The 57,343-nt window shown below is 71.5% G+C and carries 53 protein-coding genes (1 of these 53 cut by a window edge); 33 read left to right on the forward strand and 20 right to left on the reverse strand.

Annotated features, from left to right (window positions below):
- Window positions 1-687 (forward strand): ricin-type beta-trefoil lectin domain protein (locus tag AB0J72_RS32585; RefSeq protein ID WP_363405278.1); only part of this gene is annotated, 687 nt, incomplete at its 5' end.
- A 324-nt stretch (window positions 688-1,011) separates the two neighbouring features.
- Here AB0J72_RS32585 and AB0J72_RS32590 read toward each other — a convergent pair.
- From AB0J72_RS32590 to AB0J72_RS32605, 4 genes are all read right to left on the reverse strand, one after another.
- A complete protein-coding gene (locus AB0J72_RS32590; protein WP_363405280.1) occupies window positions 1,012-1,434 on the reverse strand; it encodes a hypothetical protein in 423 nt (140 codons plus the stop codon).
- Between the two features lie 412 nt (window positions 1,435-1,846).
- Window positions 1,847-5,101 (reverse strand): hypothetical protein, encoded by a 3,255-nt coding sequence (locus AB0J72_RS32595; protein ID WP_363405282.1) that lies wholly within the window; start codon window positions 5,099-5,101, stop codon window positions 1,847-1,849.
- A 32-nt stretch (window positions 5,102-5,133) separates the two neighbouring features.
- Window positions 5,134-5,448: a hypothetical protein gene (locus AB0J72_RS32600; RefSeq protein ID WP_363405284.1), complete on the reverse strand. Its 315-nt coding sequence runs from the start codon at window positions 5,446-5,448 to the stop codon at window positions 5,134-5,136.
- Window positions 5,449-5,519: 71 nt separating this feature from the next.
- On the reverse strand, window positions 5,520-6,440 hold the full coding sequence (locus tag AB0J72_RS32605; RefSeq protein WP_363405286.1) for a transposase: 921 nt from the start codon (window positions 6,438-6,440) through the stop codon (window positions 5,520-5,522).
- Between the two features lie 153 nt (window positions 6,441-6,593).
- On the opposite strand from AB0J72_RS32605, the gene AB0J72_RS32610 reads away from it, so the two are divergent.
- Entirely contained in the window at window positions 6,594-7,184 is a 591-nt protein-coding gene (locus AB0J72_RS32610; protein WP_363405288.1) for an HD domain-containing protein, read from the forward strand.
- A gap of 168 nt (window positions 7,185-7,352) precedes the next feature.
- On the forward strand, window positions 7,353-8,102 hold the full coding sequence (locus AB0J72_RS32615; RefSeq protein ID WP_363405290.1) for a GntR family transcriptional regulator: 750 nt from the start codon (window positions 7,353-7,355) through the stop codon (window positions 8,100-8,102).
- 72 nt (window positions 8,103-8,174) lie between these two features.
- Here the strand turns inward: AB0J72_RS32615 and AB0J72_RS32620 are convergent, their stop codons facing one another.
- From AB0J72_RS32620 to AB0J72_RS32645, 6 genes are all read right to left on the reverse strand, one after another.
- A complete protein-coding gene (locus AB0J72_RS32620; RefSeq protein WP_363405292.1) occupies window positions 8,175-9,395 on the reverse strand; it encodes an MmgE/PrpD family protein in 1,221 nt (406 codons plus the stop codon).
- Entirely contained in the window at window positions 9,392-10,555 is a 1,164-nt protein-coding gene (locus AB0J72_RS32625; protein ID WP_363405294.1) for a CaiB/BaiF CoA-transferase family protein, read from the reverse strand. Before AB0J72_RS32625 ends, AB0J72_RS32620 begins: the two co-directional genes overlap by 4 nt.
- A gap of 118 nt (window positions 10,556-10,673) precedes the next feature.
- Window positions 10,674-10,880 (reverse strand): hypothetical protein, encoded by a 207-nt coding sequence (locus AB0J72_RS32630; protein ID WP_363405296.1) that lies wholly within the window; start codon window positions 10,878-10,880, stop codon window positions 10,674-10,676.
- Between the two features lie 186 nt (window positions 10,881-11,066).
- A complete protein-coding gene (locus AB0J72_RS32635) occupies window positions 11,067-11,837 on the reverse strand; it encodes a class I SAM-dependent methyltransferase (protein WP_363405298.1) in 771 nt (256 codons plus the stop codon).
- A gap of 140 nt (window positions 11,838-11,977) precedes the next feature.
- A complete protein-coding gene (locus AB0J72_RS32640; RefSeq protein ID WP_363405300.1) occupies window positions 11,978-12,358 on the reverse strand; it encodes a hypothetical protein in 381 nt (126 codons plus the stop codon).
- A 167-nt stretch (window positions 12,359-12,525) separates the two neighbouring features.
- Window positions 12,526-12,870 carry a metalloregulator ArsR/SmtB family transcription factor gene (locus AB0J72_RS32645; RefSeq protein ID WP_360572790.1) on the reverse strand — a complete coding sequence of 115 codons (345 nt, stop codon included), beginning with the start codon at window positions 12,868-12,870 and terminating at the stop codon, window positions 12,526-12,528.
- A gap of 192 nt (window positions 12,871-13,062) precedes the next feature.
- Between AB0J72_RS32645 and AB0J72_RS32650 the strand changes: the two genes are divergently transcribed.
- The gene (locus tag AB0J72_RS32650; RefSeq protein ID WP_363405302.1) at window positions 13,063-14,790 is read left to right on the forward strand and encodes a SulP family inorganic anion transporter; all 1,728 of its coding nucleotides are present in this window, start codon (window positions 13,063-13,065) and stop codon (window positions 14,788-14,790) included.
- A 15-nt stretch (window positions 14,791-14,805) separates the two neighbouring features.
- Window positions 14,806-15,993: a malic enzyme-like NAD(P)-binding protein gene (locus tag AB0J72_RS32655; RefSeq protein WP_363405304.1), complete on the forward strand. Its 1,188-nt coding sequence runs from the start codon at window positions 14,806-14,808 to the stop codon at window positions 15,991-15,993.
- On the opposite strand, the gene AB0J72_RS32660 is transcribed toward AB0J72_RS32655, so the two are convergent.
- On the reverse strand, window positions 15,990-17,234 hold the full coding sequence (locus AB0J72_RS32660; protein ID WP_363405306.1) for an MFS transporter: 1,245 nt from the start codon (window positions 17,232-17,234) through the stop codon (window positions 15,990-15,992). The two genes, AB0J72_RS32655 and AB0J72_RS32660, sit on opposite strands and share 4 nt — an antisense overlap.
- A gap of 176 nt (window positions 17,235-17,410) precedes the next feature.
- Between AB0J72_RS32660 and AB0J72_RS32665 the strand changes: the two genes are divergently transcribed.
- The 4 genes from AB0J72_RS32665 (at window position 17,411) to AB0J72_RS32680 (ending at window position 19,392) form a co-directional block, all read left to right on the forward strand.
- A complete protein-coding gene (locus AB0J72_RS32665) occupies window positions 17,411-17,866 on the forward strand; it encodes a MarR family transcriptional regulator (protein WP_363405308.1) in 456 nt (151 codons plus the stop codon).
- Between the two features lie 81 nt (window positions 17,867-17,947).
- Window positions 17,948-18,154 carry a hypothetical protein gene (locus tag AB0J72_RS32670; protein ID WP_363405310.1) on the forward strand — a complete coding sequence of 69 codons (207 nt, stop codon included), beginning with the start codon at window positions 17,948-17,950 and terminating at the stop codon, window positions 18,152-18,154.
- A 146-nt stretch (window positions 18,155-18,300) separates the two neighbouring features.
- Window positions 18,301-19,050 carry a rod shape-determining protein gene (locus AB0J72_RS32675; RefSeq protein ID WP_363405313.1) on the forward strand — a complete coding sequence of 250 codons (750 nt, stop codon included), beginning with the start codon at window positions 18,301-18,303 and terminating at the stop codon, window positions 19,048-19,050.
- Between the two features lie 72 nt (window positions 19,051-19,122).
- Entirely contained in the window at window positions 19,123-19,392 is a 270-nt protein-coding gene (locus AB0J72_RS32680; RefSeq protein WP_363405315.1) for a potassium transporter TrkA, read from the forward strand.
- Window positions 19,393-19,528: 136 nt separating this feature from the next.
- Here the strand turns inward: AB0J72_RS32680 and AB0J72_RS32685 are convergent, their stop codons facing one another.
- Window positions 19,529-20,815 carry an FAD-dependent oxidoreductase gene (locus AB0J72_RS32685; protein WP_363405317.1) on the reverse strand — a complete coding sequence of 429 codons (1,287 nt, stop codon included), beginning with the start codon at window positions 20,813-20,815 and terminating at the stop codon, window positions 19,529-19,531.
- 196 nt (window positions 20,816-21,011) lie between these two features.
- Here AB0J72_RS32685 and AB0J72_RS32690 point away from each other — a divergent pair, with 196 nt between their 5' ends.
- Window positions 21,012-21,266: a DUF932 domain-containing protein gene (locus tag AB0J72_RS32690; protein ID WP_363405319.1), complete on the forward strand. Its 255-nt coding sequence runs from the start codon at window positions 21,012-21,014 to the stop codon at window positions 21,264-21,266.
- Between the two features lie 117 nt (window positions 21,267-21,383).
- Here the strand turns inward: AB0J72_RS32690 and AB0J72_RS32695 are convergent, their stop codons facing one another.
- Both AB0J72_RS32695 and AB0J72_RS32700 read right to left on the reverse strand, forming a co-directional pair.
- Window positions 21,384-22,214 (reverse strand): RNA methyltransferase, encoded by an 831-nt coding sequence (locus AB0J72_RS32695; protein WP_363405482.1) that lies wholly within the window; start codon window positions 22,212-22,214, stop codon window positions 21,384-21,386.
- A gap of 54 nt (window positions 22,215-22,268) precedes the next feature.
- On the reverse strand, window positions 22,269-23,081 hold the full coding sequence (locus AB0J72_RS32700; RefSeq protein ID WP_363405321.1) for a phytanoyl-CoA dioxygenase family protein: 813 nt from the start codon (window positions 23,079-23,081) through the stop codon (window positions 22,269-22,271).
- A gap of 367 nt (window positions 23,082-23,448) precedes the next feature.
- Between AB0J72_RS32700 and AB0J72_RS32705 the strand changes: the two genes are divergently transcribed.
- The gene (locus tag AB0J72_RS32705; RefSeq protein WP_363405323.1) at window positions 23,449-23,943 is read left to right on the forward strand and encodes a GyrI-like domain-containing protein; all 495 of its coding nucleotides are present in this window, start codon (window positions 23,449-23,451) and stop codon (window positions 23,941-23,943) included.
- 479 nt (window positions 23,944-24,422) lie between these two features.
- Here AB0J72_RS32705 and AB0J72_RS32710 read toward each other — a convergent pair whose 3' ends face one another.
- Genes AB0J72_RS32710 through AB0J72_RS32725 form a run of 4 tightly spaced genes read right to left on the reverse strand, consistent with a single transcriptional unit; the run spans window position 24,423 to window position 28,633 of the window.
- Window positions 24,423-25,235: an SDR family oxidoreductase gene (locus tag AB0J72_RS32710; RefSeq protein ID WP_354903176.1), complete on the reverse strand. Its 813-nt coding sequence runs from the start codon at window positions 25,233-25,235 to the stop codon at window positions 24,423-24,425.
- Complete coding sequence (locus AB0J72_RS32715; RefSeq protein ID WP_360572809.1) at window positions 25,232-26,074, reverse strand: amidohydrolase family protein; 843 nt, start codon at window positions 26,072-26,074, stop codon at window positions 25,232-25,234. The genes AB0J72_RS32710 and AB0J72_RS32715 overlap by 4 nt, the downstream gene beginning before the upstream one ends.
- Window positions 26,071-27,258, reverse strand: a complete 1,188-nt coding sequence (locus AB0J72_RS32720) for a mandelate racemase/muconate lactonizing enzyme family protein (RefSeq protein ID WP_354903172.1) — start codon at window positions 27,256-27,258, stop codon at window positions 26,071-26,073. Before AB0J72_RS32720 ends, AB0J72_RS32715 begins: the two co-directional genes overlap by 4 nt.
- A 4-nt stretch (window positions 27,259-27,262) precedes the next feature.
- Complete coding sequence (locus tag AB0J72_RS32725) at window positions 27,263-28,633, reverse strand: aspartate aminotransferase family protein (protein WP_363405325.1); 1,371 nt, start codon at window positions 28,631-28,633, stop codon at window positions 27,263-27,265.
- A gap of 222 nt (window positions 28,634-28,855) precedes the next feature.
- Here AB0J72_RS32725 and AB0J72_RS32730 point away from each other — a divergent pair, with 222 nt between their 5' ends.
- The 12 genes from AB0J72_RS32730 (at window position 28,856) to AB0J72_RS32785 (ending at window position 43,502) form a co-directional block, all read left to right on the forward strand.
- Window positions 28,856-29,668, forward strand: coding sequence for an IclR family transcriptional regulator (locus AB0J72_RS32730; RefSeq protein ID WP_354758087.1), 813 nt, complete (start codon window positions 28,856-28,858; stop codon window positions 29,666-29,668).
- Between the two features lie 231 nt (window positions 29,669-29,899).
- A complete protein-coding gene (locus AB0J72_RS32735) occupies window positions 29,900-31,999 on the forward strand; it encodes a hypothetical protein (RefSeq protein ID WP_363405328.1) in 2,100 nt (699 codons plus the stop codon).
- 19 nt (window positions 32,000-32,018) lie between these two features.
- A complete protein-coding gene (locus AB0J72_RS32740; protein ID WP_363405330.1) occupies window positions 32,019-34,205 on the forward strand; it encodes a hypothetical protein in 2,187 nt (728 codons plus the stop codon).
- Between the two features lie 26 nt (window positions 34,206-34,231).
- Window positions 34,232-35,485 carry a Gfo/Idh/MocA family oxidoreductase gene (locus AB0J72_RS32745; protein WP_363405332.1) on the forward strand — a complete coding sequence of 418 codons (1,254 nt, stop codon included), beginning with the start codon at window positions 34,232-34,234 and terminating at the stop codon, window positions 35,483-35,485.
- A 26-nt stretch (window positions 35,486-35,511) separates the two neighbouring features.
- Window positions 35,512-36,759, forward strand: coding sequence for a sugar ABC transporter substrate-binding protein (locus AB0J72_RS32750; protein WP_363405334.1), 1,248 nt, complete (start codon window positions 35,512-35,514; stop codon window positions 36,757-36,759).
- Between the two features lie 69 nt (window positions 36,760-36,828).
- The gene (locus AB0J72_RS32755) at window positions 36,829-37,749 is read left to right on the forward strand and encodes a sugar ABC transporter permease (RefSeq protein ID WP_363405336.1); all 921 of its coding nucleotides are present in this window, start codon (window positions 36,829-36,831) and stop codon (window positions 37,747-37,749) included.
- Window positions 37,746-38,618, forward strand: coding sequence for a carbohydrate ABC transporter permease (locus tag AB0J72_RS32760; RefSeq protein ID WP_354903160.1), 873 nt, complete (start codon window positions 37,746-37,748; stop codon window positions 38,616-38,618). The genes AB0J72_RS32755 and AB0J72_RS32760 overlap by 4 nt, the downstream gene beginning before the upstream one ends.
- 5 nt (window positions 38,619-38,623) lie before the next feature.
- Window positions 38,624-39,646 (forward strand): NAD-dependent epimerase/dehydratase family protein, encoded by a 1,023-nt coding sequence (locus tag AB0J72_RS32765; RefSeq protein ID WP_363405338.1) that lies wholly within the window; start codon window positions 38,624-38,626, stop codon window positions 39,644-39,646.
- Between the two features lie 2 nt (window positions 39,647-39,648).
- Window positions 39,649-40,656 carry a hypothetical protein gene (locus tag AB0J72_RS32770; RefSeq protein WP_360568377.1) on the forward strand — a complete coding sequence of 336 codons (1,008 nt, stop codon included), beginning with the start codon at window positions 39,649-39,651 and terminating at the stop codon, window positions 40,654-40,656.
- The gene (locus AB0J72_RS32775; protein ID WP_363405340.1) at window positions 40,640-41,653 is read left to right on the forward strand and encodes a hydroxyacid dehydrogenase; all 1,014 of its coding nucleotides are present in this window, start codon (window positions 40,640-40,642) and stop codon (window positions 41,651-41,653) included. Before AB0J72_RS32770 ends, AB0J72_RS32775 begins: the two co-directional genes overlap by 17 nt.
- Before the next feature lie 2 nt (window positions 41,654-41,655).
- A complete protein-coding gene (locus tag AB0J72_RS32780) occupies window positions 41,656-42,597 on the forward strand; it encodes a GNAT family N-acetyltransferase (protein WP_363405342.1) in 942 nt (313 codons plus the stop codon).
- A 734-nt stretch (window positions 42,598-43,331) separates the two neighbouring features.
- The gene (locus AB0J72_RS32785) at window positions 43,332-43,502 is read left to right on the forward strand and encodes a hypothetical protein (RefSeq protein ID WP_363405345.1); all 171 of its coding nucleotides are present in this window, start codon (window positions 43,332-43,334) and stop codon (window positions 43,500-43,502) included.
- Between the two features lie 165 nt (window positions 43,503-43,667).
- Here the strand turns inward: AB0J72_RS32785 and AB0J72_RS32790 are convergent, their stop codons facing one another.
- Window positions 43,668-44,138 (reverse strand): hypothetical protein, encoded by a 471-nt coding sequence (locus AB0J72_RS32790; RefSeq protein ID WP_363405347.1) that lies wholly within the window; start codon window positions 44,136-44,138, stop codon window positions 43,668-43,670.
- A complete protein-coding gene (locus tag AB0J72_RS32795) occupies window positions 44,135-44,659 on the reverse strand; it encodes a DUF1772 domain-containing protein (protein ID WP_363405349.1) in 525 nt (174 codons plus the stop codon). Before AB0J72_RS32795 ends, AB0J72_RS32790 begins: the two co-directional genes overlap by 4 nt.
- Window positions 44,660-44,851: 192 nt before the next feature.
- Between AB0J72_RS32795 and AB0J72_RS32800 the strand changes: the two genes are divergently transcribed.
- From AB0J72_RS32800 to AB0J72_RS32845, 10 genes are all read left to right on the forward strand, one after another.
- Window positions 44,852-46,000 (forward strand): sensor histidine kinase, encoded by a 1,149-nt coding sequence (locus tag AB0J72_RS32800; protein ID WP_363405351.1) that lies wholly within the window; start codon window positions 44,852-44,854, stop codon window positions 45,998-46,000.
- The gene (locus tag AB0J72_RS32805) at window positions 45,997-46,749 is read left to right on the forward strand and encodes a response regulator transcription factor (RefSeq protein ID WP_363405353.1); all 753 of its coding nucleotides are present in this window, start codon (window positions 45,997-45,999) and stop codon (window positions 46,747-46,749) included. Before AB0J72_RS32800 ends, AB0J72_RS32805 begins: the two co-directional genes overlap by 4 nt.
- Window positions 46,746-47,324: a transposase gene (locus AB0J72_RS32810; RefSeq protein WP_363405484.1), complete on the forward strand. Its 579-nt coding sequence runs from the start codon at window positions 46,746-46,748 to the stop codon at window positions 47,322-47,324. The genes AB0J72_RS32805 and AB0J72_RS32810 overlap by 4 nt, the downstream gene beginning before the upstream one ends.
- A gap of 247 nt (window positions 47,325-47,571) precedes the next feature.
- Window positions 47,572-48,810, forward strand: a complete 1,239-nt coding sequence (locus AB0J72_RS32815; protein WP_363405355.1) for an extracellular solute-binding protein — start codon at window positions 47,572-47,574, stop codon at window positions 48,808-48,810.
- Window positions 48,811-48,863: 53 nt separating this feature from the next.
- Window positions 48,864-49,742: a sugar ABC transporter permease gene (locus AB0J72_RS32820; protein WP_363405357.1), complete on the forward strand. Its 879-nt coding sequence runs from the start codon at window positions 48,864-48,866 to the stop codon at window positions 49,740-49,742.
- The gene (locus AB0J72_RS32825) at window positions 49,729-50,547 is read left to right on the forward strand and encodes a carbohydrate ABC transporter permease (RefSeq protein WP_363405359.1); all 819 of its coding nucleotides are present in this window, start codon (window positions 49,729-49,731) and stop codon (window positions 50,545-50,547) included. Before AB0J72_RS32820 ends, AB0J72_RS32825 begins: the two co-directional genes overlap by 14 nt.
- A gap of 13 nt (window positions 50,548-50,560) precedes the next feature.
- On the forward strand, window positions 50,561-51,991 hold the full coding sequence (locus AB0J72_RS32830) for a cellulase family glycosylhydrolase (RefSeq protein ID WP_363405361.1): 1,431 nt from the start codon (window positions 50,561-50,563) through the stop codon (window positions 51,989-51,991).
- 31 nt (window positions 51,992-52,022) lie between these two features.
- Window positions 52,023-53,267 (forward strand): ROK family protein, encoded by a 1,245-nt coding sequence (locus AB0J72_RS32835; RefSeq protein WP_363405363.1) that lies wholly within the window; start codon window positions 52,023-52,025, stop codon window positions 53,265-53,267.
- Between the two features lie 573 nt (window positions 53,268-53,840).
- Window positions 53,841-56,258 (forward strand): PQQ-dependent sugar dehydrogenase, encoded by a 2,418-nt coding sequence (locus AB0J72_RS32840; protein WP_363405365.1) that lies wholly within the window; start codon window positions 53,841-53,843, stop codon window positions 56,256-56,258.
- A gap of 17 nt (window positions 56,259-56,275) precedes the next feature.
- Window positions 56,276-57,343, forward strand: the 5' portion of a protein-coding gene (locus AB0J72_RS32845) for a ThuA domain-containing protein (protein WP_363405367.1). 84 nt of this gene lie beyond the right edge of the window; 1,068 of the gene's 1,152 nt are visible here — the first part of the coding sequence; the start codon lies at window positions 56,276-56,278; its stop codon lies off the right edge, out of view.

A 57,343-nucleotide genomic window follows, 5' to 3' on the forward strand; every position in this document is an offset into this window, starting at 1 on the left:
ACCGTGCAGTCGGTCCTGTCGCGCTACGGCCTGACCCAGATCATCTGGGACGTCGACTCGCAGGACTGGAACAACGCCAGCGTCGACGCGATCGTCCAGGCCGCCGGGCGGCTCACCAACGGCCAGATCATCCTCATGCACGACTGGCCGGCCAACACGGTCGCCGCCATCCCGCGCATCGCCCAGGGCCTGGCGTCGCGCAACCTGTGCGCGGGCATGATCTCCCCGCAGACCGGCCGGGCGGTCGCCCCCGACGGCACCAACCCGACCAGCCCGCCGCCGAGCTCGCCGTCATCATCGCCGCCGCCGTCCGGTGCCAAGCGCATCGTCGGCGCGCAGTCGGGTCGGTGCGTCGACGTGCCGAACTCCTCGCGCACCAACGGCACCCGCGTGCAACTGTACGACTGCCACGGCGGGACGAACCAGCAGTGGACGCTCACGTCGAGCCGGCAGCTGACCGTGTACGGCACCCTGTGCCTGGACGCGGCGGGCTCCGGCAATGGCGCGGGCGTGCAGATCTACAGTTGCAACGGCCAGGCCAACCAGCAGTGGAACGTCAACAGCAACGGCACCATCTCCGGCGTGCAGTCCGGTCGGTGCCTGGACGTCTGGGGCACCGGCAACGGCCAGCAGATCCAGCTCTATGACTGCAACGGCCAGACCAACCAACGCTTCAGCCTCAACTGACCCGCCATGCCGCCGGTGGTCGAACGGCCACCGGCGGCTTTTTCAACGGTAACGACCATGACCACGTCACCGCGGCCGACCGGTACGTAAGGCCACGGGCTGGCGGCTCGCCCACGCGGGACTTTCAACGCCAGCAAGATTCCCGGCCAGCTCACGTTGCCGCATCAGAGATCACAGTACGGGCGTACGTGTCATAGACGCGTCGCAGGCATCCACAGTGGACACTCGATCTCGACGGAGTGCCACCCATCCGAGTCAAGGTGTCGATCGCGTCGCCCGACAACCGCAAGAGCTTGCCAAACGCCTGCTCAACCGTCATTCGCGTCAAACACAGATGAGCCATTCCAGCGAGGACGCAAACCGTACGCCCGTACGGGGAAAGTCGTGTGCCATGACACGATCCGAGCATCGGATGTAGTCAACGGGTCCGATGCATTGAGCGTTGGCAAGATCGAGGCAGACTTGAGCGGTGAAGTCATCGATCCGCCCGCGCCTGTGCCAGGACATCAGCGTGGCCGGCGTGACGATCCGATGTTTCCACAGCTCGCGTGGAAGAGTCCTGACCAGGGCGGACTGCACGGCACGGTCCGGCCATGACAGGCGGGGCCTACCGACCTGGCGCCGCAGCACCGCCACCTCGTGGCGCAGCACCAACAGCTCGGCGGCCATCGCGGACTCGCCGTGCGTCACCTGAGGCAACCAGCCGAACATCCGAATCGCGGTCAGGTACAGCAGCCGAACGGCCATGCACGCCATCCTGCGCCACAGCCACAAAACACCAGCTCACACCTGGTGCGACCAGTTCTGGCACAGCACAGGGTGCACTCATGCAGAGCCGAACTCCTCAACCAGACCCTGATCGTGAACCACGCCCACCTTCTCCACGCGCTCCACGAGTACGAAACCTTCTACAAACCAACACCGATCCCACCGCGCGCTCCACACCGCGGCACCCCTGCCCCCGATCCCCCAACCGATCACCGAACCTGACCGACTCGCCCACCTCGACATCCGACGGCACGATCGACTCGGCGGCATCCTCCACGAATACCGACATGCCGCTTGACCTGCCCGGACGGTATTCTCGGCACCTACATCGTCCTGGAGGACTGATCCACCTGCGGCAGACCTGGTGACACATGCCATCAGGTCCGCCGTGTCACGCCGCAATCGGCCACAGGTGGATCGAACCGGCCAAGCCGGTGGTGGCCAGGAGAGCGCCGTCCGGGCTGCCTGCCAGAGCCCGCACGTCGCCGCCCTCCACCGTGCGCGTAACGCGCACCAGACCAGTGACCGGATTGCGGAAGCGCACGTGGCCGTCGGCCTCGCCGGTGATCAGCGCCGAGGTTCGCGCTGTGAAGCCCACGCTGTAAGCCGGCAGGGGCAGTACGACGGACGGTTGCGACGTGTCGTCCCACGGCGACAGCCACCCTCCGCTGTACGCGGCGGTGGCAAGCTTCGAACCGTCCGGGCTGAACACGATTGCGGTGACATAGGCGCTCGTTAGCGTCCGTCGCACCGCTCCCGTCGCAACATCCCATAGCTGGACGCCGCCGGCGCCCGCGGTGGCCAGCAGGGAGCCGTCCGGCAGGAACGCGACCGCCGACACGTCCGCGGCGGGAATGCTGCGGCGCTCTTGTCCAGTGACGGGATCCAGCAGCCGCACGCGTTTGGGGTCGGTGAAGGCCAGCAGCGACCCGTCGGGGCTGAACGCCAGCACGTGCATCTGCTGAAAGCCGACGGCCGGCACGGTGATCTCGCGCCGCCAGCCGGTGCTGGTGTCCCACACGCCCAGTAGGCGCGTGCGGTCCTCAGGCCCGTAGTCCGGTCCGGTGGCGTCCGCGATCACAGTCGAGCCGTCCGGGCTGAGCGCCACCCCGAACGGGTTCGAGCGCAGCTCGGTCGCGCGCACCGTGCGCCGCAGTCGGGCGGTGGTCGGATCCCACAGACGGATGGTGCCGTCCACCGCGGCGCTGGCCAGCGTGCCGTCGCGGGAGAACGCCAGGTAGAACACCGCGTCGGTGTGACCACGGAGAACGGCCTGGTACCCCTTGGGCAACACCAGCAGCGTGACCGGCAGGACCGCCAGCGAAACGACCACGACCACCGATCGCAGTCGGCGCCGCCACAGATCGGCGAGACGCGGTGACCAAGTCGGCCACCTGCGGCGGATCGGACCCGTCGGGGAGCCGGCGAGGTGGTCGCGCAGCAGATCATGCCGGAATTGGTAGATGGGGCCCGCCTGGCGCAGCACACCCGCCGCGTGTTGTCGGCGCAGGAACCGCACCAGCCGCCACGGGAGATCGCCCCGAGCCGCCAGCCACAGCCGCGCCACGGTGTAGGAAAGCCATGGCGCGCCGGTACCGAACGCGGTCACAGCTGCGGCCGTGGCGATCACCAGCACGATCGCGTCATCGAACACCGAGCGGAACAGCGCGAACAATGCCGCCGCGGCGGCGGTCGTCAACAGCAGCGCGGCACGGTCGCTGCGCAGGGTCGACTCGGGCGTGGCCGCGGACTCCTGCGCCGGGCGCCCTGCCAGCCATCGCCCAAGCGCGACCAGCGCCCCGACCGGCACCGCCACTGCGCCGGCAATGGCACCGCCCATCAGCCAGATGAGCGGCGGCAGTAGGGCCACACCGGTTCCCAGGCCGACGACGAGGCTTGGCAGTAGCCGTTGCAGCCGCAGGTCAGCGCGGCGTGGTTGGCCGGCCCGGCCGGCGCTCAGTCCCTCCACGACCGCTGTGACGACGATCGCGAGGACTCCGAAAAACACCGCCCGGAGCCACGCAGCGGCCTTGACGTCATCAGCCCACAGGACAAGCCCGGTGGTGGCCTCAACGGCTCGCGCCGGGTCGACGGCATGCCACAACAGCAGCACGGCAGCGCCGCCGACCCCGCCGGCCGCGGACACGCTCAAAATGGTTCCAAGGTCGCCGCATGCGTCGCGGATTCGCCGCCACACTCTGTCCCGGCCGGCCACCCACGCGCGTCCGGCCGCCGCCCGGCGGGTGTGTCGCCCGCAGAGGGCACCCACGGCGAGCCCGATGAGCGACCCGCCAAAAGCGTCGCTGACATTGCCGAGCAGCACGCCGAACAGCGCGCCGCCAAGGGCGAACGGCACCGCGACCGCCGCCGTGAACACGGGTCCCGGCACCGCCCGTGCCAGCCGCCACCACTCCAGGTCCGGACCGCGAACAGTGTCGCGCAGGTGGCGGGCGAGGAAACCGAGCCGGCGCCGCGCCTTGGCCGCCTCGCGGGGGTCAGGGTGGACGGTGTCCAGGAACCGTTCGATCAGATGCTGCCGCAGCGGCTCCGCCGACGTGAACCCGAGCAGCGCGCCCGGGTCAGTACTCGGCTGCTGGTACGCACGACGTGTCAGGAACACCATTAACGGGGTCGACAGGGCCGACGCGAGCGGCCCTTCAGGGTCGCGGCGCAGTGCGTCCAGGACCGGCTCCCAGCGGGTGCTGCCGTGCACCTCCCGCTCGGTGAGGTATGCCGCGGCGTCGCCCGCCCGTACCGGCTCGACCTCGAGGACCACGGCGTTGGACAGCGCACCTGACCGTCTCACGGTCGCGAGGTACTCGTCGTGCCTGCAGGTCAGCAGCATCCGCAGGCCGGCGCCGGCAGCCCGGTCCAGATCGTCGACGGCCGCGTCGATCAGGTCTTCGGGCAACTCGTCCAGACCGTCCAGGATCGGCAGCAGGTCACCGTCGGCGACGAGCCGGCGCACCGCCGCACGGCCGGTCCGTCCAGTGCCGGCGACCCCCGGATAGTCCTGCGTGACCCGCCGGGTCAGCCACTGCTCGATCGGCTCCGCCGGGTGCCAGCCGGCGATCGGCAACAGCACCGGCACCGGATCGCCGGGGCGTGCGGCGTCCAGCGCCGTTGTGGTGAACAGCACGGCCAAGGTGGTCTTCCCCGACCCTGGCGGGCCGAGCATGACAAACTGCCGGTGCCCGTCGGCGCGGAACGCCTCGTACAACGCCCGCGCCGATACCAGCGGGTCACCGTGACCGAGCGCGCCACGCAGCGCCTGAGCGGTGCCCGCCGGGTCGCCGACCGCCACTGGCCGGTCCGTCGGGTGCCACGAGAGTCGCAGCGGCCGGGGGCGGCTGATCTGGCGGACAGAGATCTCAGCCAGCCACTGGACGCGTACTGCGGCGCGCAGCCGGTCCGCCGGGCCGACGCCGTCGACGTCCGGCGGGACGGCGCCTCGCCGGGCCATCCAGGCCAGCACGGAGCCCACGAGCACCAGCGCGGACAGCACCAGTGACAGCAACCCGGACCAGTCTCCGCCGCCGCCCATACCTTTGCCGACGACGAACAGCGTCACCGCTACCAGACCGGCCACCCCGATCAACACGGTGACGACCGCACCAGCCAGCCACGCCGAGCGCCGACGATCCACCCGCCCATCGTCACGCTTGTGTCAACCGGCCGTCACCATCCGTAGGAACGATTGACAGTCGAGAATAGGTCCAATGGCGTGCGATCAGCTGTCGATGCCAGCGCAGCAGGGTCACCGGGGTGACGAAGAAACGTCGCCCAGTGTTGCCGGGGCAGCAGCCGCGACAACGCCGCCAGCACTACCCGGTCTGCGGGCTGGAGATCTGGTCGGTGCACCTGCTGGCGAAGCACCGACACCTGATGCCGGAAGACCAGGAGTTCGACGTCCTTCGCGCCGCCGTCCCGGGCGAGCTGGGTCAGCATCTGCAGGATTTGACGCAGGAGCAGGTACACCAGCGAGACTGCCATACCCTGGATCGTCGCCGCCCTGGTTTGGCCGACCTCGCACAAAGCCGCACGTCACAGCCACCGAACCGAACTTACGAGCCCAACAGGTCGTGGCCGAGGCGTTCGGCGACTTCGTGGATGCCGCACCCGTCGTCGAGCAGACTTGAAGGCCAGCAGGTGTCGGATCTGGTGCGGTCCGATCGGGCGCACCCCGGCGCCGACGGCGAGCCGGCTGGTGACGTTGTCCGGCCGCAGTGGTTGCCCGGCGCGACCGGTGAACATCCACCGCGAACGGAACGCCAACGGATGGCACCCCGCGACACTGACAGCACTTGATTTTGCGGGGCAAGCGCACGCTGGGCGCGGGCAAGCGCCGCCCGGTCGCGATGCTCGTGCTTTGGGTTGACGACCTTCTCGCCGGTGGACAGGGTGAGCAGACCCTCGAGTCCAGCGTCGACACCGACCGCACCCGAGGCCAAAGCTGGCTCGATCACGTCGTCGCAGTGCAGGGACACGAACCAGCGGCCCGCGCTGTCCTGGGACACGGTGACCGTGGACGGGGAAGCGCCTTCCGGCAGGGAACGCGACCACACGATTTCCAGCGGCTCGGTCATCTTGGCCAGGGTGAGTCGGCCGTCGCGGTACCGGAACGCGCTGCTGGTGTACTCCACCGACCGACGCGACCTCTTCTTGCTCTTGAACGTCGGGTACTTGGCCCACTTGGCGAAGAAGTTCTTGAACGCCACCTGCAGGTGACGCAGCGCCTGCTGCAACGGCACCGAGGACACCTCGTTGAGGAACGCCAGCTCCTCGGTGCGCTTCCAGCCGGTGAGCAGCGCGCTGGTGGCGTTGTAGTTGACCCGCTCCTGCCGCAGCGTCCACGCCTCGGAGCGCGCCTGCAACGCCATGTTGTACACCAACCGGACACACCCGAACGTCCGGGCAAGCTCAGCAGCTTGCTCCGGGGTCGGGTAGAAGCGGTACTTGAACGCCCGCTTCACAGTCCGGGACAAGGTTCGGAAGTTAGCACGCCGTTCAGTGAATGTTTTGGCGACGCGCGGGTAGACGCCGATCCGCCGTTGGCGGCGGATCGGCTATTCCTGCCCTGCCCCGCAGCCGATCCGTTCCTCCCACGGCGAAGCCGGGGATTTCCACGGAGGTTTCCGATGACGCCGGAGACACCCACGACCGCGGCCGCGCTGTCCGTCGCCACCCGCTACTACTCCCCCGCTCTGCTCAACCACTGCGTCCGTTCCTACCTCTGGGCGGCGACGTACGGCACCGACCGCGGGATCGCCTTCGACGACGAACTGCTGTACGTCGCGGCGCTGCTGCACGACATCGGCCTCACCGAGCCGTTCGACAGCCACCGCCTGCCCTTCGAGGAGGCAGGCGGGCACATGGCCTGGACCTTCGCCGTGGCGTCCGGCTGGCCGCCCCGCCGCGCCGCCAGGGCCGCCGAGATCATCGTCCAGCACATGCACAGCGACGTCTCGCCCGCCGCCGACCCCGAGTCCCACCTGCTCCAGATCGCCAGCAGCTGGGAGGTCGCCGGCCGGCACGCCGACGCGTTCCCGCCCGACACCCGGGCGGACCTGCTCGCCCGCTACCCGCGCCTGGGCTTCGGCGCGGAGTTCCTCGCCTGCTTCCAGGACCAGGCCGCCCGCAAGCCGGACAGCCCCGCCGGCACCTCCGTCCGCACCGACGTCGCCACCCGGATCGCCACCAACCCCCTCGACGCACATCCAGCCACCTGACCCGCACGCTCTGGACCCCGCTGCGATATGGCCGTACAAATGCGCTACGCTGTGTGCCACCCGAGCGGAGCAAGGCACTCAGCCATGTGGCCTTGAGTGCACGGTCAGCGCAGCCACCAGCCGTCCCCGCCAAGCCAGGGACGGCCCCGAGCAGATTGGCATCCTCGCTTGGCTCGACGCACAGGCGGCAACGAAGCGGCGTATGGCACGCTCGCACGCGAGCTGCGCGACGCGATCCTGCGCGACGAGTTCAAGGATGGACGCCCGCTCCCGACCGAGGTCGAGCTCGCCTCCACCTACGGCGTCAGCCGCCAGACGGTCCGGCGCGCATTCCTCGAACTGGTCAATGACGGGCTGGTCACCCGCGTGCCCGGCCGCGGGACCTTCGTCAGCGACCCCGACGAGAAGTACCTCCGCCAGGTCGGGTCGATCGAGGACCTGATGGCGTTGTCGATCGACACCGAGATGGAGATCGTGCATCCGCTCGGGCATCAGGCGGACATCAACGCGGCCGGCCGGCTGCAGCTGACGAGCGACTTCGTCTACTCGATGACGTTCCTGCGCCGCCACCACGAGACACCGTTCTGCGTGACGACCGTGCACGTCCCGCCGAACATCGGCAAGCGCCTGCTCCAGTCGACCGAGCTCCCGGCGGCGGGGCGCACCAGCACGCTGACCGTGGTCGGGCTGATCGACACGCTGTTCGACGATCCGGTCGTCGAGGCCGACCAGAGCATCACGGCGGTCGCCGCGGACGCGGACCTGGCGAAGGTGCTCAACTGCGGGGTCGGCGATCCGCTGCTCAGGGTCGACCGCGTGTATTCGACCGCCAACGGCGCGCCGGTCGAGCTGGCGATCAGCTACTTCCTGCCGCGGCACTACACGTACCGGGTCCGGCTGCGCCGCACCGCGCGTTGAGATCGCCGCGTTCTGATCTTCGGTGCGACGAGACGGTAGGCGGACGTCCCGCCGAGATCCGGACAGCCCTTCTCAGACGCCCAGGTGCGCGCGGAGCAGATCCGCGGCCCGGTCCCAGGAGATGTCGGCGGCCGTCACGGGCAGGCCGGCCAGGCAGTCGGCGACCTTGCCGGCGAAGGCGCCGTCGAGCGGCGGGTGCTGCGGCGACCCGGGCGGATAGGCCAGCGTGGCGCGGTGCACGTCCGCGCCGGTGTGCACCTCGACTGTCACCTCGCCGGCGAGCAGGTGGTCCCCGCCGTCGGTCAGTTCGGTCTCGACGAGGTCGACCAGGCGCCGCACCGGCGGCCGGTGTACCGCGTCGTCGGTGAACGCGGCGAAGCCGACGTGCTCGTCGAGCAGCGCGGCGGACACCGCGTACTCGAGACTGAACTTGGCCTGCAGGCCGGTGTCCGGCCGGTGGTGGAGCAGCGGCTGGACGGTCGCCCGCGGCGTGCGCACGACGATGCGCCGGATCGCCGCCGGATCCGGCACAGCCGGGCGCAGGCCGGCCGCGGCGCCGATCGGGCGCTGCAGGGCGTAGCAGCAGGGATACAGCTTGACGGCGAGCCCGCCGGGAACGGCCGGTCCGTCGATGGTCAGCCGGTCCGGCGGGCCGCCCAGCAGCGCCAGCCAGTCGTCGACGGCCCGCGGGTCCGCGCCGGCGCCGGCGGCGGCCAGCCGCGCCGCCCGCACCCCGGCGTGGGCGGCGAAACCGACCTGCAGCGGCTTGCCGTCGGTGCCGAAGCTGCGCTGGACACCCCCGGCGGCCGGCACCGCCAGCGCCATGGCCCGGGCGATGCCGCCGGTGTCCAGCCCCAGCGCGACCGCGGCCCCGGCCGCCGCCCCCAGGGCGCCGCAGGTCGTCGTCGCGTGCCAGCCCGCCGAGTAGTGCGGCCAGCCGAGGGCGATCCCGAGCCGGGCCATCACCCCCGCACCGGCCAGATAGGTCCGGGCGCCGCCGCCGACGGCGAGCGCGACCGGGACGCAGACGGTGCTGATGTGTGAGGTCGACGGCGTGTGCAGGTCGTCGAAGTCGAGGACGTGGCAGGCGACCGCCCAGCGCGCCTCCTCCGGCAGGTCCGCGGTGATGCCGATGACCGGTTCCCGGTGCGCCGCCAGGCCGACGGCCACGGTGTCCACCAGGGACCGATCGGCCAGCGCCAGCTCCTCGGCGCTCGGGTCCAGCGCCGCCGCCCAGCCGGCCAGGGCCTGCGCGGCACCGGACCGGGTCGTCGTCAACTCGCCGTGGCTCACGCCGGCAACCCCGTCCCCTCATCCAGGCCCAGTTCGGCCAGGATCCGCTCGGTGTGCTCACCCGGGGCCGGAATGGGGGCCATCACCGGTTCGTGGCCGTCCATGGTGACCGGTGGCACCAGCGCCATGAGCGGGCCGACCGGGGACCCGACCTGCCGCCAGCGGTCGCGCGCCGCCAGCTGCTCGTGCTCCACCAGGCCGGCCATGTCACGCAGCCGGGCGTTGGCGATCCCGGCATCCTCCAGGCGGTCGATGACCTCGCCGGCGGCCAGGTCCCGGAACACCCGGACGATCTCCGCGCGGAGCGCGCCGGAGTGGGCCACGCGCAGGCTGTTGGTGGCGAACCGCTCGTCGGTGGCCAGCTGCGGCCGGCCGAGGATCTTGTCGCAGAAGACCACCCACTCCCGCTCGTTCTGGATCCCGAGGAACACCTGCTCGCCGCCGGCGCAGTCGAAGGGCCCGTAGGGCGCGATGGCCGCGTGTGAGGCGCCGCTGCGCACGGGTGGCGTGCCGCCGTACCGGGCGTAGTACATGGGGAAGCCCATCCACTCCGCCAGCGCCTCCAGCATGGAGATCTCCAGCGTGGCGCCTTCGCCGGTGCGGCCCTTGCGGATCAGCGCGGTCAGCACGCCGGTGTAGGTGTACATCCCGGCGGCGATGTCGGCCACGGAGATGCCGACCTTGGCCGGGTCCTCCGGCGTGCCGGTGACGGACACGAGGCCGGCCTCGCACTGCACCAACAGGTCGTAGGCCTTCTTCTCGGTGTACGGTCCGCCGGCGCCGTAGCCGGAGATCGACGCGTGGACCAGTCCGGGGTGCCGGGCGCGCAGCTGCGCGGCGCCGAGCCCGAGCCGCTCGGCGGCGCCCGGGGCGAGGTTCTGCACGAACACGTCGGCCCGGGCGACCAGCGCATGGATCACGCGGCGCCCGTGCTCGGACTTCAGGTCCAGTCCGATGGATTCCTTGGAGCGGTTGAGCCAGACGAAGTGTGACGACATGCCGCGCACGGTCTCGTCGTACTGCCGGGCGAAGTCGCCCGAGCCGGGCCGCTCGACCTTGATCACCCTCGCGCCGAGGTCGGCCAGTTGCCGCGTGGCGAACGGCGCCGCCACGGCCTGCTCGAGCGAGACGACGGTGACGCCTTCCAGCGGGCCTATCACCGCGTCGTCCAGCGAACGCCTGGCCGGCCCGTCGGAATCTTCATGTCGCCTCCATCGGACAAGCTAGGCATTTGTACGGCCATATTGCCCGGATGTGCCGACCCATGTCAACGCCGCCTCAGGCAGGACGCGGTCGTTCCGCGGGCACCTTCCGGCACGCGAGCACGGCGAGCACCGCCGCGACGAACCCGAAGATCAGCGTGCCGACCCAGGTGCCGGCATGGTCCACGAAGTCCACCTCACGCATGGGATGGGCCCAGCCGGAAGGGTCGTACACCACCAGAACACGATCGCCGCGCTGCAACGGCGGCTCGTCGGCCTGCACCGCCAGCTCGCGAAACCCGCGATCCCGACGCCGGCCACGTAGCCGAGCCACCCCGCCGGCACCAGCGCGGAGCCACCCACCGCGGCGACGGCCGCGGCGAGCGCGACGAAACCGACCATGGGCACGGCCCGCCTGAACGCCGCAGCCAGACGCAACAGCATCCCCGCAGCGTAGTCAGGCAGGCGTTTACGCGGCCGGCCCGCCGCCGGGCCGCGGAACGGACGGCCGCGCCCACCGGCCCTTGACCGCGCTGATGCGTGGTCGCCGGTCCTGCGCACCGGGCAACCACTGCACGTCGCGGAGGCCCGCCTGGCGGATCGCGGAACGGTACTGCTCGTCGGTGAACAGCGTCAGCGTGTGCTCCTCGCTCCAGTGCCGGATGCCGGCGTCCGCCTCACCGAGCAGGTAGTGCATGGTCAGCGTCGACGTCGTGCCGGTGTGGTGGGACACGCACATCCTGGTGAGATGGCGCCGGCCGTCGGCGGCCGTGCCGGTGTCGACCGGTCCGGAGATCCATTGGCTCGGGGTGAACCATGGCTCGAGCACCAGGACGCCGCCGGGTTCCAGATGCGCGGCGAGGCAGGTCAGCGTCTGGTTGAGCTCCTTCACCGACCGCGCGTAGCCGATGGAGGAGAACAGGCAGGTGACCACGCTGAACGTCCGGGTGAGCCGGAAGTCGCGCATGTCGCCGACGTGCACCGCGACGCCGTCAAGCCGATCGACGGCGGCCTTGCGCATCGGTTCGGCGAGTTCCAGCCCCTCGACGTGCGCGAAGCTGTGGCGGAAGTGGGACAGGTGCAGTCCGGTGCCGCACGCGACGTCGAGGAGGCTGTCCGCCGCGGGGTTGCGCCGCCGGATCAAGTCGGTGATGTCGTAGGCCTCGCGCTGGTAGTCCTTGCCCGCGGCGACGGTGTAGATGAGCTCGTAGGCCGCGGCGAGATCCTGGTCGTGGGGCATGTGCGTCGTTCTTTCGTCGGCCGGTGGGCGCTGGTCATGGCGTAGGGGACGGCATGCGCGCCGCATCGGGTCTGCCGCGGGCGCGTTCCGGCGGTCCTGCGGTCGGCCGCCCGCGGCGTCGCGGCGGCGCGGTGGTGCTGTCACCTATGGGTCCCTCCTCGCCGGTGCGGTGGCGCTGTACCGTACACGCCCTCGTTGCGGAGGCCGCGTGCGCGGGGTTCGCATCGTGACGGGCGGGGGCGGGCCGAGATCAGGTACAGCCGATCGGCCATGGCCCGCAGCAGATCGGCGAGGGCGGTCCGATCGCCGCGCTGGTGCAGCGCCTGCGCCGCGCGCGCCGCGGCGAGCAGCATCGGGCCGTCCGCACCCCACAGCGGTGCGTACCGTTCGATCCGCACGACGAACCCGCGCAGCTCACAGCCGGTGGTCGCGCCGCGAATCGGCTGCTCGCCGACGGCGGGCAGCAGCCCGCCGGTCACGGTGAGGTAGGCGTCCCAGGCCGTCCGCTGCGCTGCCGGCATGCTGGCCGCCGACCTCCCTGGTGCGCGTCGTTGCCCCGGCGAGTCGGCCCGAACCTCATCCATCCGCGGGAATGCCATCCGAGCGAGTTGAAGACTTCTTCAATTTATCACATCGTCATGACGGCGAGCAGTCGTCGGCCACGCGGTGATGTGCGGATGTGCGGTGGCTACCCGGACGTCTCTTGCGAGTGCGCGCGCAGCTCGTCCAGCAGGCCGTCACGATCACTGAGCACGGCGCCGAGGATCCTCCGCCCGACGGCGAGGAGCTCCGCCAGGTCGGGGGTGCTCAGCGCGTACATCACCAGGGGGCCCTCACGGTAGGAGGTGACGAACCCGGCGCGCCGGAGCACGGACAGCTGCTGCGAGAGGTTCGATGCCTCGACCTCGATCTCGTCCAGGAGGTCGCGGACCGGGCGCGGCCCGTCCTGCAGCAGCTCCAGCACGCGGATGCGCACGGGGTGGCCGAGCGTGCGAAACATCTCCGCCTTCGCCTGATACAGCGGCACCGACATGCTGCGTCCACCTCCCCCCTGTGCCATGACAGCAAGGCTATCAGCCGCTGGGGACGGGCAACGCCGTCGCAGGCGGGGCTCCACCGGCGGGGCGGATGCGCGCGGCGCGGTGCGGCATGACCATCGACTTGAAGACTTTATGAACTGATAAAGTCTTCGGATCGGCAGTGTGGTCTTGACGGAGGTGGCGGCATGACGGTCCGCGCAAAGGCTGTCCGTCACTCCGCCGCACGGGTGGCCGACCTGCTGCCCCGGCGGTCGGACTGGACGGCGGCGCGCCGCGGCCCGCGGCGGGACCTGCTGGCGGGACTGACCGTCGCCGTGGTGGCGCTGCCGCTGGCCCTGGCCTTCGGCGTCTCCTCCGGGCTCGGCGCCGGGGCCGGGCTCGTGACCGCTGTCGTCGCCGGGGCGGTGGCCGCCGTCTTCGGCGGTTCGAACCTGCAGGTGTCCGGGCCCACCGGGGCGATGACCGTCGTGCTGGTGCCGGTCGTCGCGGCCTTCGGGCCGGGCGGCGTGCTGATGGTCGGGGCGATGGCCGGCGCGATCCTGATCGCCCTGGCGGTGGCCCGGCTCGGGCGCTATGTGCGGTACCTGCCGACCCCGGTGATCGAGGGGTTCACCGCCGGGATCGCCGTGGTGATCGCGCTCCAGCAGGTGCCCGCCGCGCTGGGCGTCGCCGACGCGCACGGCGCGAAGGTGTGGGCCGTCGCCGCCGACGCCGTGCTGCGCTTCGTCGCCGATCCGGCACCGGCACCGGTGCTGACGGCGCTCGGCGTCGCCGCCGCCATGCTGGCCGGGGGTCGCTGGCGCCCGCAGCTGCCGTGGTCGCTCATCGCGGTCGCCGCAGCGACCGTCCTCGTCGTGGTCCTGCACGCCGAGGTGGCCCGGATCGGCACGCTGCCCGCCGGCCTGCCCGCCCCGTCGCTGGACTTCCTCGACCCGCACGCCTTCGCCCGGCTGCTGCCCTCCGCGCTGGCCGTGGCCGCCCTCGCCGCGCTGGAGAGCCTGCTCTGCGCCACGGTCGCCGACGCCATGAGCGTCGACCAGCATCACGACCCCGACCGGGAGCTGTTCGGCCAGGGCCTGGCCAATCTCGTCAGCCCGGTCTTCGGCGGCATTCCCGCCACCGCGGCGATCGCGCGGACCGCCGTCAACGTCCGGGCCGGCGCCGGCTCGAGGCTCGCCGCCCTGACCCACGCCGCGGTCCTGGCCGCGATCATCTTCGTCGCCGCCCCGCTCGTCGCCGGAATCCCGCTGGCCGCCCTCGCCGGGGTCCTGCTCGCCACCACGGTCCGGATGGTCGAGGCCAGCGCGCTGCTGGCGCTGGCCCGCTCGACCCGCGGCGACGCGCTCGTGCTCGCCCTCACCTTCACGGTCACCGTCGCCGTCGACCTCGTCGCCGCGGTCGTGGTCGGACTCGGCGCCGCCGTGGTGCTGGCGCTGCGGGCCGTGGCCCGCAGCGTGCGGCTGGAGCAGGTCCCGCTCGACACCACCGACCACAGCGACGAGGAACATCAGCTGCTGACCGAGCACATCGTCGCGTACCGGCTCGACGGCCCGCTGTTCTTCGCCGCCGCCCACCATTTCCTGATCGAGCTGTCCGACGTCGCCGACGTCCGGGTGGTGATCCTGCGCATGTCACGGGTCACGACCGTCGACGCGACCGGCGCGCACGTGCTGGGCGACGCCATCGCCCGGCTGCGCCGCCGTGGCATCACCGTGCTGCTGTCCGGCATCGCCCCGCACCACGACCAGGTGCTCACCGCCCTCGGCGTCGCCGACGAGCTGCCCCGCTTCCCCGACACCCCGGCCGCCATCGCGCATGCCCGAGGGCACCTGCAAGAGCAGCACGCACACTCGCCCGCGGACCCCATGGGCACAGCGGATCGTGCCGCCGACCCGCTGGAGTCACAGAATTGATAAACTCTTCAATTGATGAAGGCCTCAGATGAGGACCGGTGGCGCCCGCCCGGACCGATCCGGGTGCGGCCGCGTGACCCGGCCCGCTCGGCCGAGGACCTCGCATCGCTGTACACCCGTGGGGCGGTCCGTCTCGCGGCCTCGATCGCCGCGCGGCCGGAGACCGCGGCCGAGGTGACCGGCCGCCCCAACCGCATCGCGGTGATCAGCGACGGCAGCGCCCTGCCCGGCGTCGGCGACGTCGGGCCGGCCGCGGCACTGCCGTTGCTGGAGGCCAAGGCCGCCCTGTACGCCGACATCGCCGACATCGACGCGGTGCCGATCTGCGTCAGCACCGGCGACGTCCCCAGCACCGACGGCCTGGTGGCCACCATCCGGGCGGTCGCGCCCACGTTCGGGGCCATCGATCTCACCGGCTTCGCCGCCCCCGGATGCCGGGACCTCGAGCGCCGTCTGCGGATCGCGCTCGACGTCCCGGTCTTCCACGACGAGCAGCACGCGACCCCGGTCGTGGTGCTGGCCGCGCTGCGCAACGCGCTGCGCGTCGCCGGCAAGGACCTGCGCACCGCCCGCATCGTCGTGCTGGGCACGGGCGTGACCGGCGATGCGGTGACCCGGCTGCTGCTGTACGCCGGCGCCCGCGACGTGACCGTCTGCACCGGACAGGCGATCGTCGGTCCCGATGCCGGCGCGTTGCCGGAGCACGCCGCCTGGCTGACGGGCCGCACCAACCCGCGACGACTGCACGGCGGCCCGGCACAGGCCGTCGCCGGCGCCGACGCCGTCCTCGTCCTGGACACCGACGGGCCGGTGGACCGGCGGCTGGTGGACACGATGCGGGCGCCGCCGGTGGTGTTCGCGCTGGCCGGGCCGCCGCCCACGACCGGGCCGACGGCGGTGACGGCGAGCTGCCACCCCGACCACCCGAACCAGCTCACCGGGCTGCTGGCCTTCCCCGGCATCGTCCGCGGGCTGCTCAACGCCCGCGCGCCGCGGATCACCACGACGATGCTCCTCGCCGCGGCCGACGTCCTCGCCGGTTGGGTCGGCGAGGGCATCCTCGGGCCGCACCGCCTGCTGCCCGACCTCTTCGATCCCCGGCTGGTCTCGACCGTGGCGGCCGCGGTCGCCGCCGTCGAGGCGTCACGCCGCCGCGCGCAGCATGCCGAGCCGACCGATCCACCGCCGGGACAGCGGAACTAGGATCGGCGACCCGCGGCCCGATCGATGCCCGGCCCGAGGCCGACGCTCGCCGGGACCGGCTGGGGCTGTACGGGCGAACGATGCCGCATGGCGTGCCGGGTGGCGGCGAGCAGCACGAGCAGCCCGAGAAGGCTGAGCGCCGCCGCGGCCCACAGCGTCGAGGTGTACCCGAGTCCGGCGGTGATGGTGACGCCGCCGACCCAGGCGCCGAGCGCGTTGCCGACGTTGAAGGCGGCGATGTTGGCTCCCGAGGCCAGGGTCGGTGCCTGCCCCGCGTACTGCATGATGCGCATCTGCAGGCCGGGTACGGTGGCGAAGCCGAACGCGCCCATGAGCGCGAGCGAGACGACGGTCAGCACCTGGTTGGACGCGGTGAGCGCGAAGAGGACCAGGACGGCGGTGAGCGCGGCGAGGACGACCGTGAGCGTCCTGGTCACGGATCGGTCGGCGGCCTTGCCGCCCAGGCTGTTGCCGATGAACAGGCCGATGCCGAAGAGGACCAGCAGCCACGGCACGGTGCCGGCGGCGAACCCGCTGACCTTGGTGAGCGTGTACGCGATGTAGGTGAACGCACCGAACATGCCGCCGAAGCCGAGGACGGTGATCAGCAGCGAGAACCAGACCTGCGGGTGTGCGAAGGCCCGAATCTCGTGGCGCAGGCTCACCGGTGCGGCGGCGGTGCTCGTGCCGGCCGGGACGAGGGTGGCCATGCCGATCAGCGCGACGACGCCGATGCCGGTGATGGCCCAGAAGGTGGAGCGCCAGCCGAGCTGCTGGCCCAGGAACGTGCCGAACGGGACACCGAGGACGTTGGCGGCGGTCAGGCCGGTGAACATCATGGCGATGGCGGCGGCCCGCCGAGCCGGCGCGACGAGGCCGGCCGCGACGACGGCGCCGATGCCGAAGAACGCCCCGTGGGACAGGGCGGCGACGACGCGCCCGGCCATCATCACCGAGTAGGTGCCGGCCAGCGCGGAGGTCAGGTTCCCGGCGATGAACAGCACCATGAGCCCGGTGAGCACGTGTTTGCGGTTGAACCGCGTGACCGCGGCGGTCAGGCCGACCGCGCCGGCGGAGACCGCCAGGGCGTAGCCGGAGATCAGCCAGCCGGCGGCGGACTCGGTGACCCCGAAGTCGGTGGCGACCTCGGGGAGCAGGCCCATGATCACGAACTCGGTGAGGCCGATGCCGAAGCCTCCGATGGCCAGGGCGAGAAGCCCCAGGGGCAGGCGCTGCGTCATAGCAGACATGTTGCCTCTCCAGGTAGCGGTAATACAGCGCGCTTGCAACTACCAGCGCGTGCAACTCAACACTTGCACGCGCCGTATATCGGCGCAAGCGTGCCGTGGCCCACAAACCAGGCGTCTGCAACTATCGGCGTACGCGTCTAGAATCGCCGTAGGATTCGGGAGGCGACATGGGCATCGGCGACGACGCGGTCGAGATCCGCGCCCAGGGCTGGCGGACCCTCGCCGCGCTGCACGGCCTCATCGACGCGGCGCTGGAGAAGGCGCTGCAGACGGAGCACCACCTGTCCGTCGTGGAGTACACGGTGCTCGACGCCCTCTCCCGCCAGGACGGCTGGCACATGCGCATGCAGCAGCTGGCCCGGGCGGCCGCGCTGTCCAGCAGCGCCACCACCCGCCTGGTCAACCGGCTGGAGGACCGCGGCCTGCTCACCCGCGTGCTGTGCCAGGACGACCGCCGCGGCATCTACACCGAGCTCACCGCCGCGGGCCGGGCCCTGTACGAACAGGCCCGCCCCGCCCACGACGAAGTCCTCGCCACCACCCTGGCCGACGCCGGTCAACTGCCCGAGCTCGGGCCGCTGGTCGACGCCCTGCACCAGCTGCCCGCCCGATCCGGAGCCTGATCCCGCCCGACGGAGCACGGCACCGGACGCGACCGTGCAGGGCGATGGCCGGGGCCACGGCGAACGGCTATGGTGACCGGCATGCGCGACGGGTGCGGCTTCGGCGGCATCGGCAGGCGTTCCGCCCTGCCGATGCTGGCGTTGGTGGCCGTGCTGCTGGTCGCGATCGAGGCCGCCCGGGACATCGGACTGTGCATCGTGTTCCGCTTGGCCCGGCGTGCGGTCCCGGGATGTGTTCCGGCATGGTCGGCGGACCGGGCACCGCCGCGGCGCGCGGTCACCGTCTGAAGCCGCCCGCCGCGCAGCGTCCGAGCGTGACGCTGCCCCGTGTGATCTGGAACCACCATGCCCAAGTTCCGTCATAGATCCTGTCCCCCCACGTCCGGTCGCCGGTCACGGTCGCCGATCGCGCTACCGGCGCTGGGGTGATGGTCATGCCCATCCCGGGCAAGTACGCCGAACGCTGTCTCGCTCTCGACCTGGGAACCTCGACCGTCCGGCTGTGGACACCGGCGATCGGCACGGCGATCACCGCACCCACGGTCCTTGCCCGGCTCGAGGGCGACCGGTTCGTCGCCGGGCAGGCCGCGCTCGCCTTGCCCGCCCATGAGGGCAGCGTGACGTGGCCCGTCCGCGGCGGAGTGGTGCGCGACTTCTTCGCCTGCGTGCAGATGCTGCGGCTGCTGGTCGCCGATCTCGGGCTGCCCTCGGATCCCACCTTGCGGGTGCTCGCCGGGGTACCGGCCACCGCCACCCCGCGCCAGCGGACCATGCTCGTCGCCGCGGCGCGCCAAGGCGTCGGGGGGCGCGTGACCGCCGTGGAGGAACCCCTGGCGGCAGCGTTGGCCTGCCGGCCAGACGCCGCGGACACCAACGCCGATCTGGTCGTGGTGGACATCGGGTCGGGACGGACCGAGGTCGCACGGATCGCCGACGGCATTGTCGTGGCCGCGCACCACGTCAACGAGACCGGCCTGGTCGACCGCATCCCGGCGATCGCCGACTGCGTGCGACGCCTGCACCGTCCACGCGGCAGACGGCACCGGTTGTTGCTCACCGGTGGTGGGGCCATGACGCCCGGAATCGCCGCCCAGCTGGCCGCCCTGACCGGCCGGTCGGTCACCATGCCCGCCGATCCGTCGCTGGCCACGCTCACCGGCCTGCGGCTGCTGCTCACCGGCTGACGGGACCCGGACAGCCGTCCTCACGTCGCAGACGGCGACGCGAACTCTTCCCAACACCCCTCGGAGTTGTTCATGGACATCGAACGCGTCTCGCTACCCGGCATCGGAACATGCCGGACCTTCACCAGCGCTACCGGTCGCCGGGTGGGAGTCATCACCCACCACGCCGGTAGCCGCCGGGACCTCATCCACAGCAGCAGCGACGATCCCGACGCCAGTTGCAGCCTCACCCTGAACCGTGACGAGGCGATCGCCCTGGCCGGCCTGCTCGGCATCTTCGACATCGTCAACGCCGACGGCACCGGCGATCAGAAACCGGCGGGCGGCACGCCGGCACACTGAGCGCGACCGGCCGTGTTCCGCCCGGCGGCCACACCGACCGGATCCCGGATCCGGTGTGGCCGCCGGGCGGTGGTCAGCCCTGGCGCTGCTTCCCGGCCGGGCGCGCGGGAGCACCCCGAGCCGCCTGTCGTACCGGCTACCGCAGCGGGTCGAACGGGGCCAGCTGCGGCGGGGCCTCACCCTTGAGGATCGTCTGGGCCATCAGCTGCCCGGTGACCGGGCCCAGTGCGACGCCCCACATCCCGTGGCCGCCCGCCACGAACACCCGGGGAGCGGCGGTCGCCCCGACCAGCGGCAGGCCGTCGGGGGTGCACGGGCGCGAACCGACCCATTCGTCGCGCCGGTCGTCGAGGTGCACCCCGTGCAGAAACGGCCGCACGGCATCCACGATGGCCGCGATCCGGCGCGGGTCCAGGGGATCGCCGGGGCGCCGGAACTCCATCATCCCGGCCACCCGCAGACGGCCGTCCAGCGGCGTGCACGCCACCCGCTGCGCGGGAAAGTACAACGGTCCACTCGGCAGCCGCTCCGCCGGCACGCTGAAGCTGTAGCCCCGCCCTGCCTGCACCGGCCGCCGCACCCCGAAGCGCGCGACCAACTCCCCCAACGCCGCCCCGGTGGCGACCACGACGGCGTCGTGCCGGTCCTGATGTCCGGACCGGCACACCACGCCGACACTGCCGGGTTCCACCCGCAGATCGAGGACATCGCAGCCCTCCACGATCCGCCCGCCACGCGCACGTACCGCCGTCGCCAGCGCATCGACGAACCGTGGCGGGTCCAGATACCGCTGTCCGTAGATCTGGACGGCGGCCTCGACGCGGTCCGTCAGCACCGGCTCGACGACCCGCGCCCGCAGGCCCGGCACCGGATGGAACCGCACGTCCTGACCGGCGGCGCGGATCTGCTCCAGCTCGGCCAGCAGCCCTCGCCGGTCGCGTTCACGGGCATAGCAGGCCAGGAAGTTGGCCGCCTGGGTTGTCGTCGCGGCCACGCCTCCGGCCGTCAGCACGTCGAACGCCTCCAGTGACCGCTCGTTGAGCGGTACATAGGCGGCCATGCCACGCCGCCATCGCCGCGCGGTGCTGTGTGCGGCGAACGATGTCAGGAACCGCAGCAGATGCCGGTCGGCGCGCAGCGGCACATACACCGGCGACCGGGCGCTGAGCACCGCCCGCAGCCCGTAGCGCAGCACCGCCGGCTCGGGCAGCGGCGCCGCCAGCCCGGGCGTCAGCCAGCCCGCATTGCCCCACGACGCACCGGCGCCGGCGTGGCGACGCTCGTACACCGTGACCTGGACGCCGGCCTCCTGCAGGAACCACGCGGTGGACAGGCCGACGATGCCCGCTCCGATCACCGCCACCGTGTCCGGGGCGTGACCCACGAGCCCGGGACCGTCGTGTCCGGTCGACTGGGACGACATGCCGCTCCTCTCCACGATCCGGCGCCGGTGCCGTACCGAAGAATCCCCAGCATCGGCCAGCGACCAGCGGCATACACCACCAGCGGTCGGCAAACCTCGGGCCGGCGCGGTTGCCGGGCACCGGCAAACGTCGCCCCTGCTCAGCGGCACCACCGACGTCGGTGCCGTCCTCGAGCTTGGTGGCAACGGCTTCACCGTGGCACGACGGCCGGTCGAGTTCCGTAACAGCGTCGACGGCCCGAACCGGATGCTGCCGGAACACTTCGTCACCGCACGCTGTGACACCGGCGCCGGGCTCGGCGTCGTCGGCAGCAAGTACGAGGTGCTGCAGAACGAGGACGCGTTCGCGTTCCCGCAGGACCTCGTCGACCGCCACAACGTGCTCTGGGAGTCGGCAGGGGCGTTGCGCGGCGGCCGGAAAGTCTTCAGCGGCGCGAGCGTACCGCCGTGAACGTCACCTACCGGGCCTGGCAGGGCGCCGTGGGCCGATTGCGCAAGCATCATCGCGAGGCCAGGCAGCGCGATGGTGTTCGGTTCGGCGCCGGGCTGTCGCCCCGTGATCAGTGCGCTACCGCCGCGCGGCAGCGGTCCGCTGGCGTGCCGATTCGTATAGCACGACAGTCGCGGCGGTCGCCGCGTTCAGAGAGCTGGCGGACCCGGACATCGGGATCCGGACGACCTGGTCGCAGGCGTCACGCCAGCCGGCGCTGAGACCGGTGGTCTCATTGCCGATCAAGGTCAGCGTGGGGTGCGTGAAGTCGTACTCGGCGGCATCCAGTGGGCCGTGCTCATCGGTTCCCACGATAGTTATGCCGATGCCGTTGGCGCGGACGTCAGCGACCCAGGACATCACGGCCTGGTGTGAGGGCACCCGGACCACGGGTAGGGCGAACAGCGAGCCGGTGCTCGCCCGGACCGCCTTCGGGTCGTATACGTCGGCGGCATGGCCGGTGATGATGACCCCGGAGGCGCCGAAGGCGTCTGCGGACCGGACGAGGGTCCCGATGTTGCCGGGGCTGGTGGGCCGATCGAAAACGACGGTGAGCATGGCCGGCGCGGCCGGGATTCGACACAGGTCGTCCTCCGGCAGCGCGACCACGGCCAGCAGCTCTGGAACCGTGTCCGCCTTACCTCCCAGCTCGTGCATCAGTTCACGGGATACGGCGATCTTCTCGGCCCTGATTGTGTCCAGGGCCTCGCGTGCCCACCCGGACAGCTGAGCGCTGGCGTCGTAGAGCAGCTCTCGGATCTGCCAGCCGTGTTCGACGGCCATGGCGATCGGGCGCACGCCCTGCACGAGGAACTCACCGCGACGCTGCCGCTTGGTCCGATTCCGAAGCAGAGCCTCCCACTGCTGGAATCGTGCATTGCGGCCGTTCACCCGCAGACCCACCGCTATCCCACCTCCGTCGCACATGACCCACCCACGCCCCGCCTACCGCGCCGCGCGCGTCTACCCGGCGCTGTCGTTGGTGCCGTCTCCGTCCGGACCCGCAGAGTTCTGTCCAAGGCCTCGGCGGATCGCGATCTCTACGGGCGAGTACGCACCGTCGCTCCGCTCCAATTCGTACGGCGCGGCCGGCATCAGCGGCGGCTGGGCCATGAAGCGCGGCCGCGTCCCATGGTGCGGTTGCGCCGCGTGCACCAGGAACGGATGGCACAGGAAGACGTCGCCCGGCGACCCGGTGGCGAGGGCGAGTGGCCGGTGATCGGACGCCGCCACCAGGTCGGGCGCAAGATCCAGCCCGCTCGCCCCGTCCTCCCCGTGCTTCTCCAGCACCTTCGGCACGTCGAGGTGTGAGCCGACCCGGATCCGGGTCGGGGCGTCCTCCTCGCCGACCTCGCTGAACAGGAACAGCATCAGCAGCGCCCTGCCGCGGGAGCGCACATTCGTGAAGTACCAGCTCTCGCCCTCCGGCAGATAGCTGCCCTCGATGTGCCAGCCCGCGTCGTCCGGCTCCTCTTGGTGCGGGAAACGCAGCGGGAACGTGCCCAGCGAGTAGCGCGGCTCCCAGCGTCCCGCGCCGACGAGCAGGTCGTACGCGTGATGGAGGAACGGGGAGTTGGGAGCGGCGGCGAACGGCCCCTGCGCCATACCGGCCACCCAGTGCACGGGCTGTGTCCACGTCGCTGGATCGTCCGGGTCGCAGCCCGTCTCCCGCCACAGCAGCCCTGCGCAGTCCGCAGCCACGCGCGGCGCGACGGCGCCCTCCAACTTCACGAAACCGTCGCGAAGAAAGCGGGATACCAAGGTCGTGTCATCCATGCCCCCATCGTGCGGCGACATCGGTCCCGATCACCCGACATCTTCTGCGCCGCTTCTATCGGGTGTGAGGCAACAGCGGCGGCGCACGATCGGATCGAACCGCAGCGATCGGCCGCGACCGGTGCGCCTTCGACCAAGGTCGACGTCGGAAGAACGTCTGATGGTCTCGACCCAACCGACTCCACCGACGTCCTTCGAGGTCCGACAGAACATGCTAAATACCGCTATTCGGCACGAATGCAGCTCGACGAGGCACTCGGGCGAGCATTCCGGGCGGTCCACGGCGTCGGCCCCGATGGTGCGACGCGACGGAGGCACCGTCGCACCATCAGCTCAGGTTCCGCCTGACTGTCGAAGGGAGCGACACATGGACACCCGCATCGTCGACCATCCCGCGTTCCGGCTCGTGGGGCACGCCGCCCGCGTCCCGCTGATCCACCATGGCGTCAACCCGCACATCCAGCGGCATGTCGCCGCACTGCCAGCGGAGGAGCACCTGCGCTTGAAGGTACTCGGCAACACTGACCCGAGCGGCCTGCTCGCGGTCAGCGACGACCTCCACCCCGACCTCGACGACGGCAGCGAGCTGACCTACCTGCACGGGGTCGCCGTGTCCCCGGATACGCCGATCCCCGGCGGCCTCGACTTCATTGAGGTCCCGGCCGGCATATGGGTGGTCATCCGCACCGCCGGGCCGTATCCACAGACCCTGCAGAAGACCTGGGCCGCGGCCGCAGCCGAGTGGTTCCCTTCCAACCCATGGCGTCTACGGCCAGGCCCGGAGATCGTCGCAGCACTCAAGCCTACGAACGACTTCAGCACCTCGACCTGTGAGCTCTGGCTGCCCATCGAACCGGCGTGACGACCCGGCGAGCAGGTGGTCGAAGATGCCGTGTTCGAACGAGTCGAACACGGTGATCGCCAAGAAGCAGGCGCCGAGCGGGTTGGGTGGGTCGGGTTTCTCGCGGGCGTCCGCCCACTCGGCGATCGTGTGCCCGGCGCCCCACTCGAACCGGGCTACCTCTCCCGGTCGCAGGAGGCGCTCTCTCCTCGCGGAGCTCTCCACGAACTGGGCCTCGTCATCGAGCCGCACCCGTGCGGTGGTCGCGCCTTCGTTGATCAGTACACCCCCGGTCTGGAACCACAGCAGCCCGTTGCGCTCTCCGTTCCGTGCGAAGATCTGCGCCGGCGAGGCCGCTTCGGCCTGCGCCACAACACGATCGTCAAGCAGCCGCAGTACGTTCCCATAGGGCTTCCGATCGCGCGTCGCATCGACAGTGGAGTGACGTGGCTGCTGTGCGGGGTGAGGATGAGCCGTGGGGGTGGTTGGCGCGGCCGGGGTCAGAGCGTGTTGCGGTACGGCGGCATGAACCGCAGGCGGGGCATCTGGTCGGCGAGCACGCCGCCGTCGACGACGAGATGGGTGCCGGTGATGTACCGGCCGGCGTCGGAGGCCAGCAGGAGCAGCGCGCCGACGCAGTCCTCCGGGCGCCCGTAGCCGCCGCGGAGCGGGATCCGCTCGGCCCACGCCGCCTCGAAGGCCGCGCGGTCGAACGGGAACTCGCCGTCGATCGGGGTGGCGATCATGCCGGGCGCGATCGTGTTCACGGTGATCCCATGCGGGCCCAGCTCGGCGGCGAGCGAGCGGGTGAGTAGCTCGACGGCGCCCTTCGAGGCGTTGTAGTGGGCCAGCCCGGCCTCGGCGACAAGGCCGTTCTTCGAGGAGATGTTCACGATCCGGCCGGAGACCCCGTCGGCGATCATGTGCTCGGCGACGCGCTGCGCGAGGAAGAACACGGCCTCGACGTTGACCCGCATGACCGCCCGCCAGCCGGCGACGGTGATCTCGTTGAAGTGCTCCAGCGCGGCCACCCCGGCGTTGTTGACCAGGATGTGCAGCGGGCCGTGGGCGCGGCGCAGCTCGTCGGCCCAGGGCGCGATCGCCTCGGTGTCGGCCAGGTCGAATGCGTGCGGGTGGCAGGCCCGGCCAGCGGCGGTGACGGCAGCGACGGTCGGTCCGAGATCCGCGCCGGGGCGGTCGACCGCGATGACGTCGGCCCCGGCGCCGGCCAGACCGGCGGCGAACGCGGCGCCGAGGCCCCGGGCGGCGCCGGTCACCAGGGCGGTCCGGCCGGTCAGGTCAAACGCGGTCACGACAGCCCCAGCAGGTCCAGCGACGGGCGGTGGATCAGCCGTTCGATCTGCTCGGGGTCGAGCGGGTCGAGCCCCGGGATGCCGGGGACTCGGCCGACCGCGCGCAGCCCCTCGACTGAGGCGTCGACGGTGGTGAACGGGTAGTCGCTGCCGAACAGCAGCTTGTCCCACACGCCGTAGTCCTGGACCAGCCGGAGGCTGTGCCAGAGCTGGAACGGCCGGTAGTGCAGCGCGGACACGTCGGCGTAGACGTGCGGGTGCTTGCGGATGACCGCGATGCACTCCCCTTCGTAGGGGTGGCCGAGGTGGGCGAGGACCATGCGCAGCTCGGGATGGCGGATCGCGACCTCGTCGAGGTGTACCGGCAGCGCGTACCGCAGCGGCGCCGCGGACACGAAGGTGGTCCCGGTGTGCACGAGCAGCGGCAGCCCGTGCCGGGCCGCATAGGCGTACAGGTCGTCGTAGGCGGGGTCGGCGGGGTCGAACCCGGCGTACATCGGCATGAGCTTGATCCCGCGCAGCCCGAGGTCGGCGTGGCCGTGCTCCAGCTCGTCGCGCCAGCCGGGCTGGGTCGGGTCGAGGGCGAGGTAGCCGATGAGCCGGTCGGGCCGGGCGGCGACGTAGGCGGCGACGGCCGCGTCGTCGACCCACAGCCCGGATCGGCGGGCCTTGCCGCCGACGACGATCGTGCGGGTGTCGGGCGGCGCGGTGGCGGCGTACTCCGCCCAGCGCACGGTCAGGTCCACGTGACCGCCGTGGGCCCGGGAGGCCTCGGCGGCGAACGGGTCGCCGACGTGCTCCGGGCAGTCGAACAGGTGCGAGTGCACGTCGACGATCATCGGCGGTCCCGCTTCTCCCAGCCCTCGGCGAACATGTTCCAGAAGCCGTGGCTCGGCGGGTGCTCGGCGAAGACCTCGTCGTCGAGCTCGATGCCGAGTCCGGGCGCGGTCGGCAGCTCGATGTGCCCGCCGGTCATCGGCAGCGCGCCGCGCACCGCGTCGAACACGTAGTCCTCCAGCATGCCGTCGAACGTCTCCAGGATCTTGAAGTTTGGCATCCCGAGGACGGCGTGCACGGACGCGGTGGTGCACAGCGGCGAGTTGGAGTTGTGCGGCGCGACGACCATCGCGTGCTGGTCGGCGATCGCGGCGAGCTTGCGGACCTCGGTGAAGCCGCCGGCCATCGACAGGTCCGGCTGGATGATGTCGACCGCCTCGGTGGCGAACAGCCGCGCGTACTCGTAGCGGTTGTGGAAGTGCTCGCCGCCGGAGATCGGCATCGTCGCCCGGGCCCGCAGCTCGGCGTAGCGCTCGATGTGGGTCCACGGCAGCGGCTCCTCGAACCAGCCGAGGTCGAACGGCGCCAGCTCGTGAACGAGCCGCACGGCGGTGTGCATGGCGAAGCGGGCGTGTCCCTCGACGAACAGCTCCACGTCGGGGCCGACCGCCTCGCGGACCGCGGCGACGATCGCCACCGACCTGTGCAGCTCCGTGCGGGACAGCTCGCCGAGCCCGGCGCCGAACGGGTCGAACTTGAGGGCGGTGTAGCCGCGGGCCACGGTGGCGACGGCCCGTTCGGCGAAGGCGGCGGGCTCGCGGTCGCCGGTGTACCAGCCGTTGGCGTAGACCCGGACCCGGTTGCGGCAGGCCCCGCCGGTCAGCCGGTAGGCCGGGACGCCGAGTGCTTTGCCCATCAGGTCGTACAGCGCCTGGTCGACGCCGGAGAGCACGATCCCGCCGACGTCACCGCCGCGCAGGAAGTCGCCCTGGTACAGCCGCAGCCAGATCTCCTCGACGTCGAACGGGTCGGCGCCGATGAGATGGCGGGCGGCCATCGCCTCGGCGAGCTGGCAGGTCTCGCGTCCCCGGTACGGATGGGTGATCTCGCCGACGCCGCTGAGCCCGGCGTCGGTGTGCACGCGCACGTAGGAGAAGTCGCGCCAGGCGGTGCCGAGGCTGAGCGTCTCGACGCGGGTGATCCGGCCGGCCGGCCCGACCGGGCGGGTGGTGTCGACGGTCAGCATCGGCTCACCCGTTCCCCACGGCGCCACCCATGGTGGCGGTGCCGGCCAGCTCGGTGACGCCGCCCGCGGCGAGCGTGTCGCGGACCGCCGACCGGGTGGCCTCCAGGAGGTGGTCGACGTCGGCGTCGGTGTGCGCGTAGGAGACGTGGTTGCGCTTGAGGTTGAGCGGCAGCTCGAAGACGCCGTGCTCGGGCATCCGGCGCCGGTAGCCGATGAACATGCCCGCATCGTTGCGCAACAGGTCGTCGTATGTGCGGGGAACCGGCCCATCCATGAAGTAGCTGACAAAGACCGACCCGTGGCCGGTGACGACGGCGGGCACCCCGAGGTCGGCGAAGACCTCGGCGAGGCCGGCGCGGATCCGCTCGCCGAGCCGGTACACGTGGTCGTGGACCGGCTCGGTGCGGAGCTTGCCGAGGGTGGCGAGCGCGGCGGCGACCACGGCCGGGTGGCCGTTGTAGGTGCCGGCAAAGAACGCCGGCGCGCCGGGGCGGGTGCTGAACAGGTCCATCAGGTCGGCCCGGCCGCCCAGCGCGCCGATCGGGTAGCCGTTGCCGAGGGCCTTGCCGAGCGTGGTCAGGTCTGGGGTGACGCCGCTGATGCGCTGCCAGCCGCCGAGGTCGTGCCGGAAGCCGGTGATCACCTCGTCGAAGACGAGGACGCTGCCGGCGCGTGTGCACTCGTCGCGCAGCGCCTGCAGGAACTCCGGATCGGGCAGCAGGCAGCCGACGTTGTGCGGCACCGGCTCGACGATGACCGCGGCGATCTGCTCGCCGTGCTCGGCGAAGGCCGCGCGCACGGCCGGCGCGTCGTTGAAGCGCAGCACGAGGGTGGCGTCGAGGACCTCGGGCAGGATGCCGGTCGAGATCGGGTCCTGCACGCCGACCCGGTCGGGAGCGGAGATGACGTTGAGGCTGACCGCGTCGTGCCAGCCGTGGTAGCAGCCCTGGAACTTCACCACGAGGCGCCGGCCGGTGGCGGCGCGGGCGACCCGCAGCGCGTGGAACGTCGCCTCGCTGCCGGTGCTGGTCAGCAGCACCTGCTCGATGCTGGGCACCAGCTCGGCGAGGGTCTCGGCGAGCTGGACCTCGCCGTCGGTGACGGCCACGCCGCACAGGTCGAGGCGCCGGCCGGCCTCGGTGACGGCGGCGTTGACGTCAGGGTCGTTGTGGCCGAGCAGGGGCGGCCCGAAGGCCGCGTGATAGTCGGTGTACTCGCGACCGTCGGTGTCCCAGAAACGTGCACCCGCGGCCCGGGCGATCACCAGCTCGGTGAGCCCGGGGATGCTGCGCTGCCCGCTGTTGACGCCGCCGGGGATGACCCGGCGGGCGCGCTCGGCGAGCGTGGTGCCGGATGGGACCGATCGTGGCTTCACACCTAACTCCTCATCGGTGCGGTGCCATGGCCCAGCCCGGTCATGGCGCCGCGATGTCTTCCGCCGCACGAGAATTTCTGAACGCTGTTCGGTACTGCCAAACAGTGTTCAGCATCCTAAGCACGCCTGATCGACGGGGTCAACACGACGGGGGGCGCGGTTTTCGAACAGCTTTGTTACGCTGTTCGGCCTGGGCGAACAGCAGCGCGCGAAATGAGGACCATGAGCACCGACGAATCCGACAACGCCAGATACCTGGTCCGCAGCGTCAGCCGCGCGGCCGAGGTGCTGGAGGCGCTCTCCGCCGCCGCCCCCGGTCGCGGGCTGAGCGTGACCGAGGTGGCCCAGGCCTGCGGCCTGTCCAAGAGCACCGTCTTCGCCACCCTCTACACGCTGGGCCAGCACGGGCTGGCGGCGGCCGACGGAGAGGGGCTGAACCGGCGCTACCGGCTCGGCATGGCCCTTGCCCGGCTCGGCGTGCGGGCCCAGGAGCAGCTCTCGCTGCGCGACATCGCCCGCCCGGTGTTGAGCACCCTGACCGTGCAGACCGGGCTCAGCTCCCGGCTCGCCGTGCCCGAGGGCGCCCACGCGGTCGTCATCGACCAGGTCAGCAACGGCGAGCGGATCCAGCTCGACCTGCGGATGGGCACCCGCGAGCTGCCGCACTGCACCGGCCTGGGCAAGGCGCTGCTGGCCGAGATGAGCCCCGCGCAGGTCGCCGAGCTCATCGGCCGGGTCGGGCTGCCGAAACGCACCGACCACACGATCACCGACCTCGACTCGCTCCAGGCGCACCTGGACGAGGTCCGCACCGCCGGCTACGCCCTGGACGACGAGGAGGACGCCGACGGCGTGTTCTGCATCGGCAGCGCGCTGCGCGACCACACCGGCGGCTGCTGCGGCGCGATCAGCGTGACCGGCCTCAAGCTCGGCCTGCCCACCTGGCGCTACCAGGAGGTGGGCCGGCAGGTGCGGCAGGCCGCCGACGAGATCTCGGCCCGCCTCGGCCACGCCGATCACCGCGACAACGCTTGACACCGAGTTCACGGGCTGTTTAAAGTCCCGCCAACGTCACGACCAAGGTCGTGACCCTCTCGGGCGAACTAGCTGACTCCCGACGCGCCGCAGCCCCGGTGCCGGGACGTTCCGGTCAGCAGCTCCGCCGCCTGCGCGCCTCGCGCGTTTGCCCGACCTTCACCCCCAAAGAACCGCACCGCTGTGCGGCGGCGTCGCCGCACAGCTGGACCGCGAAGGTTGAGGCTTTCCATGGGTCAACCCGGCTCGCCCCCACCCGACCACGTCACGCCCGAGGACCGGATCCTCGCGGTGGACACGGTCGCCGCCCTCAACGCCATCCACCCGGCCCTGCTGACCGCCCGCACCATGGTCCGTGTCGCCGGCTACCGCACTCCCGGCGACGGCGGCGGCACGCTGCTGCGCTGGGACCCGGCCAGCACGGCCGCCGGCAACGGCGGCACCGTCCACAATCCCTACCGCCGCCCGGCCGGCCGCTGGCTGGCCGTGCACGCGGGCGTCGGCGACTTCCGGATGTTCGGCGTCTTCGGCCGCGACACGCCGGCCGACGACGCCCTCGACGCCATGGTCGGCGATCCTTCGATCCAGCGCGTCGAGGCCCACACTGACCTGCGATTCGTCAAGCGGCACACGTTCGGCCGCAGCGACATCGAGCTCGACTTCGGCGGCCACACCGTGCACACGGACGGCATCGAGCGCAACACCCACGACAACCCGTTCGGCGCGGTGCTGTACTTCCGCGGCACGCCGACCGGTGACCCCGTCGTCCACACGCTCACCGAGACCGTGCCGGAGCTGTCCGACGTGTTCCAGGTGCCCGACGCGAAGCAGTTCGCGGTCGGCCAGTGGTGGACCGCGACCAGCAACCCGCTCACCGGCGCCGACGAGCGCGAGCTGCAGAAGATGGTGCAGGTCACCCAGATCGTCGACGCCACCCACATCCGGGTCGGCTACCTCAACGGCTGGCAGCTCGACCCCGGGCGCACGGTCACCTGGCAGCGGGTCGAGCCGGTCCGCCGGGCGCACGTGCGCAACATGGTCTTCCTCGGGTTCGTCGCGTTCACCGGCGAGTACCCGGGATCCGGCCCGGACGACCGGGAGTACAGCGGCTCCCACCCGGTCGCCTACGAGTACGCGGTGCGCTGCGACGTGTCCGGCATCCACGCCACCGGCACGTGGTGGCCGGTCATCATGCGCCGCTGGTGCACCCACTTCACCACCGCGGGCTGCACCCTGAAGAACCCGCCGACGGTCATGTATGGCGGGGCCGGCTACCTCACGCAGCAGATCTACTGCCTGTACGGCCATGTCGTCGACTGCCGCAGCTCCAACGCCCGGCACCTCAACGACCTCACCGCCTCGGCGTACTGCACCGTGGAGAACTGCCACGGCGACGGCGACGACGCCGGCGGCAACCCGTTCACCACCCATGGCCAGTACGAGCACGACCTCGTCTTCACCGGCAACTCCGGCCTCATGGACATCGCCAACAGCGGCGGGCAGTGGGGCATCAGCGCCAAGCGGATCACGATCCGCCGGCACGTCTGCTCCTGGTTCGTCGCCGGCACCAAGATCACCGACCTGACCCTGGAGGACGTGCGGGTCATCGCCCGCTCCACGTTCGATCCGGCCGGGACGCTCCAGGTCAACGCCGACGGCATCCAGATGCGCGGCTGCTCGGCCCGGACGCTGAGCATCGCGCAGCGCTCGGCCCGATCCCGCCGGCCCAACATCATCGCCGACTGCGAGTTCGACCAGCCCGCCGGCACCGTCGTCCACCAGACGCCGGTCAGCAACCCGGTGCACTTCGTCCGGACCACGTTCCGCGGCCTGGACGGCGCGATCCTGCGCGGCGCCGGCCCGGTGCACTTCACCGACTGCGTGCTGACCGGCTCGCCCGGCGCGGCGCCGCTGCTGATCGGCGCCGCCGAGGTCGTCGTGCACGGCGGGACCCTGACCGACACCGGCATCGAGCTGTCGGCCGTGCGGGACCAGCGCCTGGTCGTCGGCGGCGGCGCGACCGTCACCGGCACCAACGCCCGCGGCGCGCTGCTGACGCGGGCCGCCGGCACCGGGCAGGTTCGCATCGAGCTCGGCGACTACCGCAGCACCGCCACGGGCGCGGCCACCGCGCACGTCCGCGTCGACACCGGCGTCAACCGGTACCGGGCCGTCGGCGCCCGCTTCTCCGGCGGCCGCCTCGTGCTCGCCGCGGCGGGCTTCGGCGGTACCTCCACGCTGCTGCACACCGGATGCGTCGAGGACGGGGTCGGCCGCGAGCTGCCCGCCGACTCCGCCCGGATCGTCACCACCGACAACCTCACCGTCTGACCGGCAGGAGACCCTTCCGATGGATCGCTCCGAATCGACGACCCGCCGCGCGCTGCTGCGCGCCTCCGGGCTCGGCGGCCTGGCCCTCGCCGGCACCGCCCTCGCGCTCTCCCCAGCCTCGGCGGCCCACGCCACCCCCTACTCGCCGGGCGACGACGCCGACCGGCTCAGCCCGATGCGCGACGCCGTCTTCCACGTCGGCTCCGTCGCGGCGCTGCTCGCTCTGCAGTACCGCGCCCTCGTCCCCGGCCAGCTCGTGCACGTCGACGGCCACCTCGCGGCCGGTGACGGCGGCGCCCGTCTGATGCGCTGGGACCCGGCGAGCAGCGCGCCGGCCAACGGCGGCACCGTGCTCGACCCGCAGCGCGACCGGCCCGGCCCGGGCCGCTGGCTGCAGGTCCACGACGGCGTCGTCGAGTTCCGGCACTTCGGCGTCTTCGACGCGAAGAGACCGGCCGACGCCGCGCTCGACGCGATGGTCGGCGACCCGTCGATCCACCGCATCGAGGCGCACACGGACCTGCACTTCGTGAAGCGCCACCGGTTCACCCGCAGCGACCTGGTGCTCGACTTCGGCGGGCACACCATGTCGACCGACGGGATCGAGGACGCCGGCCGCGACGACCCGTTCGCCGCCGTACTGTTCTTCCGCGGCACGGTCACCGACCAGGTCCACACCCACACCCTCACCGAGGCCGTGCTGGAGGGCTGGGACTCGTTCCAGGTCGGCGACTCCGCCGCGTTCGCGGTCGGTCAGTGGTACGCGGTCGAGGTCAACAAGCTCGCCGGCGCCTGGGAACGCGAGCTGCAGAAGCTCGTGCAGGTCACCCAGATCATCGACGGCACACACATCCGCATCGGCTACAAGAACGGCTGGGAGCTCGCCGCCGGCCGGACGCTGACCTGGACGCGGGTCGAGCCGGTCAGCCGGGTCCACGTGCGCAACCTGGTCTTCACCGGCAACGGCGGCGACCAGTACACCGGCTCGCACCCGATCGCCTACGAGTACGCCGTGCACTGCGACGTCGCCGACGTCGACGCCACCGGCTCGTTCTGGCCGGTCATCATGCGCCGCTGGTGCACCCACTTCCACACCGCCCGGTGCACGCTGAAGAACCCGACCTCGGTCACCTGGGGCGGCGCCGGCTACCTCACCCAGCAGATCTACTGCCTGTACGGGCACGTCGAGGACTGCCGCACGTCCAACGCCCGGCACCTCAACGACTGGACCGCCTCCGCCTACGGCTACGTCACCAACTGCCACGGCGACGGCGACGACCAGGGCCCGTTCGTCACCCACGGCCAGTACGAACACGACCTCGTCTACACCGGCAACTCCGGGCTGATGACGTTCGCCAACTCCGGCGCCGCGTGGGGCTCGGCGGCCAAGCGGATCACCGTGCGCAAGCACGTCTGCTCGTGGTTCGTGGCCCGGGTGAAGATCACCGACCTGACCCTCGAGGACGTCCAGGTGATCCGCAAGGCCGGCCTCGCCGGCTCCGGCATGCTGTGGGTCAACGCCGACGGCGTCCAGCTGCGCGGCTGCTCGGCCGACGACACGCTGATCATCTCGCAGCAGTCGAGCCGCTCCGGGCGGCCGAACGTCATCGAGGGCTGCGCGTTCCGGCTCGCCACCCCCGGCACGGAGGTGGTGCAGGCCGGCGTCACCGCTCCGGTGCACCTGGTGCGCACGAGCATCACCGGCCTCGACGGGCACGCGTTCAACGGGCCGGGACCGCTGTACCTGACCGGCACGACGCTGACCGGTGCCGCCACCGCCGCCCCGATCGCCGTCAAGGCGGCCGACGTCCGCGTCGAGGGCGGCACGCTCACCGACACCGGGATCCGGCTCGCCGGCGCCGCCGACCAGCGCATCACCGTCGGCGGCGGCGCGGTGCTCAGCGGTACCAACGCGGCCAAGGCCTTCCTGTCCCGCGCCGCGGCGACCGGCGCCGTCACCTGGGACCTCGGCGCCTACGTGAGCACCGCCGCCGACGGCGACACCGCCCACGTCACCGTCGAGTCCGGCCGCAACCGGTACTCGGCCGTCGGCGCCCTGTTCACCCGTGGCCGGCTGCGGCTGGCCGACGCGGGCTTCGGCGACGGCTCCTCCCTGCTGCACACCGCGTGCGTCGAGGAGGGCGTCGCCCGGTCGCTGCCGCCGGCCGGGCCGCGGGTCCGCGACACGGGCAACCTCAGCGTCTGACCACTGACCGGCAAGGAGAAGACGACGTGGAGCAGCAGGTGACGGTGGCGCTGGTGGGCGCCGGGAACCGGGGCCAGACGTACGCGCGCTGGGTGGCCGACCACCCGCAGCGGGCGCGGCTGGTCGCGGTCGCCGACCCGCGCCCGCACCAGCGCGGCCTCGTCGTGGCCGACAACCCCGGCGCCGCCCAGTTCACCGACTGGGAGGAGCTGCTCGGCGCCGGGGTCGAGGCCGACGCGGTGATGATCGCGACCCAGGACCGGATGCACGTGGCGCCGGCCGTGGCGTTCGCGCGGGCCGGTCACCACCTGCTGGTGGAGAAGCCGCTCGCGCCGACCGAAGCGGAGTGCCGCGAGATCGTCGACGCGGTCCGCGCCACCGGCGTGCTGTTCGCGGTCTGCCACGTGCTGCGGTACACCCCCTACACCGACCTGGTGAAGCGGGTCGTCGACGGCGGTGTGCTCGGCGAGATCGTCAGCGTCCAGCACCTGGAGCCGGTCGGCTGGTGGCACTACGCCCACTCGTACGTGCGGGGACCGTGGCGGCGGGAGGACCTCGCGGCGCCGATGCTGCTGGCGAAGTCCAGCCACGACCTCGACTGGATCAGCTACGTCACCGGCCGGCGCATCGCGCAGGTCGCCAGCTTCGGCGGCCTGCGCCACTTCCGGCCCGACCAGCGCCCGGCCGGGGCCACTGAGCGGTGCCTCGACTGCCCGGTCGAGGCCGACTGCCCCTACTCGGCGCCGAAGCTGTACCTGCCGCGGCTGCGCGAACGGGGTGCGGTGTGGCCGGTCAGCGTCGTCACCGACGGCACCGACGAGGCCGCGCTCCTCGACGCGCTGCGGACCGGGCCGTACGGGCGCTGCGTGTACAGCGGCGACAACGACGTCGTCGACCACCAGGTCGTGGCCATGGAGCTGACCGGCGGCGTCACCGCCACGTTCACCATGACCGCGTTCACCGAGCAGACCCACCGCCAGACCCAGCTGTTCGGCACCCACGGCATGCTCTCCGGCGACGGCGAGCGGGTGCGGGTGCACGACTTCCGCACCGACCGGATCGAGGTCCTGGAGACCGGCCCGGTCGGCGGGTCCACCGCCGCCGACGACCACGGCGGCGGCGACAGCGGGCTGATGGACGCCTTCATCCGCGCCGTCGCCACCGGCGACGGCGGCCACATCCGGTCCGGACTGGACCAGTCGCTCGCCAGTCACCTCGCGGTCTTCGCCGCCGAGGCGGCCCGGCACACCGGCACGGTCGTGACCGTGCCCGCGCAGTGAACCAATACACACGAGAGGAACTACTGATGCGAGTTCGCAGGTTCGCGCCGGTCGCGGTCGCCGCGCTGGTGGCCGGGCTGCTCGCCGCGTGCGGCGGCGGGTCCGGCGACAGCGGCGGCGGGTCCGACGAGAAGGCGTCGGTCACGATGTGGATCTACCCGGTCATCCCCGACCAGGCGGCCCACACCGCCTTCTGGAACGAGCAGGTCACCGCGTTCAAGACCAGCCACCCGAACATCGACGTGAAGGTCGAGATCTTCCCGTGGGCGAAGCGGGAGGAGTCCCTGACCACCGCGATCGCCGGCGGCAAGGGTCCCGACGTCGTCTACCTGATCCCCGACCAGCTCGGCAAGTTCAACAAGATGATCGAGCCACTGGACAGCTACCTGCCGGCCGACGCCAAGGCCGACTACCTCGACAACGTCAAGGCCGCCGTCACCCTCGACGGCAAGATGCTCGGCGCGCCGATCCTGACCAGCAGCAACCCGCTGATGTGCAACGCCAAGGTGTTCGCCGAGGCCGGCATCACCGCCTACCCGCAGACCTGGGACGACCTGCTCGCCCTGGCCCCGCAGTTCAAGGCCAAGGGCTTCGACGTCACCAACTACTACGCCGACCCGGCCGCCACCCTGAACCAGTCGTTCTACCCGCTGCTGTGGCAGGCCGGCGGCGACGTGTTCAGCAAGGACGGCAAGAAGGTCGCGTTCGACGGCCCGGAGGGCGTCAAGGCCCTGACCTTCCTCAAGCAGCTCGCCGACGGCGGCTACGTGCAGAAGGACCTGCTCACCAGCATCCCGGCCTTCGAGCAGACCAACGTCGCCAAGAACAAGGTCGCCTGCACCTGGCAGCACGTGCCGGCCGACGTCAAGACGTTCTGGGGCGCGGACAACATCAAGATCTTCCCGCCGCTGAAGGACGCCAAGAGCGTCGGCTACGGCACCGTCGGCAGCCTCGCCATGCTCAAGGGCAGCTCGACGAAGAAGGCCGCCGGCGAGTGGATCACGTTCGCCAGCCAGCCGTCGGTCACCTCGGCCTACGAGACGAAGAGCGGCTACTTCCCGGCGAAGAAGTCGGCCGGCACGCTCTACGCGTCGGACCCGATCAACAGCGCGATGGAGAAGACCCTCGCCAGCACCACGGTCGGCGCGCTGAACGAGAAGAGCCGCGAGGTGATGGGCGTGCTCGCGCCCGAAATCCAGGCGGCGCTGATCGGCAAGAAGACCCCCGAGCAGGCGCTCGCCGACGCGGCCAAGGCCGCGAACGCGCTGCTCTGACCCTCCGGTCCGGCCTGCCGCGGCACCCTCGCGGCGGGCCGGCTCCCTTGTTCACGGAAAGGACGGCGGATGGCCGAAACAGCACAGGTGGCCGAAATAGCACAGGTGCCGGCGCGGCGGACCCGGCGGGTGGTGGCCCGGCGCGAGGCCCGGTGGGGCCTGCTCTTCGTCCTTCCCGCGTTCCTGCTGTTCCTCGTGTTCCGGTTCGGCCCGGCGATCGCGGGGCTGGTGCTCGGCTTCATGGAGTACTCCATCGGCGCCGACGCCGAATGGACCGGGCTGGACAACGCCCGCCGCCTCGCCGAGGACCCGGTCTTCTGGCAGGCGCTGCGGGTCACCGTCGTCTACACCCTGCTGTACGTGCCGGTGACCGTCGCCGTCTCGGTCGGGCTGGCCCTGCTGGTCCGGCGCGGCTTCCGCGGCGTCGGCTTCTTCCGCTCGGTGTTCTTCCTGCCGGTCGTCACCAGCCTCGTGCTCGTGGCCACGATCTTCGCGTGGGTCTTCTCCAGCGACGGTCCGTGGTCGCGGATCCTCGGCTGGTTCGGGCTGCCCGACGACTCGTGGCTCGCCTCCACCACCCTGGTCCTGCCGGCGCTCGCCCTCGTCGGCGTCTGGTCGCACTTCGGCTACGGCATGCTCATCGTCCTGGCCCGCCTGCAGGACCTGCCGCGCGAGCAGGAGGAGGCGGCGCTCACCGACGGGGCCGGGCCGTGGCAGCGGTTCCGCTGGATCGTCCTGCCGCAGCTGCGGCCGGTGCTGTTCTTCCTGCTGGTGATCGAGACGACCGCCTCGTTCCAGGTCTTCGACCTCGTCTACGCGATGACCGGCGGCGGCCCGGCCCGGGCCAGCTACACACTCGTCATGGCCCTGTACGACCAGGGCTTCAAGTACTTCGACCTCGGCTACGCGAGTGCCATCGGCGTCGCGTTGTTCGTGCTCACGCTCTTCGTCGCGCTGATCCAGCGGCTGGCCCTCGGGAGGGACAAGTGACCGTCACGACCGCGCCCCGTCGACCCCGTCGGCCCCGCGCCTACCGCGCCCTGCAGCCCGGCCCGGCCGGCAAGGTGCTGCGCACCGTGCTGCTGGCCGTGGCCAGCGTCGTCACGCTGTTCCCCTTCTACGCGATGGTGGTCCTGAGCCTCAAACCGGCGGCGGCCGTCGAGTTCCCGGGCAGCCTGCTGCCGTGGCCGATCGACACCGGCGCCTACGGCAAGGTCCTGGAGGCCCAGAGCATCCTGCGCTGGCTGCTGAACACCGCGATCTACTCGGTCGTCAGCGTCGTGCTGGTGCTGCTGCTCGCCGCGATGGCCGGCTACGCGTTCGCGAAGAAACGCTTCCCCGGCCGGGAGACGATGTTCTGGTCCTTCCTGGCGATGGTGATGGTGCCGTACCACGTGACGCTCATCCCGACGTTCATCCTCATCGCGAAGGCCGGCGGCGTCGACACCTATTGGGGCCTGATCCTGCCCACCCTCGCCAACGCCCAGGCCGTGTTCCTGATGCGCCAGTTCATCCAGGGCCTGCCGGATGAGCTGTTCGAGGCGGCCCGCATCGACGGTGCGTCGGAGTGGCGGATGTTCACCCGGATCGTGCTGCCGTTGTGCAAGCCGATCCTCGCCACGCTGGGCGTGTTCGTCTTCCTGTGGCACTGGAACGACCTGCTCTGGCCGCTGATCATCGGGCAGAGCGGGGACATGCGCACGCTCACCGTCGGCATCGCCTCGCTCCAGCAGGAACAGGTGCCGCTCAACGTCATGCTCGCCGGCTCGGTGATCGCGTTCGTGCCCATCTTCGCCGCCTACCTCGTCGGCCAGCGGTACTTCACCGAGGGCGTCACGATGTCCGGAATCAAAGGATGAGACCCGTGTTCAGCAGCGAAACCGAACTGGAGGACCGGCTCGCCCGGCCGTCGCCGGCGCTCGTCGCCGACCTCGCCGAGGGCGCCGGCGACCTCGTCGTCCTCGGCGCCGGCGGCAAGATGGGCCCGTCGCTGTGCCGCCTGGCCCGCCGCGGCCTCGACGCGGCCGGGCGCACCGGCGACCGGGTGTACGCCGTGTCGCGCTGGTCCGACGAGAAGGCCGCCGCGGCGCTGGCCGCCGACGGCGTCGAGCCGGTGCCGTTCGACCTGCTCGGCGACCGCGACCTGCGGGAGCTGCCCGACGCCAGTGACGTGGTGTTCATGGTCGGCGCGAAGTTCGGCACCTCGGCCGCCCCCTACCTGGCCTGGGTCGTCAACGCGGTGCTGCCTGCCGCCGTCGCCCGCCGCTACGCCGGCGCCCGGATCGCGGCGTTCTCCACCGGCAACGTCTACCCGCTCGTGCCGGTCGCCTCCGGCGGCTGCGTCGAGGACGACCCGACCGGCCCGGTCGGCGACTACGCGATGAGCTGCCTCGGCCGGGAGCAGGTGTTCGCCCACGCCGCCGCCACGAGGGGCACCCCGGTGACGGTCCTGCGGCTCAACTACGCGGTCGACCTGCGCTACGGGGTGCTCGCCGACGTCGGCCAGGCCGTCCTCGCCGGCACGCCGATCGACGTCACCACCGGCCACGTCAACGTGGTGTGGCAGGGCTACGCCAACGAGGTCGCCCTGCGCTCCTTGCACCACGCCAGCACCGGCGTGTTCACCCTCAACCTGACCGGCCCGGAGACCGCCCCGGTGCGCCGCCTCGCCGCCAGGTTCGGCGAACGGCTCGGCCGGCCGGTGACCATCACCGGCACCGAGGCCCCCGCCGCGCTGCTCAACGACGCCACCCGCTGCCACGCACTGTTCGGCTATCCGGACGTGCCGCTCGGCACCCTCGTCGACTGGCAGGCGGACTGGCTCGCCGCCGGCCTGCCCACCTCGGGCAAGCCGACCAAGTTCGCCGTCCGCGACGGGAGGTTCTGACCGTGGGCCTTGATCTGCTCCGGTCGGGCACCGTCATCCCGGCGCACCCCCTCGCCCTCACCGCTGGCCGGGCCCTCGACGAGCGGCGGCAGCGCGCGCTCACCCGCTACTACCTGGCCGCGGGCGCGGGCGGCGTCGCCGTCGGCGTGCACACCACCCAGTTCGAGATCCGCCAGGCCGGGCTGCTCGCACCGGTGCTGGCGCTCGCCGCCGAGGTGGTCGACGCCGAGGCAGGCCGTCCGGTGGTGAAGATCGCCGGGGCGTGCGGCGACACGGCACAGGCGGTCGCCGAGGCCGAGCTCGCCGCCGGCCTCGGCTACGACGCCGTGCTGCTGTCGCCGGTCGTGCCGGGCGCCGACGAGGCCGCCCTGCTGGAGCGCGCCCGGGCGGTGGGCACGGTACTGCCGGTGGTCGGCTTCTACCTCCAGCCCGCCATCGGCGGCCCGCGCCTGTCCACGGCGTTCTGGCGGGCGTTCGCCGACCTGCCGTCGGTCGTGGCGGTCAAGCTCGCGCCGTTCGACCGGTACCGCACCCTGGAAGCCGTCCGCGGCATCGTGTCCGCCGACCGGGGCGAAGAGGTCGCCCTCTACACCGGCAACGACGACCACATCGTCGGCGACCTGCTCGGCCGGTTCGCCGGGCGGCGCTTCGCCGGCGGCCTGCTCGGCCAGTGGGCTGTCTGGACCCGCGCCGCGGTGGCCATGTTCGACCGGGTCCGCGCGGCCCGCGACGGCGACGCCGTCACGCTCGCCGAGCTGACGGATCGCGCGGCGGCGGTCACGGACGCCAACGCCGCCGTGTTCGACGCCGCCAACGCCTTCCGCGGCTGCATCGCCGGCGTCCACGAGGTGCTGCGCCGGCAGGGGCTGCTCGCCGGCGTGTGGTGCCTCGACCCGGACGAGGGGCTCTCCGCCGGCCAGGCCGAGGAGCTGACCCGGGTCGCGGCCGCCTACCCGTGGCTGACGGACGACGACTTCGTCGAGGAGCACCGCGATGCCTGGCTCCGGTGACGCGCCACGGCTGCCGGTGACCGTCGTGTCGGTGCCGCCCGCCCTGCGCGACCAGTTCTTCCCGGCCGAGGTCGGCGCCCGGCTGGCCGAGGTCGCCGACTGCGTCCTGGTGGACGACCACGCCGCGGCGGCGCAGTGGCTACCCCGCGCCGAGGTGCTCGTCACCGCGTGGGGCTTCCCGCGGCTGGACGCCGGCCTGCTCGACCTGGCCCCGCGGCTGCGGCTCGTCGCCCACACCGGCGCGTCGGTCAAGCCGTTCGTCACCGACGGGGTGTTCGACCGGGGCATCGCCGTCACGCAGGCGGGACAGGGCATGGCCCGGTCGGTCGCGGAGGTCGCGCTGGCCTTCACGCTGGCGCTGCTGCACCGGCTGCCCCGCTTCGACCACGCCCTGCACGCGGGCGCCGCGTGGGACGCCGCCGAGCAGGCGCCGCCGCGTGACGAGATCCTCGGCTGCCCGGTCGGTGTCGTCGCCGCGTCGCGGACCGGCCGCGCCTACGTCTCGCTGGTGCGCGCCCTGGGCGCCGAGGTGACGCTGGCCGACCCGACCCTCTCCGCGTCTGAAGCGGCCGCGCTCGGTGTGCGGCTGGCCGGGCTCGACGAGGTGCTCGCCGGCAGCCGGATCGTCGCGCTGCACGCGCCGGTCCTGCCGGAGACCCGGCACCTGCTCGGCGCCCGCGAGCTGGCGCTCCTGCCCGACGGCGCCGGCCTGGTGAACACGGCCCGCTCCTGGTTGGTCGACGAGGCGGCGCTGGTCGCCGAGCTGTCCACCGGCCGCATCGACGCGGCCCTGGACGTCTTCGACGACGAGCCACTGCCCTCCGGGCACCCGCTGCGGGCGCTGCCGAACGTGCTGCTCACCCCGCACCAGGCCGCCGGCACGGTGCAGGGGCGGCGCCGTCAGGGCGCGATCGTGGTGGAGGAGATCGCCCGGTACGCCGCGGGGCGGCCGCTCGCCCACGCGGTGACCCGGCAGCTGCTCACCCGCATGGGCTGACCGTGCACCGCCCGGCCATCCCCGCCGACGAGCCGTCGCTGCGCGCCCTGTGGTCGACGGCCTTTCCCGACACGGACGTCTTCCCGCTGTGGGCCGGCGACCCGGGGCGCTTCCCCCGCACGTTCGTCGCGGTGGACGCGGCGACGGTTCTGGCCGCCGTCTACTACCTTCCTCGTCGGCTGCGCGCCGCCGACGGCGCTGTGCACCTGGTCGGCGGGATCGCGAACGTGGCGACCCTCCCCGCGGCCCGCGGCCGCGGCCACGCCCGCCGCCTGCTCGACCTGGCTTTGGCCGCGATGACGGCGGACGGCTGTTCCTGGTCGCTGCTGTTCACCGGTACCCCGGACGTCTACCGCGGCAGCGGCTTCGAACCGTTCACGCTGCGCTACCCGACCGGCACACCGGCCCCGGCCGGTCGCACCGCCGAAGCGGCCTCACCGTCCTCCGGCTGGACGATCGGTCCCGGCTCGCTGGCCGAATGGAGCAGGCTTGCCGCAGCCCACCGGGCGTTCAACGCCCACCGCTCACTCACCACCGTCCGGACCGCCGACGACTGGAACCGCCGGGTGCCCGTCTGGTACGCGCCGCCGGCCGAGGTGCTCGTCGCCCACCGGCGCGGCCGCCTCGGCGGGTACGTGGTCCTGCGCCGCACGGCCGGCGAGGTACAAGTCCTGGAGGCTGCGTGCCGGCCGGGCCGGGAGGACGCCCTCGGCGCCCTGTTCGCCGCCGTCGCCGAGGACGCCCGCGCGGCGGGCGTGCAGCGCTGCACGGCCCGGCTGCCCGCCGACCCTGCGGTCGACGCGGCGCTGCCCCGGCTGCTGCGCGACCCGGTGACCGAGACCGACACCACTGGGATGCTCCGGCCCCTCCACGCCGCCCCGGAGCTGCTCGCCGCGATGACCGCCGCGCCGGGGGCGTTCCACTGGCCCGGTGACTACCTGTGACGTTCGGGCACCGGCGGAATCGCCCGCGGTCGCCGGGTAGTGCGGCGGAACAAGCGCAGCCTCACCTTTGTCCCGATGGTCGACGGCTAATACTCCAGCCCGGGTTCGTCATCTAGGTACGGGCATCGATGACTTGGTGGCGTCGGTAGTGGCTGAGTTTGGCTCGGGCTTGGTGGCGGCGTCGCCGGCTGTTCGCGGGCCGGTGCCTGGATGGCGATCCAGGCCCAGTCGTAGTCGCGTTCGCCTCTCGCGCCGGCGCCGGCGGACAGCCGCTGCCGTGCTCGGGTCGGCAGGAGATCGGCGACGACGGTGTCGGCGCGGACGTCGCCGGCGGTGGCGAGGATGACGTGGCGGCTACCTGGGCTGGCTGGCGAGGCGCTACTACCCCACGTTCCAGCCGGTCGGCGACACCCCCAACGTGGGCGTGTGGAGCCTCGGCGCCCGGTCGTTCAACGCGCCGGTCCTGCAGAACCCCGCGCACGCCAAACGGGTCGACCCGCAGGAGTCGATCAGCATCCAGAACACCGGGACGAACATCAATGTGCCGGCCCGGCAGTTCAGCCAGCCGGTCGGCGGGCAGACCAACCCACTCTTCGTCGGCCTGGTCAACGAGTACACCACCCGCATGCAGACCGTCTCCGACGAGCTGCGCAATCAACCCGCAGTCGTACAACCAGAGCAGCTCCTACGTCGCGGACTGCATCACGTCGAGCACCCCGGGCGCGCCCGGCGACATGATGGGCAACTGCCTGCACTACCTGGCCAAGCAGCGCGCCGCCCAGCTCGCCGCCCAGTACACGCTGCACTCGCAGCGGCTCGCCGCCGGCGCCTACACCGAGGGCATCCCCGACGTCGAGGCCGTGGTGACCGCACTGCGCATCGCGGAGCGCGCCGCCCGCGTGTAAACCCGTTCCCCCTCGGGTGGGTCCGGCCCCGGCCGGGCCCACCCTCGTCCGGCGCCGGTCCGGACACCGCGGTCGGGCTCAGCCGAGGAAGCCGTGCAGAGCCCGCGGTGAGCGACGACCGAGCTTCGGTGGCGAAGCAGGGCCTGCGTCGCCGGAGCCGGCTTCCTATCTGTCGGCTTCGTCGGGTCGTTCCGGGCGGGCCGCCACGACCCGGCACAGCAGCGCCGCGACGGCGCCGGTGACCGCGCCGACGATCGTCCCGGTGACGAGGCTGGACACCGCCGCGGCGCCGCGCACGACGCCGCGCTGCACCGTGGGGTCCACGTCGGCGAGGTTCCCGCCGAGGGTCGGGGTGACCCCGTCGAAGGCGGTGTCCCACAGCAGTTGATGGCCGGCGGCGAGGAACACGCCGTAGAGCGCGCCGATGACCAGGACGGTCACGAACGGGCGCGGCGGCCGCTGCCACAGCACCGCTGCGATCCAGCACAGCGGGGGGAGGAAGACCAGCAGTCCGTTGACGAGGCTGCCCTCCTCGACGACGCCGAGGTCGTGCAGCACGAGCCGGGGCGCGGCCAGTGCGGCCAGGCCGACCAGCACCGGCCAGGAAAACCCGAGCATCCGGCGCGGCCGGCTCATCGCGCGGCCTCCGCGGCGACGCTCGCGCGAGCCGTGTCGCGGGCGAAGCGCAGCAGCGCGGTGAAGGCGAGCACGGCGGTGACCGCGCCGCCGGCGAGACGGACCCGGTGCCCGGCGACGAACTCGTCGGCCACCTGCCGCAGGTACTGCGGGGAGTGGGTACCGACCGGGTCGACGAACATGATCTCGTTGCGGGGCCAGAAAAACACCGCGGAGAACAGGAACTCGCAGGTGATGAAGGCCCCGGCCGCGCCGGCGATCCACCACCGCAACCGCGGGTCGCGCCAGGTGAGCAGCACCGCGGCGAGGCTGCTGAGCACCACTGTGGCGCCCAGCGGCGGGAAGTAGTCGCTCGGGCCGCCCGCGACCATGAACTCGCGGGCCCGTTCCAGCGACGCCGGGGCGTCGCCGAAGATGTTCGGGTAGAGCATCACCGTCTCGGCAGCCACGCCACCGAACGACAGCATCGCGGTCCACACCAGCACCACGAGTGTGATCCAGGTCAGTTTGGTACGGGACACGTTCGGGTCCTCCTGTGTCGTCGCGCCGTTGCCGGGCGGTCCCCGGTGGTCGTCCACCATGCTGTGGTGCGCCGGCGTCGCCGTCTGCCGCCTGCGGGAGCGGACCGGCGTCGCTTCCTGACGTACGCGGCGGCGCGGGCCTGACGCTCCACGGCGACAGCGGCCGCCCGGCATGCCGTTTACGCTGCTGGTGTGCGTTGCCGACCCACCCGCACCGACGCGCTGCTCGGTGTCGCCACCTTCTGCCTGGTCGCGGCGGCCGTGATCACCGACGGCGGGCCACCCGGCCGGGCGGTGCTCGCCTACGGCTTCGCGGTCGGCTTCGGCGGGCTGCTGCTGTGCAGCCGGCAGTGGCCGGTCCCGGCGCTGCTGGCGACCGCGGCCGGCATCGTCGGGTACTACTGGCTGGACCTCCCGGCGATCGGCCTGGCGGCGCCGACCGCCGCCGTGCTGTACACGGCGGCGGAGCGCGGCCGGGCGGTGCCGGCGACCCTCGTCGGCGGCGGGCTGCTGGCGCTGTCGGTGGCCATGCGGCTGGCGGAGGGCGACGCCGTCTCGATCGTCGTGGGCTTCGACCTCGGCTCCGAGGCCGCGCTGATGCTCGCCGTCATCGCCCTCGGCGACGCCGTGCGCAGCAGGAGGTCGCTGCGCGCCGAGATGGCCCGGCAGGCGGTCGCCGCCGTCGAGGACCGCCGCCGGGAGACCGCCCGGCAGGTCGAGGCGGAGCGGCTGCGGATCGCCAGGGAGGTGCACGACACCCTCGGCCACACGATGTCGGTCATCACGCTGCAGTCGGCGGTGGCGCAGGAGGCTCTCGCCGACAACGCACAGGACCAGGCCAGGACCGCGCTCGCCGCGATCAGCTCGGCCGGTGGCAGCGCGATGGGTGAGCTGCGCGCCACCCTGCACACCCTGCGCCGCGACTCCGGTACCCGCGAACCCGCACCAGGCTTCGACCAACTGCACACCCTCGTCGACGGGGTGCGCCGCAGCGGCCTGCCCGTCGAGCTGACCGTCACCGGCCGGGTCGATGCGCTGCCCGCCGTCGTGGGCACGACCGCCTACCGAATCGTCCAGGAGGCGCTCACCAACACCCTGCGCCACGCACACGCCAGCCAGGTGCACGTCACGGTGCGGGCGACAGGACCCGGGCTGTCGCTCGAGGTCGTCGACGACGGCCACGGCGCACCGCCCGGCGCACCGCTGGACGGCAACGGCCATGGACTGCGGGGCATGACCGAGCGGGTCTGCCTGCTCGGCGGCACCGTCGAGGCCGGCAACGGCGAGCGCGGCGGGTTCCGGGTCCACGCACGCCTGCCGCTGGCCGGGAGCGGCGCATGACGGACATCCAGGTCGTCATCGTCGACGACCAGCACCTCGTCCGCGCCGGGCTGCGCGCGCTGCTCGACCGCGCACCGGACATCACCGTCGTCGGCGAGGCCGGTGACGGCGCCGCGGGTCTGCACATCGTGCGCGCCGCGCGACCGGACGTGGTGCTCATGGACGTCCGCATGCCCGGCACGGACGGCATCGAGGCCACCCGCCGCATACTGGCCGACCCGTGCCTCACCGACGTCCAGGTCGTCATGCTGACCACCTTCGACGACGACGAGTACCTCTTCGAGGCCATCCGGGCCGGCGCGGCCGGCTTCCTGCTCAAGGACACCCCGCCCGACGCCCTGCGGGCCGCCGTGCGCACCGTGGCCGGCGGCGACGCGCTGCTCTCCCCCGCCGTCACCCGGCGCGTCCTGGCCGCCGCGGCCCGCTCCCCCGTGCCGGACCTCCGGCGGCTCGCCGGGCTCACCGACCGCGAACGCGACGTCCTCGCACAGGTCGGTACCGGACGGTCCAACGCGGAGATCGGCGCCGCGCTGCACCTCAGCCCGGACACCGCCCGCACCTACGTGAGCCGCCTGCTGACCAAGCTGGACGCCCGCGACCGCGCCCAGCTCGTCGTCATCGCCTACGAAACCGGACTCGTCACCCCCGGAAGCTGCTCACCACGCCTCACGGCCCAAGAGAGAACAGATCACCCTCCACAAAGGACGAAAGGTCCTAGTACGGCAGCCGCCGATCGGGATCATGGCTGAAGGTCGGCGACGCGACCTTCCCGACCACCGCCACCGGCTACCGCCGGCTGCTGGCCTGGACCCGCGGCTTCGGCATCCTGGACCGCGCCGGCGTGGAAGGCACCGGCTCCTACGGCGCCGCACTGACCCAGTTCCTACGCCGCCACCAGATCGCCGTGATCGAGGTCAACCGACCCGACCGCGCGGCCCGCCGCCGCCATGGCAAGACCGACACCGTCGACGCTGTCGCCGCCGCACACGCCGTGGTGCCCCAACGGGCCACAACCACCGCCAAGACCGTCGACGGACCGGTGGAGATCCTGCGCCTGCTCCGCCTCGCCCGAGCTTCCGCGGTGAAGTCCCGAACGCAGACCATCAACCAACTCAAGGCCGTCATCGTCAGCGCCGACCCGGCCCTACGACCAGCTGACCGGCTGCACCAACGCCGCCCTGATCCGCCGCTGCGCCGACCTGCCAGACAGCAGCCCCACCACATCGCGCTCGCCAGAGCCCGCACCGACCAACGCACCCGCGACTACCTCGACCGACGCACCGCCCAAGGCCGCACCCGCCGCGAAGCCATCCGCCGCCTCTAGCGCTACATCGCCCGCGAGATCTACCACCTCATCCAACAACTCAACCCGGCAAGCCAAACCCCACGAACCGCTTGACAACCTGGGGCATCGGCGCCTCCGCGCCTCTTGCGGACACTTTTTCTATGGCTTAGCCTAAGCCCCGGATTAACGGACGAAGGTCATCACCCTCACTCGAGCGCCGGGCGGCTGCCCGTGGCACGAACACCGGCCCGCCCCGCTTCCTCCCGCCCGAAAGGAACACCCCGCGATGAGACGACCCTGGCTCGCATCCGTCCTGGCGATCGGGCTGCTGGCCCTCGCCGGCTGCTCCGGCTCCGGCGGCGACACCTCCACCGACCCCAAGAAGCTCACCGTCTGGATCATGGGCGACAGCTCCACCCACTTCGACGAACTGGTCAAGCCGTTCACCGATAGGTCCGGCATCGCCGTGGACACGGTCGCGATCCCGTGGGACTCGATCGACCAGAAGATGACCACCGCCGTCGCGTCCGGCAAGGGGCCGGACGTCGTGCAGATCGGCGTCTCGAAGCTGCGCACGTTCGCGAGCTCCGGCGCGCTGCTCAAGTTCGACGACAAGGCCCTGGCGGACCACCCGAACCTGGCCTCGGACAAGTTCCTCGACGGCGTCGCCGGGAAGGCGACCGCGGTCGGCGGCGACGTGGTCAGCGTCCCGTGGATCAGCGACACGCGGGTGCTGTTCTACCGCACCGACATCCTTGCCGCGCAGGGCATCACCGCGCCGCCGGCGACCTGGGACGAACTACGCGCGGACGCCAAGACCCTCGCCGGCCGCGGCAAGGGGCAGTACGGCTACTACATCCCGCAGTGGGACAGTGCCCTGCCGGTCATCATGACCTGGGGCCAGGGCGGCCGGATCGTCGACGGTGCGGGCAAGATCGGCTTCAACACCCCGGAGTTCGGCAAGGCCGTCGACATCTACACCGGCCTGTACGCGGACAAGAGCGTGCCCACGAACGCGGACTTCGACCAGGTCCAGGGCTTCACCTCGGGCACCGCGCCAATGCTCGTGTCCGGACCATACCTCGCCAGCGCGGTCACCGCCGCCGCGCCCGACCTCAAGGGCAAGTGGGCTGTCGCCCCGATTCCCAGCGGTACCGCGAACACCTCGCTCCTGGCCGGTTCGAACCTCGGCGTGTGGGGCAACACGGGCAACCGGGACGGCGCTCTGCGGCTGCTCGACTACCTTTCGGAGCCGCAGACCCAGGTCACCTGGTACAAGCTCAACGGTGATCTGCCGACGGTCAAGGCCGCGCTCAGCGACCCGGCGCTGACCGCCGACCCGCTGGTGACGGTCTACGCCAAACAGCTGTCCACCGCCAAGCTGCTGCCGCTGGTCCCGAACTGGGACGGAGAGACCGGCAAGGCGCTGCTGGACGCCCTGAACTCCATCGTCCTGACCGGCGCGAACCGCGACACCGCCCTCAAGGGCCTGTACAGCGCCACCGACGGCACCTCGGTCAACTGACCCCGCCACCGTGGGCGGGATGCCCGCCGTCCCGCCCACAACAGGAGCCCGCATTGAAACCTCGTCTTGCACCGTACGCGTTCATCGCACCGGCGATGGTGCTGCTGCTGGCCTTCGGCGTGCTGCCGATCCTGGTCGCGCTGCTGGTCAGCCTCACCGACATGAACCTCGCCGGCCTCGGCGACCGGTCCCGGATCAGCTTCGTCGGCGCCGACAACTACCGCCGGCTGTTCACCGACCACGAGTTCTGGCAGTCGCTGACCAACACCGGCCTCTTCGCCGCCGTCGGCGTGCCCTCGGTCATCGTCCTGTCCCTGATCGTCGCGCTGCTGCTGAACCGGGCCGACAACCGGTACTTCCGCGCACTGCGCGCGTTCTACTTCATGCCCGCCATCACCGCCATCGTGGCGATCTCGCTCGTCTGGGGGTACCTCTACAACACTCAGTTCGGCCTGTTCAACTACCTGCTGTCGGCGGTGGGACTGCCCGAGGTGCGGTGGCTCAGCGACCCGGTGTGGGTGAAGTTCTCGGTCGCGCTGGTCGCCATCTGGCGCGGTACCGGGCTGAACATCATCATCTTCCTGGCCGCCCTGCAGAGCGTGCCGAAGGAGTACCTCGAGGCCGCGGCGCTCGACGGCGCGGGCGAGCTGCGCAGAACAATCTCGATCGTCATCCCGCTCCTGCGCTTCGCGATCTTCTTCGTCATGATCACCACCGTCATCGCCTGGCTGCAGTTCTTCGACGAACCGTTCGTGCTCACCAAGGGCGGGCCCCTGGGCGAGTCGACGAGCATCTCGTTGTTCCTGTACCAGAAGGGCTTCTCCACCAGCCAGTTCGGCTACGCCAGCGCCGGCTCGGTGGTGCTCTTTGCGGTCATCGCCGCAGTGACGCTGTTCCAGCTGCGGGTCGGGAGGGCCGATGCCGAGGCGTAGGGGCCTGACCTTCGCGATCGGTGCCGTGCTCGGCGTCGGCGCGCTGGCGACCGCGTTCCCGTTCGCGTGGATGGTCTTCGGCTCGGTGAAGCCGCGCCGCGAGTCGGTCGCCTACCCGCCGCGGGTCCTGCCGGAGCAGCCCACGCTGGACTTCTTCCGGCAGCTCTTCGACGAGCTCGATTTCGGCCGATACCTCGCCAACACCATCGCCGTCGTACTCATCGGCATGGCCGGCGTCATCCTGATGGCAATGGCCGGGTACGGCTTCTCGAAGTTCCGGTTCCGGGGCCGTGAGCCACTGTTCTTCCTGGTGCTCGTCACGATGATGATCCCGGTCCAGGTGACGATGATCCCCACCTACCTGATCCTCAACGGGCTGCGGCTGACCAACACGCTGGTCGGCATCGCGCTGCCCGGCCTGGTCTCCGGGTTCAGCGTGTTCCTGTTCCGGCAGTTCATGTCCGCCATTCCCACCGAGATGCTCGAGGCGGCCCGCATCGACGGCGCCGGCGAGGCGCGGATCTTCTTCCGCATCATCCTGCCGCTGTCCAAGCCGATCCTGGCGGTGCAGGTCGTGCTGACGTTCATCGCCGGGTGGAACAGCTTCCTGTGGCCGCTGATCATCGCCAACGACGAGAACCTCTACACCCTCTCGGTCGGGGTGTCGCTACTGAACCGGCAGATCGCCACCAACCCGTCCCTGCAGATGGCCGCCGCGACCCTCATGGTCGTGCCGATCCTCGCCGTGTTCGTCGTCTTCCAGCGCTTCATCGTGCAGGGCTTCACCATGTCCGGCCTCAAGTAAGGGCAGTCTCTCTATGCGCAAGCGACTCACCGGCTTCGTCCGCGCCGACGGCGCCCGGCTGCTCGACGGCGCGGGCAATCCGCTGCTGCTGCGGGGCATCGGCCTCGGCAACTGGCTGCTCGCCGAAGGGTACATGTGGAAATTCGGCGACGAGATGAGCTCACCGCGGCAGATCGAGCACCGCATCGAGAAGCTCGTCGGGCCGGACCGCGCCGCCGAGTTCTGGACCCGCTTCCGGGCCGCGTTCATCACCGAGGCCGACATCGCCGAGATCGCCGCGCTCGGCTTCGACCACGTCCGGCTGCCGCTCAACTCCCGCGGCCTGATCGACGACGCCGGACAATTCCTGCCCGACGGCTTCGCGCACATCGACAACCTTCTGCACTGGTGCGAGCGGCACGACCTGTGGGTGCTGCTCGACCTGCACGGCGCGCCCGGCGGGCAGACCGGCACCAACATCGACGACTCACCCAATGGGCAGCCGGAGCTGTTCATGGACGAGCGGTACCGCTGGATGACCGTCGCGCTGTGGCAGGAGATCGCCCGCCGCTACCGGCACAGCACCGTCGTGCTCGGCTACGACCTGCTCAATGAGCCCTTGCCCAACGAGTGGCAGCACGTGTACCCCGCCGAGCTGGTCGAGTTGTACCGGGAGCTCACCGCCGCGATCCGGGCGGTCGACCCCGATCATCTGCTGGTCTACGAGGGCTCACACTGGGCTACGAACTGGTCGATCTTCACCGACGTCATCGATCCGAACTCGGCGCTGCAGTTCCACCGCTACTGGTGCCCGCCGGACCGCTCCAGCATCCAGCAGTACCTCGACGTCCGGTATCGGCTCGGGCTGCCGATCTACATGGGAGAGGGCGGCGAGAACACCTCCGAGTGGATCTACACTGCGCACCGGCTCTACGAGCAGCACGGCATCAGCTGGAACTTCTGGCCGTGGAAGAAGCTCGACACTCACACCTCGCCGGTCTCCGCGCGAGTGCCCGACGACTGGGCGCTGATCGCCGACCCGTCGTCCGGCGTCGACGCCGACACCGCCTGGCGTATCCTGCTGCGCTTCCTCGACGCGATCGCGCTGCACGCCTGCGAGCGACGCCCGGACGTCATCAACGCCATGTTCGGCCGCGCACCGCTGCGCCTGCCCGGGTGGGGATTCATCGACCAGCGGGCGCGGTTCCGGGACCGGTTCGCCGGGTTCGACACCGAGCACGTCTGGCATCACGACGCTGGCCAGCCGTACCGTGCCGAAGAAATCATGCCGATGAGCGTGCAGGCCGGCGACGAACTGCACTTCCCACTCGAACGCAGACCGGCCGGCTGGCGGGTGGACAGCGACGATCCCGGGGCGTTCGAGGTCCGCTGGAACGGTGACCGCCTCATCGCACGCGCGAACACCGCCGCGCAGCTGCGGGCGATCGATCTGACCGCGAACTGACCGCATGCAGGCCGAGTATGATCGGGCAACCATGAGCGCCGAGCCCGCCGCCGGTCGGCACACCACCAGCCTGCCCGAGGTGTCTACGGTCACGACCCTGCGGCAGCGCAACCGTGCCCTGGTGCTCAAGCACGTCATCCTCGCCCAGCAGACCACCCGCGCGGCGATCGCCAGGGACAGCGGGCTGTCCACGGCCTCCGCCGCCAACCTCGTCGCCGACCTCATCGGCGACGGCCTGGTCGAGGAGCGCGGCTCGGTGTCGTCCAAGGGCGGCCGGCCGATCGCCCTCATCGGCCCGCGCGCCGAGAGCGCCGTGACGATCGGGGCCGACATCGGCGAGCGCGGTGTCGCTGTGGAGATGTTCGACCTGGCGATGAACCGCATCGACCGGGAGTTCCGCGGCGGCGCCGAGGAAGAGTCGCCGGAGAAGATCGGCGTCGACCTGCAGGACGCCATCGAGGCGCTGCGCGACCGCAACGCCGGCCGGTGGCCGACCCTGCTCGGCATCGGCCTTGGGCTGCCCGGCCTGGTCGAGGTCGGCGCCGACGGCCGCCAGATGCTCTACGCGCAGAGCCTCGGCTGGCCGCCGGTCCCCGTCGCGTCGCTGTGCGACGTCGGGGTGCCGGTGCTGGCCGAGAACGGCGCGAAGATGCAGACCCGGGCGGAGCTGTGGTTCGGCAACGCGCGCGGCGCGTCGCACGCCCTCGTCGCGCTGTTCGGCCGGGGTGTCGGCATCGGCGTCGTCACCGAAGGCCGGTTGCTGCAGGGCTCCCACTCCAGCGCCGGCGAGTGGGGGCACACGGTCATCGAACGCGGTGGCCGGCTGTGCCGCTGCGGCAACCGCGGCTGCGTGGAGGCGTACCTCGGCGCCGACGCGATCCTCGACGCCTGGCGCAGCACCGGCGCCACGTTCGAGGGCACCGGCTGGCGCGCGATCGGTGAGCTGCTCACGGCCGCCGGCACCGGCGACCCGTCCGCGGCGGCGATCGTCGACGACGTCGTCGACTGCTTGGGCGTGGCACTGGGCGGCATGGTGAACCTGACGGGCCCGGAGCGGATCGTGATCGGCGGCTGGGTAGGCCTCCGGCTGATGGAATCGCTGAGCGATCGCATCGAGTCCGCCATCCGCCGGCACAGCCTGTCCCGCCCGGCCGGCCAGTTCCGCCTGCTGGACGCCGCCTTCGGCGGCGACGCGGTGGCGACCGGCTCCGCGCTGCTACCTCTGGAGGCGATGATCGCCGCCGACCCGGCGACTCAGGACCGCCCGCCCCGCTAACTCATCGGACGGGTTGAACCGGGAGCACTCACCTGCCCGGTCCAGTGCAGCGCGTGGCCCTTGCCCCCGATCCCATCAACAGCAGCCCGCAGCGTGCGTCGAACTCGACGCTGCCTTCACCTCCGAGCGGGTCCGCCGCAGCTGGGTGCCGTCGGTCTGGTACTACGAGCGGCACCTCGCCGCAACCTTCCGCCGGTCGGCGCGTCCGGATTCCCGCGGCCTTCCGCCGGGGAAGGCGCGCGAGAAGGCCGCGCGAAGCACACCTGATTGATCCGCAACCGTCGTCCCCGGCTGCGCACAACCCCGGCTGGACCTTTTAGGCCGAAACGGCAGAAGTTCGGCCAGCTGGATCGAAACATCTGGACACGTTGATCAAAGTCCCATAATGTGGACGGACGGCCTGAGAAAGCTCTCTCGATGATCCGTCGGCGCGGACGTCAAGGCGTGCTCGATGACATAGGCCGACATCGCGGCACCCTCGGCTGCGGCGCGTCGGCGCGCGCCCTGCCTGGCTAGTTCGGTCAGGAAGGGGCACAAGTGAAACGAAATCAGCCCATCGTCCGATGGCGGCCCATGGCAGCCGCCCTGCTTCTGGTCACCTCGGGACTCAGCGTCCTCGCCGCGCCGGCGACCCCGGCCGCGGCGGCGATCAACCCCGCCGACTTCCAGCAGGTCACGCTCGCCAAGGGCGTGGCGGAGACCGGCGAACCCATGGCCATCACGGTGTTGCCGGACCGCTCGGTCCTGCACACCGCACGCGACGGCACCCTGCGCCGCACCGACGCCGCCGGCAACACATCGGTGATCGCGAACATCGCCGTGTACACGCACGACGAGGAAGGCTTGCAGGGCGTCGCCGCGGACCCGAACTTCGCCAGCAACCGCTACATCTACCTCTACTACGCGCCGCCGCTAAGCACTCCCGCCGGCGACGCGCCCGCCACCGGTACCGCCACCGACTGGACCACCTGGACCGGGGTCAACCGCCTTTCCCGGTTCACACTCAACGCCGACTACACAGTGAACATGGCCAGCCAGGTCACCGTCCTGGAGGTGACGACCAGCCGCGGCATCTGCTGCCATGTCGGCGGCGACATCGACTTCGACGCGGCCGGGAACCTCTATCTGTCCACGGGGGACGACTCCAACCCGTTCGAGTCGGCCGGCTACGCGCCGATCGACGAGCGGACCAACCGCAACCCCGCCTACGACGCTCAGCGCTCCGCCGGCAACACCAACGACCTGCGCGGCAAGGTGCTACGGATCAAGGTCGACGCCAACGGGACGTACTCGATCCCGGCCGGCAACATGTTCGCGCCGGGGACCGCCAACACCCGGCCCGAGATCTACGCCATGGGCTTCCGCAACCCGTTCCGGATGAGCGTCGACAAGGCGACCGGCATCGTCTACCTCGGCGACTACGGGCCGGACGCGGGTAGGACCGACGCCAACCGGGGCCCGTCCGGTCAGGTGGAGTTCGACCGGATCACGGGGCCCGGCTTCTACGGCTGGCCGTACTGCACCGGCACGAACACCACCACCGAGACGTACAACGAGTGGAACTTCGCGACCAACGCCACTGGCCCGAAGTACAACTGTGGCGGCGGCCCGACGAACAACTCCTTCCGTAACACGGGCCTGACCACCCTGCCGGCGGCCAAGCCTGCCTGGATCCGCTACGCCGGCGACGCCGGTTCCCCTGCGGCCTTCGGTAGCGGCTCCGAGTCGCCGATGGGCGGCCCGGTCTACCGGTACGACGCCGCAAACCCATTGACCACGAAGTTCCCCGCCAGCCTGGACGGGCAGTACTTCGCCGGCGAGTTCGGGCGCGGCTGGATCAAGCCCATCGTGGTCAACGCGGACGGCTCGCCGGGCGCGATCGACAACTTCCCGTGGAACGGCAAGCAGGTCATGGACATGGCCTTCGGCCCGGACGGGTCGCTGTACGTCCTGGACTACGGCACCGGTTACTTCAACGGGGACGCGAACTCGGCGGTGTACCGCTACGACTACGTCGGCACCGGCGGCAACCGTGCGCCGATCGCCGTGGCCGGCGCCAACAAGACATCCGGCGCGGCACCCCTCGCCGTGACGTTCTCGTCGGCGGGCTCCAGCGACCCCGACGGCGGGGCGCTGACCTACTCGTGGGCGTTCGGTGACGGTGGTACCTCGACCGCCGCCAACCCGGCACACACGTACACCGCCAACGGCAACTACGTCGCGACCCTGACGGTGCGCGACCCGCAGGGCGCCACCGGCACGGCCAGCGTGCCGATCAGTGTCGGCAACACCGCCCCGACGGTCATCGTCAACAGCCCCGCTTCCGGGCAGCTGGCTGACTTCGGCGAGAGCGTTCCGTGGAGCGTCACGGTCACCGACCCGGAGGACGGCACCATCGACTGCGCCAAGGTGACGATGGCGTACGTGCTCGGCCACGACCAGCACGCCCACCAGATCACCTCGCAGAACGGCTGCTCCGGCACGATCACGATCCCGGTGGACGGCGAGCACGACGACGCGGCGAACATCTTCCCGATCTTCGACGCGTCGTACACCGACACGGGCGGCCTGACCGCCCACGCGCAGAACATCCTGCAGCCGAAACACCGGCAGGCCGAGCACTACAAGACCTCGTCGGGCATCAACAAGCTCAGCAGGACCACGGCCGAGGGCGGCATGACCGTCGGCGACATCAACAACGGCGACTGGATCGAGTTCGACCCGTACAAGCTCAACAACGTCATCTCGTTCACCGCCCGGGTGTCGTCCGCCGGGGCGGGCGGCAGGCTGCAGTTCCGGACGGGTTCGGCGACCGGCACGATCATCGGCTCGGCCACCGTCCCGGTGACCGGGTCGTGGGAGACGTTCACCACCGTCACCGGCACGATCAGCGGCGCGCCGGCGGGCACGACCTCGCTGTACGTCACGTTCGCCGGCAACGGCAAGCGCGCGTTGTTCGACCTGGACAGCTTCACGTTCGTCACCGGTTAGAAGGGAGACCACCGATCATGTTGCGCAGACTCGCTTTCTGCGTCGCCATCGTGGTCGCCGCGCTCGGCCTCACCGCCGTGCCGGCCCACGCGGCGCCGGACTTCACCGTGCTCGTCTTCAGCAAGACCGCCGGATTCCGCCACGACTCCATCCCCACCGGCATCCAGGCGATCCGCGACCTGGGCACAGCGAACAACTTCGCCGTCGAGGCCACCGAGGACGCCACCCAGTTCAACGCGACCAACCTCGCCCGGTTCAAGGCCGTCATCTGGCTGTCGACCACCGGCGACGTACTCGACGCGACCCAGCAGACCGCGTTCGAGAACTACATCCGCGCCGGCGGCGGCTACGTCGGCGTGCACGCGGCGGCCGACACGGAGTACGGCTGGGCCTGGTACGGCGGCCTCGTCGGGGCGTACTTCGCCAGCCACCCGGCGATCCAGACCGCGACGGTCCGCATCGCCGACACCACCCACCCGTCGACGGTCGGCTTGCCGGCCACGTGGAGCCGCACCGACGAGTGGTACAACTACCAGACCAACCCCCGTTCGGAGGTGCACGTCCTGGCTACGCTGGACGAGTCCACCTACAGCGGCGGCACCATGGGCGGCGACCATCCCATCTCGTGGTGCCGGGCCTACGACGGCGGCCGATCCTTCTACACCGGCATGGGCCACACCCAGGCCAGCTACACCGAGGCGAACTACCGCACGCACCTGCTCGGCGGCATCCGCTACGCCGCGCAGGGCACCGGCGACTGCTCGGTCAGCGCTCCGCCACCAGACCTGGCGCTGAACCACCCCGCCACGGCGTCCAGCGTGGAGAACGCCTCCTTCCCCGCCTCGAACGCCGTGGACGCCTCCTCCACCACTCGGTGGTCGAGCGCGTTCTCCGACCCGCAGTGGATCCGGGTCGACCTCGGCGCCACGCACACCATCAACCGGGTCCGGCTGGTGTGGGCGACCACGTACGGCAAGAACTACCAGATCCAGACCTCGGCCGACGGGAACACCTGGACCACGATCCGGACCATCACCAACAGCAACGGCGGTGAGGACGACAACACCGGCCTGAACGCCTCGGCG

The organism is Dactylosporangium sp. NPDC049742 (assembly GCF_040674675.1).
In the GTDB taxonomy this organism is placed as follows: domain Bacteria; phylum Actinomycetota; class Actinomycetes; order Mycobacteriales; family Micromonosporaceae; genus Dactylosporangium; species Dactylosporangium maewongense.

What these genes read in the sequence shown, in the direction of transcription:
- AB0J72_RS32590 (WP_363405280.1), bottom strand. Translation starts at nt 1,434, where the DNA reads ATGGCCGTTCGGCTGCTGTACCTGACCGCGATTCGGATGTTCGGCTGG.
- AB0J72_RS32600 (WP_363405284.1), bottom strand. Translation starts at nt 5,448, where the DNA reads ATGGCAGTCTCGCTGGTGTACCTGCTCCTGCGTCAAATCCTGCAGATG.
- AB0J72_RS32610 (WP_363405288.1), top strand. Translation starts at nt 6,594, where the DNA reads ATGACGCCGGAGACACCCACGACCGCGGCCGCGCTGTCCGTCGCCACC.
- AB0J72_RS32635 (WP_363405298.1), bottom strand. Translation starts at nt 11,837, where the DNA reads ATGCCCCACGACCAGGATCTCGCCGCGGCCTACGAGCTCATCTACACC.
- AB0J72_RS32640 (WP_363405300.1), bottom strand. Translation starts at nt 12,358, where the DNA reads ATGCCGGCAGCGCAGCGGACGGCCTGGGACGCCTACCTCACCGTGACC.
- AB0J72_RS32645 (WP_360572790.1), bottom strand. Translation starts at nt 12,870, where the DNA reads ATGTCGGTGCCGCTGTATCAGGCGAAGGCGGAGATGTTTCGCACGCTC.
- AB0J72_RS32650 (WP_363405302.1), top strand. Translation starts at nt 13,063, where the DNA reads ATGACGGTCCGCGCAAAGGCTGTCCGTCACTCCGCCGCACGGGTGGCC.
- AB0J72_RS32655 (WP_363405304.1), top strand. Translation starts at nt 14,806, where the DNA reads ATGAAGGCCTCAGATGAGGACCGGTGGCGCCCGCCCGGACCGATCCGG.
- AB0J72_RS32660 (WP_363405306.1), bottom strand. Translation starts at nt 17,234, where the DNA reads ATGACGCAGCGCCTGCCCCTGGGGCTTCTCGCCCTGGCCATCGGAGGC.
- AB0J72_RS32665 (WP_363405308.1), top strand. Translation starts at nt 17,411, where the DNA reads ATGGGCATCGGCGACGACGCGGTCGAGATCCGCGCCCAGGGCTGGCGG.
- AB0J72_RS32670 (WP_363405310.1), top strand. Translation starts at nt 17,948, where the DNA reads ATGCGCGACGGGTGCGGCTTCGGCGGCATCGGCAGGCGTTCCGCCCTG.
- AB0J72_RS32675 (WP_363405313.1), top strand. Translation starts at nt 18,301, where the DNA reads ATGCCCATCCCGGGCAAGTACGCCGAACGCTGTCTCGCTCTCGACCTG.
- AB0J72_RS32680 (WP_363405315.1), top strand. Translation starts at nt 19,123, where the DNA reads ATGGACATCGAACGCGTCTCGCTACCCGGCATCGGAACATGCCGGACC.
- AB0J72_RS32685 (WP_363405317.1), bottom strand. Translation starts at nt 20,815, where the DNA reads ATGTCGTCCCAGTCGACCGGACACGACGGTCCCGGGCTCGTGGGTCAC.
- AB0J72_RS32700 (WP_363405321.1), bottom strand. Translation starts at nt 23,081, where the DNA reads ATGGATGACACGACCTTGGTATCCCGCTTTCTTCGCGACGGTTTCGTG.
- AB0J72_RS32705 (WP_363405323.1), top strand. Translation starts at nt 23,449, where the DNA reads ATGGACACCCGCATCGTCGACCATCCCGCGTTCCGGCTCGTGGGGCAC.
- AB0J72_RS32715 (WP_360572809.1), bottom strand. Translation starts at nt 26,074, where the DNA reads ATGATCGTCGACGTGCACTCGCACCTGTTCGACTGCCCGGAGCACGTC.
- AB0J72_RS32720 (WP_354903172.1), bottom strand. Translation starts at nt 27,258, where the DNA reads ATGCTGACCGTCGACACCACCCGCCCGGTCGGGCCGGCCGGCCGGATC.
- AB0J72_RS32730 (WP_354758087.1), top strand. Translation starts at nt 28,856, where the DNA reads ATGAGCACCGACGAATCCGACAACGCCAGATACCTGGTCCGCAGCGTC.
- AB0J72_RS32735 (WP_363405328.1), top strand. Translation starts at nt 29,900, where the DNA reads ATGGGTCAACCCGGCTCGCCCCCACCCGACCACGTCACGCCCGAGGAC.
- AB0J72_RS32740 (WP_363405330.1), top strand. Translation starts at nt 32,019, where the DNA reads ATGGATCGCTCCGAATCGACGACCCGCCGCGCGCTGCTGCGCGCCTCC.
- AB0J72_RS32750 (WP_363405334.1), top strand. Translation starts at nt 35,512, where the DNA reads ATGCGAGTTCGCAGGTTCGCGCCGGTCGCGGTCGCCGCGCTGGTGGCC.
- AB0J72_RS32755 (WP_363405336.1), top strand. Translation starts at nt 36,829, where the DNA reads ATGGCCGAAACAGCACAGGTGGCCGAAATAGCACAGGTGCCGGCGCGG.
- AB0J72_RS32775 (WP_363405340.1), top strand. Translation starts at nt 40,640, where the DNA reads ATGCCTGGCTCCGGTGACGCGCCACGGCTGCCGGTGACCGTCGTGTCG.
- AB0J72_RS32785 (WP_363405345.1), top strand. Translation starts at nt 43,332, where the DNA reads ATGATGGGCAACTGCCTGCACTACCTGGCCAAGCAGCGCGCCGCCCAG.
- AB0J72_RS32790 (WP_363405347.1), bottom strand. Translation starts at nt 44,138, where the DNA reads ATGAGCCGGCCGCGCCGGATGCTCGGGTTTTCCTGGCCGGTGCTGGTC.
- AB0J72_RS32805 (WP_363405353.1), top strand. Translation starts at nt 45,997, where the DNA reads ATGACGGACATCCAGGTCGTCATCGTCGACGACCAGCACCTCGTCCGC.
- AB0J72_RS32815 (WP_363405355.1), top strand. Translation starts at nt 47,572, where the DNA reads ATGAGACGACCCTGGCTCGCATCCGTCCTGGCGATCGGGCTGCTGGCC.
- AB0J72_RS32825 (WP_363405359.1), top strand. Translation starts at nt 49,729, where the DNA reads ATGCCGAGGCGTAGGGGCCTGACCTTCGCGATCGGTGCCGTGCTCGGC.
- AB0J72_RS32830 (WP_363405361.1), top strand. Translation starts at nt 50,561, where the DNA reads ATGCGCAAGCGACTCACCGGCTTCGTCCGCGCCGACGGCGCCCGGCTG.
- AB0J72_RS32835 (WP_363405363.1), top strand. Translation starts at nt 52,023, where the DNA reads ATGAGCGCCGAGCCCGCCGCCGGTCGGCACACCACCAGCCTGCCCGAG.
- AB0J72_RS32840 (WP_363405365.1), top strand. Translation starts at nt 53,841, where the DNA reads ATGGCAGCCGCCCTGCTTCTGGTCACCTCGGGACTCAGCGTCCTCGCC.